The organism is Pelorhabdus sp. sgz311002, assembly GCF_056134285.1.
This window is the reverse complement of the sequence record NZ_JBWBCL010000011.1, coordinates 57,672-114,627: the sequence shown is the minus strand read 5'-3', so window position 1 is coordinate 114,627 and position 56,956 is coordinate 57,672. Positions and strand designations below refer to the sequence as shown.

General features: G+C 40.3%; 60 protein-coding genes and 2 tRNA genes (2 of these 62 only partly in view). 37 read left to right on the top strand and 25 right to left on the bottom strand.

All coding sequences use genetic code 11. The features are described from left to right. The 4 genes from hydF to AC0NJP_RS14915 form a co-directional block, all read right to left on the bottom strand. Nucleotides 1–253 carry the 5' portion of a [FeFe] hydrogenase H-cluster maturation GTPase HydF gene (gene hydF / locus AC0NJP_RS14930; RefSeq protein ID WP_474700333.1) on the bottom strand. It extends 977 nt beyond the left edge of the window, so only the first 253 of its 1,230 coding nucleotides appear in the window; it begins with the start codon at nt 251–253; its stop codon lies off the left edge, out of view. A 102-nt stretch (nt 254–355) separates the two neighbouring features. Beyond that, nucleotides 356–1,759, bottom strand: coding sequence for an aspartate ammonia-lyase (locus AC0NJP_RS14925; RefSeq protein WP_474700332.1), 1,404 nt, complete (start codon nt 1,757–1,759; stop codon nt 356–358). 56 nt (nt 1,760–1,815) lie between these two features. After that, a complete protein-coding gene (locus tag AC0NJP_RS14920; RefSeq protein ID WP_474041075.1) occupies nt 1,816–2,721 on the bottom strand; it encodes a ParB/RepB/Spo0J family partition protein in 906 nt (301 codons plus the stop codon). Further along, nucleotides 2,714–3,475 carry a ParA family protein gene (locus AC0NJP_RS14915; protein ID WP_474041076.1) on the bottom strand — a complete coding sequence of 254 codons (762 nt, stop codon included), beginning with the start codon at nt 3,473–3,475 and terminating at the stop codon, nt 2,714–2,716. Before AC0NJP_RS14915 ends, AC0NJP_RS14920 begins: the two co-directional genes overlap by 8 nt. A gap of 197 nt (nt 3,476–3,672) precedes the next feature. Here AC0NJP_RS14915 and AC0NJP_RS14910 point away from each other — a divergent pair, with 197 nt between their 5' ends. The 3 genes from AC0NJP_RS14910 (at nt 3,673) to AC0NJP_RS14900 (ending at nt 7,576) form a co-directional block, all read left to right on the top strand. Continuing rightward, entirely contained in the window at nt 3,673–4,362 is a 690-nt protein-coding gene (locus tag AC0NJP_RS14910) for a methionine synthase (RefSeq protein WP_474041077.1), read from the top strand. Further along, the gene (locus AC0NJP_RS14905; protein WP_474700331.1) at nt 4,363–6,729 is read left to right on the top strand and encodes a homocysteine S-methyltransferase family protein; all 2,367 of its coding nucleotides are present in this window, start codon (nt 4,363–4,365) and stop codon (nt 6,727–6,729) included. A 250-nt stretch (nt 6,730–6,979) separates the two neighbouring features. Next, nucleotides 6,980–7,576: a hypothetical protein gene (locus AC0NJP_RS14900; RefSeq protein WP_474700330.1), complete on the top strand. Its 597-nt coding sequence runs from the start codon at nt 6,980–6,982 to the stop codon at nt 7,574–7,576. A gap of 12 nt (nt 7,577–7,588) precedes the next feature. Here the strand turns inward: AC0NJP_RS14900 and AC0NJP_RS14895 are convergent, their stop codons facing one another. The 10 genes from AC0NJP_RS14895 to rpmH all read right to left on the bottom strand — a co-directional run bounded on the left by AC0NJP_RS14895 (nt 7,589) and on the right by rpmH (nt 15,864). After that, entirely contained in the window at nt 7,589–8,677 is a 1,089-nt protein-coding gene (locus tag AC0NJP_RS14895) for an MGDG synthase family glycosyltransferase (protein ID WP_474041080.1), read from the bottom strand. A 12-nt stretch (nt 8,678–8,689) separates the two neighbouring features. Next, nucleotides 8,690–9,601 carry a nucleoid occlusion protein gene (gene noc, locus AC0NJP_RS14890; protein ID WP_474041081.1) on the bottom strand — a complete coding sequence of 304 codons (912 nt, stop codon included), beginning with the start codon at nt 9,599–9,601 and terminating at the stop codon, nt 8,690–8,692. A gap of 112 nt (nt 9,602–9,713) precedes the next feature. After that, nucleotides 9,714–10,430, bottom strand: coding sequence for a 16S rRNA (guanine(527)-N(7))-methyltransferase RsmG (rsmG, locus tag AC0NJP_RS14885; protein ID WP_474700329.1), 717 nt, complete (start codon nt 10,428–10,430; stop codon nt 9,714–9,716). Beyond that, nucleotides 10,430–12,307 (bottom strand): tRNA uridine-5-carboxymethylaminomethyl(34) synthesis enzyme MnmG, encoded by a 1,878-nt coding sequence (gene mnmG / locus AC0NJP_RS14880; protein ID WP_474700328.1) that lies wholly within the window; start codon nt 12,305–12,307, stop codon nt 10,430–10,432. Before mnmG ends, rsmG begins: the two co-directional genes overlap by 1 nt. Nucleotides 12,308–12,319: 12 nt before the next feature. Continuing rightward, complete coding sequence (gene mnmE / locus AC0NJP_RS14875; RefSeq protein WP_474700327.1) at nt 12,320–13,696, bottom strand: tRNA uridine-5-carboxymethylaminomethyl(34) synthesis GTPase MnmE; 1,377 nt, start codon at nt 13,694–13,696, stop codon at nt 12,320–12,322. 81 nt (nt 13,697–13,777) lie between these two features. Then, nucleotides 13,778–14,398: an RNA-binding cell elongation regulator Jag/EloR gene (gene jag, locus AC0NJP_RS14870; RefSeq protein WP_474041085.1), complete on the bottom strand. Its 621-nt coding sequence runs from the start codon at nt 14,396–14,398 to the stop codon at nt 13,778–13,780. Nucleotides 14,399–14,416: 18 nt separating this feature from the next. Next, nucleotides 14,417–15,025, bottom strand: coding sequence for a YidC/Oxa1 family membrane protein insertase (locus AC0NJP_RS14865; RefSeq protein WP_474041111.1), 609 nt, complete (start codon nt 15,023–15,025; stop codon nt 14,417–14,419). 61 nt (nt 15,026–15,086) lie between these two features. Next, nucleotides 15,087–15,293 carry a membrane protein insertion efficiency factor YidD gene (yidD, locus tag AC0NJP_RS14860; RefSeq protein WP_474041086.1) on the bottom strand — a complete coding sequence of 69 codons (207 nt, stop codon included), beginning with the start codon at nt 15,291–15,293 and terminating at the stop codon, nt 15,087–15,089. Next, nucleotides 15,293–15,673, bottom strand: a complete 381-nt coding sequence (gene rnpA, locus AC0NJP_RS14855) for a ribonuclease P protein component (protein WP_474041087.1) — start codon at nt 15,671–15,673, stop codon at nt 15,293–15,295. The genes yidD and rnpA overlap by 1 nt, the downstream gene beginning before the upstream one ends. Nucleotides 15,674–15,729: 56 nt before the next feature. Further along, nucleotides 15,730–15,864, bottom strand: coding sequence for a 50S ribosomal protein L34 (gene rpmH / locus AC0NJP_RS14850; RefSeq protein ID WP_092074531.1), 135 nt, complete (start codon nt 15,862–15,864; stop codon nt 15,730–15,732). 583 nt (nt 15,865–16,447) lie between these two features. On the opposite strand from rpmH, the gene dnaA reads away from it, so the two are divergent. The 7 genes from dnaA (at nt 16,448) to gyrB (ending at nt 23,716) form a co-directional block, all read left to right on the top strand. After that, nucleotides 16,448–17,824 (top strand): chromosomal replication initiator protein DnaA, encoded by a 1,377-nt coding sequence (gene dnaA / locus AC0NJP_RS14845; protein ID WP_474700326.1) that lies wholly within the window; start codon nt 16,448–16,450, stop codon nt 17,822–17,824. A 361-nt stretch (nt 17,825–18,185) separates the two neighbouring features. Continuing rightward, nucleotides 18,186–19,295 carry a DNA polymerase III subunit beta gene (gene dnaN / locus AC0NJP_RS14840; protein ID WP_474041089.1) on the top strand — a complete coding sequence of 370 codons (1,110 nt, stop codon included), beginning with the start codon at nt 18,186–18,188 and terminating at the stop codon, nt 19,293–19,295. A gap of 34 nt (nt 19,296–19,329) precedes the next feature. Continuing rightward, nucleotides 19,330–19,545 (top strand): RNA-binding S4 domain-containing protein, encoded by a 216-nt coding sequence (locus AC0NJP_RS14835; RefSeq protein ID WP_474700325.1) that lies wholly within the window; start codon nt 19,330–19,332, stop codon nt 19,543–19,545. A 3-nt stretch (nt 19,546–19,548) separates the two neighbouring features. Further along, nucleotides 19,549–20,664, top strand: a complete 1,116-nt coding sequence (recF, locus tag AC0NJP_RS14830; RefSeq protein WP_474700324.1) for a DNA replication/repair protein RecF — start codon at nt 19,549–19,551, stop codon at nt 20,662–20,664. Continuing rightward, nucleotides 20,652–21,503, top strand: a complete 852-nt coding sequence (locus AC0NJP_RS14825) for a DciA family protein (RefSeq protein ID WP_474041092.1) — start codon at nt 20,652–20,654, stop codon at nt 21,501–21,503. Before recF ends, AC0NJP_RS14825 begins: the two co-directional genes overlap by 13 nt. After that, nucleotides 21,481–21,735 (top strand): extracellular matrix regulator RemB, encoded by a 255-nt coding sequence (gene remB / locus AC0NJP_RS14820; RefSeq protein WP_474041093.1) that lies wholly within the window; start codon nt 21,481–21,483, stop codon nt 21,733–21,735. The genes AC0NJP_RS14825 and remB overlap by 23 nt, the downstream gene beginning before the upstream one ends. 19 nt (nt 21,736–21,754) lie before the next feature. Continuing rightward, nucleotides 21,755–23,716, top strand: coding sequence for a DNA topoisomerase (ATP-hydrolyzing) subunit B (gene gyrB / locus AC0NJP_RS14815; protein WP_474041094.1), 1,962 nt, complete (start codon nt 21,755–21,757; stop codon nt 23,714–23,716). A gap of 45 nt (nt 23,717–23,761) precedes the next feature. On the opposite strand, the gene AC0NJP_RS14810 is transcribed toward gyrB, so the two are convergent. After that, nucleotides 23,762–24,013, bottom strand: a complete 252-nt coding sequence (locus tag AC0NJP_RS14810; protein ID WP_474700323.1) for a hypothetical protein — start codon at nt 24,011–24,013, stop codon at nt 23,762–23,764. Nucleotides 24,014–24,133: 120 nt separating this feature from the next. On the opposite strand from AC0NJP_RS14810, the gene AC0NJP_RS14805 reads away from it, so the two are divergent. The 3 genes from AC0NJP_RS14805 to AC0NJP_RS14795 all read left to right on the top strand — a co-directional run bounded on the left by AC0NJP_RS14805 (nt 24,134) and on the right by AC0NJP_RS14795 (nt 24,743). After that, entirely contained in the window at nt 24,134–24,400 is a 267-nt protein-coding gene (locus AC0NJP_RS14805) for an HPr family phosphocarrier protein (protein WP_474041096.1), read from the top strand. 189 nt (nt 24,401–24,589) lie between these two features. Next, a tRNA-Gln gene (locus AC0NJP_RS14800) sits at nt 24,590–24,663 on the top strand. Between the two features lie 4 nt (nt 24,664–24,667). After that, nucleotides 24,668–24,743: transfer RNA gene (locus AC0NJP_RS14795), tRNA-Lys, on the top strand. A gap of 266 nt (nt 24,744–25,009) precedes the next feature. Here the strand turns inward: AC0NJP_RS14795 and AC0NJP_RS14790 are convergent. Beyond that, nucleotides 25,010–25,984, bottom strand: a complete 975-nt coding sequence (locus AC0NJP_RS14790) for an Abi family protein (RefSeq protein WP_474700322.1) — start codon at nt 25,982–25,984, stop codon at nt 25,010–25,012. 244 nt (nt 25,985–26,228) lie between these two features. Here AC0NJP_RS14790 and AC0NJP_RS14785 point away from each other — a divergent pair, with 244 nt between their 5' ends. Further along, the gene (locus AC0NJP_RS14785) at nt 26,229–27,506 is read left to right on the top strand and encodes a hypothetical protein (protein ID WP_474700321.1); all 1,278 of its coding nucleotides are present in this window, start codon (nt 26,229–26,231) and stop codon (nt 27,504–27,506) included. Nucleotides 27,507–27,539: 33 nt separating this feature from the next. On the opposite strand, the gene AC0NJP_RS14780 is transcribed toward AC0NJP_RS14785, so the two are convergent. Together AC0NJP_RS14780 and AC0NJP_RS14775 are read right to left on the bottom strand one after the other, a co-directional pair. Next, nucleotides 27,540–28,829 (bottom strand): tyrosine-type recombinase/integrase, encoded by a 1,290-nt coding sequence (locus AC0NJP_RS14780; protein ID WP_474700320.1) that lies wholly within the window; start codon nt 28,827–28,829, stop codon nt 27,540–27,542. 1 nt (nt 28,830) lies between these two features. Beyond that, nucleotides 28,831–30,006, bottom strand: a complete 1,176-nt coding sequence (locus tag AC0NJP_RS14775; RefSeq protein ID WP_474700319.1) for a helix-turn-helix domain-containing protein — start codon at nt 30,004–30,006, stop codon at nt 28,831–28,833. Nucleotides 30,007–30,111: 105 nt separating this feature from the next. On the opposite strand from AC0NJP_RS14775, the gene AC0NJP_RS14770 reads away from it, so the two are divergent. From AC0NJP_RS14770 to AC0NJP_RS14740, 7 genes are all read left to right on the top strand, one after another. Further along, a complete protein-coding gene (locus AC0NJP_RS14770; RefSeq protein ID WP_474700318.1) occupies nt 30,112–30,339 on the top strand; it encodes a helix-turn-helix domain-containing protein in 228 nt (75 codons plus the stop codon). Between the two features lie 4 nt (nt 30,340–30,343). Then, nucleotides 30,344–31,063: a helix-turn-helix domain-containing protein gene (locus AC0NJP_RS14765; protein ID WP_474700317.1), complete on the top strand. Its 720-nt coding sequence runs from the start codon at nt 30,344–30,346 to the stop codon at nt 31,061–31,063. Nucleotides 31,064–31,553: 490 nt separating this feature from the next. Next, nucleotides 31,554–31,916 carry a hypothetical protein gene (locus tag AC0NJP_RS14760; protein ID WP_474700316.1) on the top strand — a complete coding sequence of 121 codons (363 nt, stop codon included), beginning with the start codon at nt 31,554–31,556 and terminating at the stop codon, nt 31,914–31,916. 112 nt (nt 31,917–32,028) lie between these two features. Next, entirely contained in the window at nt 32,029–32,439 is a 411-nt protein-coding gene (locus tag AC0NJP_RS14755; RefSeq protein ID WP_474700315.1) for a hypothetical protein, read from the top strand. 229 nt (nt 32,440–32,668) lie between these two features. Further along, entirely contained in the window at nt 32,669–33,139 is a 471-nt protein-coding gene (locus AC0NJP_RS14750; RefSeq protein WP_474700314.1) for a hypothetical protein, read from the top strand. Continuing rightward, complete coding sequence (locus tag AC0NJP_RS14745) at nt 33,132–33,488, top strand: hypothetical protein (protein WP_474700313.1); 357 nt, start codon at nt 33,132–33,134, stop codon at nt 33,486–33,488. The genes AC0NJP_RS14750 and AC0NJP_RS14745 overlap by 8 nt, the downstream gene beginning before the upstream one ends. A gap of 14 nt (nt 33,489–33,502) precedes the next feature. After that, nucleotides 33,503–37,537 carry a lytic transglycosylase domain-containing protein gene (locus AC0NJP_RS14740; protein ID WP_474700312.1) on the top strand — a complete coding sequence of 1,345 codons (4,035 nt, stop codon included), beginning with the start codon at nt 33,503–33,505 and terminating at the stop codon, nt 37,535–37,537. Nucleotides 37,538–37,779: 242 nt separating this feature from the next. On the opposite strand, the gene AC0NJP_RS14735 is transcribed toward AC0NJP_RS14740, so the two are convergent. Both AC0NJP_RS14735 and AC0NJP_RS14730 read right to left on the bottom strand, forming a co-directional pair. Next, nucleotides 37,780–38,550, bottom strand: a complete 771-nt coding sequence (locus AC0NJP_RS14735; RefSeq protein WP_474700311.1) for a hypothetical protein — start codon at nt 38,548–38,550, stop codon at nt 37,780–37,782. Nucleotides 38,551–38,583: 33 nt separating this feature from the next. After that, entirely contained in the window at nt 38,584–39,165 is a 582-nt protein-coding gene (locus AC0NJP_RS14730; RefSeq protein ID WP_474700310.1) for a hypothetical protein, read from the bottom strand. Between the two features lie 358 nt (nt 39,166–39,523). Between AC0NJP_RS14730 and AC0NJP_RS14725 the strand changes: the two genes are divergently transcribed. The 9 genes from AC0NJP_RS14725 to AC0NJP_RS14685 all read left to right on the top strand — a co-directional run bounded on the left by AC0NJP_RS14725 (nt 39,524) and on the right by AC0NJP_RS14685 (nt 46,630). Further along, nucleotides 39,524–39,892, top strand: a complete 369-nt coding sequence (locus AC0NJP_RS14725; protein WP_474700309.1) for a hypothetical protein — start codon at nt 39,524–39,526, stop codon at nt 39,890–39,892. 131 nt (nt 39,893–40,023) lie between these two features. Beyond that, on the top strand, nt 40,024–40,221 hold the full coding sequence (locus tag AC0NJP_RS14720) for a helix-turn-helix domain-containing protein (protein WP_474700308.1): 198 nt from the start codon (nt 40,024–40,026) through the stop codon (nt 40,219–40,221). A gap of 64 nt (nt 40,222–40,285) precedes the next feature. Beyond that, nucleotides 40,286–40,546: a helix-turn-helix domain-containing protein gene (locus AC0NJP_RS14715; RefSeq protein WP_474700307.1), complete on the top strand. Its 261-nt coding sequence runs from the start codon at nt 40,286–40,288 to the stop codon at nt 40,544–40,546. Further along, nucleotides 40,543–40,803, top strand: a complete 261-nt coding sequence (locus tag AC0NJP_RS14710) for a hypothetical protein (protein WP_474700306.1) — start codon at nt 40,543–40,545, stop codon at nt 40,801–40,803. Before AC0NJP_RS14715 ends, AC0NJP_RS14710 begins: the two co-directional genes overlap by 4 nt. A 71-nt stretch (nt 40,804–40,874) precedes the next feature. Next, a complete protein-coding gene (locus tag AC0NJP_RS14705) occupies nt 40,875–41,081 on the top strand; it encodes a hypothetical protein (protein ID WP_474700304.1) in 207 nt (68 codons plus the stop codon). A 595-nt stretch (nt 41,082–41,676) separates the two neighbouring features. Further along, nucleotides 41,677–43,071: a DUF6612 family protein gene (locus tag AC0NJP_RS14700; RefSeq protein WP_474700303.1), complete on the top strand. Its 1,395-nt coding sequence runs from the start codon at nt 41,677–41,679 to the stop codon at nt 43,069–43,071. Nucleotides 43,072–43,382: 311 nt separating this feature from the next. Next, nucleotides 43,383–43,700 (top strand): hypothetical protein, encoded by a 318-nt coding sequence (locus tag AC0NJP_RS14695; protein WP_474041099.1) that lies wholly within the window; start codon nt 43,383–43,385, stop codon nt 43,698–43,700. A 60-nt stretch (nt 43,701–43,760) separates the two neighbouring features. Then, entirely contained in the window at nt 43,761–45,458 is a 1,698-nt protein-coding gene (locus AC0NJP_RS14690; RefSeq protein WP_474041100.1) for a methyl-accepting chemotaxis protein, read from the top strand. Between the two features lie 173 nt (nt 45,459–45,631). Further along, nucleotides 45,632–46,630 carry an aldo/keto reductase gene (locus tag AC0NJP_RS14685; protein ID WP_474700302.1) on the top strand — a complete coding sequence of 333 codons (999 nt, stop codon included), beginning with the start codon at nt 45,632–45,634 and terminating at the stop codon, nt 46,628–46,630. A 17-nt stretch (nt 46,631–46,647) separates the two neighbouring features. On the opposite strand, the gene nudC is transcribed toward AC0NJP_RS14685, so the two are convergent. Continuing rightward, nucleotides 46,648–47,496 (bottom strand): NAD(+) diphosphatase, encoded by an 849-nt coding sequence (gene nudC / locus AC0NJP_RS14680; protein ID WP_474041102.1) that lies wholly within the window; start codon nt 47,494–47,496, stop codon nt 46,648–46,650. Between the two features lie 110 nt (nt 47,497–47,606). Between nudC and AC0NJP_RS14675 the strand changes: the two genes are divergently transcribed. Further along, nucleotides 47,607–48,119, top strand: a complete 513-nt coding sequence (locus tag AC0NJP_RS14675; RefSeq protein WP_474041103.1) for a GNAT family N-acetyltransferase — start codon at nt 47,607–47,609, stop codon at nt 48,117–48,119. 53 nt (nt 48,120–48,172) lie between these two features. Here the strand turns inward: AC0NJP_RS14675 and AC0NJP_RS14670 are convergent, their stop codons facing one another. The 4 genes from AC0NJP_RS14670 to AC0NJP_RS14655 are packed head-to-tail and all read right to left on the bottom strand — an operon-like array spanning nt 48,173 to nt 50,683. Continuing rightward, nucleotides 48,173–48,598, bottom strand: a complete 426-nt coding sequence (locus tag AC0NJP_RS14670; protein ID WP_474700301.1) for a hypothetical protein — start codon at nt 48,596–48,598, stop codon at nt 48,173–48,175. A 17-nt stretch (nt 48,599–48,615) separates the two neighbouring features. Further along, nucleotides 48,616–49,143, bottom strand: coding sequence for a cob(I)yrinic acid a,c-diamide adenosyltransferase (locus AC0NJP_RS14665; protein ID WP_474041105.1), 528 nt, complete (start codon nt 49,141–49,143; stop codon nt 48,616–48,618). A 33-nt stretch (nt 49,144–49,176) separates the two neighbouring features. Next, nucleotides 49,177–49,344 (bottom strand): hypothetical protein, encoded by a 168-nt coding sequence (locus AC0NJP_RS14660; protein WP_474041106.1) that lies wholly within the window; start codon nt 49,342–49,344, stop codon nt 49,177–49,179. A 52-nt stretch (nt 49,345–49,396) separates the two neighbouring features. Then, nucleotides 49,397–50,683: a methyl-accepting chemotaxis protein gene (locus tag AC0NJP_RS14655; protein ID WP_474041107.1), complete on the bottom strand. Its 1,287-nt coding sequence runs from the start codon at nt 50,681–50,683 to the stop codon at nt 49,397–49,399. A 616-nt stretch (nt 50,684–51,299) separates the two neighbouring features. On the opposite strand from AC0NJP_RS14655, the gene AC0NJP_RS14650 reads away from it, so the two are divergent. From AC0NJP_RS14650 to AC0NJP_RS14625, 6 genes are all read left to right on the top strand, one after another. Further along, nucleotides 51,300–52,703, top strand: coding sequence for an FAD-binding oxidoreductase (locus AC0NJP_RS14650; protein WP_474041108.1), 1,404 nt, complete (start codon nt 51,300–51,302; stop codon nt 52,701–52,703). A gap of 58 nt (nt 52,704–52,761) precedes the next feature. Continuing rightward, nucleotides 52,762–52,938 (top strand): 4Fe-4S binding protein, encoded by a 177-nt coding sequence (locus tag AC0NJP_RS14645; protein ID WP_474041112.1) that lies wholly within the window; start codon nt 52,762–52,764, stop codon nt 52,936–52,938. 14 nt (nt 52,939–52,952) lie between these two features. After that, complete coding sequence (locus tag AC0NJP_RS14640) at nt 52,953–54,095, top strand: 2-oxoacid:acceptor oxidoreductase subunit alpha (protein WP_474700300.1); 1,143 nt, start codon at nt 52,953–52,955, stop codon at nt 54,093–54,095. Nucleotides 54,096–54,106: 11 nt separating this feature from the next. Beyond that, nucleotides 54,107–54,925 carry a 2-oxoacid:ferredoxin oxidoreductase subunit beta gene (locus tag AC0NJP_RS14635; protein ID WP_474700336.1) on the top strand — a complete coding sequence of 273 codons (819 nt, stop codon included), beginning with the start codon at nt 54,107–54,109 and terminating at the stop codon, nt 54,923–54,925. A gap of 3 nt (nt 54,926–54,928) precedes the next feature. After that, on the top strand, nt 54,929–55,456 hold the full coding sequence (locus tag AC0NJP_RS14630) for a 2-oxoacid:acceptor oxidoreductase family protein (protein ID WP_474039727.1): 528 nt from the start codon (nt 54,929–54,931) through the stop codon (nt 55,454–55,456). Nucleotides 55,457–55,582: 126 nt separating this feature from the next. Continuing rightward, nucleotides 55,583–56,956: the 5' portion of a LytS/YhcK type 5TM receptor domain-containing protein gene (locus tag AC0NJP_RS14625; RefSeq protein WP_474700299.1), read on the top strand. 345 nt of this gene lie beyond the right edge of the window; the window shows 1,374 of its 1,719 coding nt (coding positions 1–1,374); the start codon lies at nt 55,583–55,585; its stop codon lies off the right edge, out of view.

Below are 56,956 nucleotides of genomic sequence, written 5' to 3'. Positions count from 1 at the left end.
CCTGCAGACTGCGCGCTACTCTTTTTTCTCCCAACTCACCTACATCATCAATTCCAGCAGTATCAATAATCATAACAGGACCAATCGGCAGAATTTCCATTGCCTTATAGACAGGATCTGTCGTTGTCCCTGGTACATCTGATACAAGCGCAATATCTTGATTTGTCAAAGCATTAATTAAGCTCGATTTGCCAGCATTACGACGACCAAATAGAGCTATATGGAGGCGCGATCCTTTTGGTGTTTCATTCATGGTATTCACCTTCTTGCTATAAAATTATCATTTTGCGAATAACTTTCCTGTAGTGACAATAAATCGGAGTGTTGCTTAGAAATATTTTTTTAGAAGTGTTTCTTAGGATCGTTTTGACGATTTTACTTGGAGCGGTCGTGTCATTCGTTCTGGTTTTAACATTTCATTCAGATCCGCTTCATTCACCAATAAACTGGCAGCGGCAACCTCACGAATTGACTTGTTTTCGGCTTTCGCCTGATGGGCAATTTTGCTTGCTGCATCATAGCCAATATGAGGTACAAGAGCCGTCGCCAGCGATAAACTTTCTTCCACCCATTGATGACAACGAGCTGCATCTGCTTCAATGTGCCGAATACATTTTTCGCCTAGCATTTTCACTGTATTCGTCAAGATCTGTCCATTACTAAGAAGATTCTGTGCTAATAGCGGTAGGAAAGCGTTTAATTCTAATTGACCACCTTGAGCTGCCAAAGTAACGGCCAGATCGCCAGCCATCACTTGATACGCCACTTGATTTACGGCTTCTGGAATAATTGGATTGACCTTGCCTGGCATAATGGAAGATCCGGCCTGAAGTTCTGGTAGACGAATTTCGGCAAAACCGCTGCGAGGTCCTGACGACAATAAACGAAGATCATTAGCGATCTTCGTTAGATTCACAGCAAGAGCTTTTAAAAGACCTGATACTTCAACGAAAATATCAGCATTTTGTGTAGCATCAATCATATCTTCCGCTCGCGATAAACCAAGTTTCGTACTATGCTGCAATTTTTCAATCACTAAATATATATATTTACGATTGGCATTTAAGCCTGTTCCAATCGCGGTTCCACCCAAATTTACTTGTCGTAAACGCTCTTCTACTTTATAAAGACGCCAACGGTCCCGCGCAATCGCCTGGGCAAAGGCGCCAAATTCTTGCCCCAACATCATCGGTACAGCATCTTGCATTTCCGTTCGTCCCACTTTTAATATCTGAGCAAATTCATTTTCCTTTTCCTGTAAAAAGGCTTGTAATTCAGCACAAGCCTCACTTAGATCTTTAATAAGCCAGATGACCGCTATTTTTAGTGCTGTTGGATAGACATCATTCGTAGATTGATGCAAATTCACATGATTAATCGGATGAATTTCCTGATAGTCGCCCTTAGCAAAGCCGAGTATTTCGAGAGCACGATTGGCTAAAACTTCGTTCATATTCATATTGGTCGAAGTCCCCGCACCGCCTTGGAGTGAATCAAGGGGAAACTGTTCGAGCCAACTTCCCTCTAAAATTTCTTGCGCAGCTTGAGCAATAGCTTTTGCCTTGTTAGTGTCTAGTAATCCAAGCTCACCATTTGCTTCAGCACAGCTTTTTTTCACTAATGCTAGCGCTTTTAATAGAATGGGTTCTGTTCTCTGAGTGGAAATTTGAAAGTTCTCTCTAGCTCTAGCAGTATGGATTCCATAATAACAATCGTCAGCAAGCATTTTTTCGCCAAGCAAGTCTACTTCGCACCGCATATTTCGTCACTCCCTTGCAATTGTTTCACGTGAAACACAGAAATATCCCTAATTTGTCAAACGACGAAAGGAGTTCCGTTTTTCTTTTCATTCGACTTAGGTCCTTGTTGAAACAATTCCAGGAGACGTTCTAAATCTTCATTTGAGTAATATTCAATTTCAATTTTGCTTTTCATTTTACCCGGCTTAATTCTAACCTGCGTACCTAAAAGCAATTTCAAGCGATCTTCCGTTTCCATTAAATAATATTCTTTTGTTTCAGCTTCACGTTGCTTTTGTTCTAGTTCTTCCGGTAAATTGTGATTTGCTGCTAATTTCTTGACAAGATCTTCTGCATCCCGCGCCGACAAATCATTTTCAATAATCAATTCTGCCCCTTTTATTTGTAGCTCCGTGTCCTCTAAAGCCAAAAGGGGTCGAACTTGCCCGATTGTTAATGTTTCACGTGAAACATAATCTTGCACGATTTCCGGTAAATTGAGTAAGCGAACCATATTCGCAATTAAAGAACGGCTACGACCAATTTTTTGTGAAACTTCCTCTTGAGTCAAACCGAATTCAGCCATCAATTTTTTATAAGCATAAGCTTCTTCAATAGGGTTTAAGTTTTCCCGCTGTAAATTTTCGATAAGTGCAATTTCGGTCATTTCACCATCGCTATAATCTTTGAGAATTCCGGGGATATCATTCAATCCAGCCAATTGAGCTGCTCGCCAGCGTCGTTCACCCGCAACAAGTTCATAGCCTTGCATCGTTTTTCGTACTACAATAGGCTGAAGTACGCCATATTGTTTAATGGACTGCGATAATTCAGCTAAAGCTTCTTCATCAAAAATCCGTCGAGGTTGAAAGGGATTTGGTTGAATTTCTTTGACGGAAATTTGTAATATTTCATGACTATGTTCCGTTTCTGATCCGGCAAACAAAGCATCAAGACCTCGTCCTAAACCACGTTTACTCATCACCAATCACCTCATTCGCTAAGTCACTATATACTTCGGCGCCTTTGGATTTTGGATCGTATAAAATAACAGGCTTACCATGGCTAGGCGCTTCACTAAGACGTACATTCCGCGGAATAATTGTTTGGTAAACTTTATGGCGAAAATGTTTTTTTACTTCCTCAACGACTTGAATCGATAAATTTGTCCGCCCATCAAACATAGTCAAGACAACACCCTCTAAGGTTAATGCCGGATTCAAATTCTTTTGGACAAGCGACACTGTATTCATAAGCTGCGTTAGACCTTCTAACGCATAAAACTCACATTGAATAGGAACTAATACAGAATTTGCTGCTGTCAAAGAATTAATCGTTAATAAACCTAATGATGGCGGGCAATCAATTAAAACAAAATCAAAATCATGCTTTACCTGATCAAGAATTCGCTTTAATTTTGTTTCCCGAGACATAACGGCAACAAGTTCAATTTCCGCCCCAGCTAATTGTATATTGGCTGGGATCAATTTTAAATTTTCCATCTCTGTCGCCACAATAATCTCTTCTGCTGGCATATCATTGACCAAAGCATCATAAACGGAACGAGTCATTGTCATTTTATTATGCCCTAAGCCACTTGTTGAATTTCCTTGCGGGTCCAAGTCAACAAGTAATACTTTCTTCCCTAGCATAGCGAGACAAGCGCTTAAATTTACTGATGTAGTCGTCTTACCAACGCCGCCCTTTTGATTGGCTATTGCAATTACTTTACCCACTATTTTCACCTCAACTTCACACAATAAGCTACAAATTCCACGAAAGAAGAGTCTTTTCCTGCTCTAAAAGGGCTGGCAGAAGCTTGCTTCTATAAATAAAAAAATAATCTCACCTTAATATAAGGCAAGTCAAGAAAAGCCAACTTGACATGATTACAATTCTATGATAGATTTTAGCAAAAACTGGTTGTGATATTATGCCTTTCTATCATGGGCAACTCTTATCCGTCTCTTTTGCTGAAACCAAACGTTATGCGGGATTACGTCAAAAAGAGTCCTTCCCTGATCATCTGATTGAAGAAGCTTGCATGGAAGCACAGATCTTATCAGTACCCAAAGGCATTTATGAAGTATTTGATTATGAGTCCCATTCAGACTACGGCCTTATTACGGCGCCAAGCCCACTATCCCTCACAGGGAAAAGCATCACGAATCATTTAGCGCAAAGTACGAAAGTAGCACTTCTTGCAGTAACCATTGGCGAAGCCATTGAAGAAGAAGTGCGCTCTCTCTTTGCTAAAGGCCGCTATACAGCCGGACTGCTCCTTGATGCCGCAGCAACAACAGCTGTTGAGAGTATTGCTGATCAAATTAATGAAGAAATAAAGCGCGTCGCTTCCCGTTCAGGGTTTCAGACAACCTGGCGATTCAGTCCTGGTTATGGCGATTGGCCTGTAACTATACAACAAAAACTCCTTGATACTCTAGATACAAAAAAAATTAATTTACAAGCAACAGAATCTTCCATGCTCATGCCTCGCAAGTCTGTTACAGCAGCAATCGGTTTTTTTCCCCATACAGATTGTTCTACTATTAAAGCTAAAACAGAACGAGGTTGCCCGCACTGTTCTAATACAAGTTGTATTGCTCGAAAGGAGACAAATTGAATGTTCTATATATTTGATGGTGCTATGGGCACTATGCTGCAAGAAAAAGGAATGCCTTCTGGCTATTGTCCCGAGGCCTATAACTTAGAAAATCCTGAAGCAATTCAATCGATTCATGAAATATATATTGCTTCAGGCGCACAAATTATTGAAAGTAATACCTTTGGCGCCAATCGAATTAAATTGTCCCATTATGGTCTTGCCGAAAAAGTAAGCGAAATTAATGCGGCTGCTGTAAAAATTGCAAGACAAGCCGCTGGAACAAAAGTCAAAGTAGCCGGCTCTGTGGGGCCAACAGGAAAATTAATTGCACCACTTGGTGATCTTGATTTTGAAACAGCTTATGAAGTCTTTGCTGAACAGATCAAAGCACTAGATCGTAGCGGTGTTGACCTTATCCTAATTGAAACAATTATTGATATTCAGGAAATGCGCGCTGCCCTGCTTGCAGCCAAAGCTGTATCGACGAAGCCTGTTATCTGTCAGCTCACCTTTGGTCCGGATGGACGTACCGTAACTGGAACGGACCCACAGTCTGCTGCAATTCTCCTAGAAGCTATGGGAGCTTCAGTTATTGGAGCTAATTGCTCCTTGGGACCACAGCAGCTTATCCCAATTATTCGTCAACTCAGTGAAGCAACAAGCCTCCCCATCAGTGCACAACCAAATGCTGGAATGCCGGAATTAAAAGACGGTCAAACCGTCTTCCCCCTCGATCCAGAAAGTATGGCCGCCTATATCCCTGAATTGATCGCTGCAGGCGCCACCTATATTGGCGGTTGCTGTGGTACAACACCGGAGCATATTCGCGCCATAAGTAAAGTAGTACAAAAATCGCTTCCGGCAACACGTAAAAAAATCGCGCCACAACTTCGCCTGACAAGTCGCAGCCAAACAGTTATTGCTGCCCACGGCCTAGCACCCATTCTGATTGGCGAACGAATTAATCCCACAGGCCGCAAACTTTTACAGCAAGACATTCGTGATGGCGCTTTTCTGCTGGTAAAAAAGGAAGCCCTGCTCCAGGTGAAAGCAGGCGCTCATGTACTTGATGTCAATATGGGCGTTCCCGGTATTGACCAGCCAGCGGCCATGAAAAAAGTCATTGAAATGCTGTCTCAACTCGTAGCAGTGCCACTGGCTATTGATACGACAGACCCTAAAGCACTGGAAGCAGGGCTTAGAATTTATCCTGGCCGCGCTCTAATCAACTCAGTTAGTGATGAGCCAGAAAGAATTGCCGAGTTTTTACCACTGGCAAAAAAATATGGAGCTGCTGTACTGTGTCTGCCCCTTTCCAACGAAGGCGTACCTGCTACAGCTAAGGAACGCCTCGCTGTAGTAGATCGTATTATCGCCGCAGCCAAAAAACATGGTCTAAAAGAAGAAGATCTATTACTTGACGCTTTAATTATGACTGCCGCAGCAGCCCCTACGGCCGGAGCTGAAGCTTTAAAAACAATTGAACTGTATCAACAAAACTACACCTCTTCCATTACAGGCGGACTAAGCAATATTTCATATGGGCTGCCTGAACGCGACGTAATTAACAGCACCTTCTGCGCTATGGCCTTTGCAAAAGGGCTGAATGCACCGATTATTAATCCCTACAATGAGCGTATGGCCGAAACGGCGGCAGCTGCTGCTGTCTTATTAGGACATGATGCCGGTGGCAGAGAGTTCAGTCGAAAGCATAGTAAACCGAAAGAAGAACAGGTAACTACCCCTACCGCTGAACAACCCATCTTGGAGCAAATTAAAGCCTCTGTAGTCAACGGCGAAACTGACAGTGTCATTCCCCTTGTTATAACAGCACTGAAAGCAGGACATACGCCACTTGAAATTACCGATTTCAGCTTAACTGCTGCAATGAATGATGTTGGCGAAGCCTTCGGCTCTGGCCGTGCTTTCCTGCCACAAGTTCTCTTGTCGGCTGAAACAATGCGTCATGCCTTTACAACGATTAAATCTGAGCTTCCTGCTTTAAGTCTATCCAGCCAAGGTAAAGTACTATTAGCAACAGTAAAAGGTGATATACATGATCTTGGAAAAAACATTGTTGCCGCCCTACTGGAAAATAATGGTTTTGAAGTAATTGATCTTGGTAAAGATGTTCCCCCAGAAGAAATTGTGGCAAAAGCACAACAAGAAGCGGTCGATATTGTCGGCTTGTGCGCCTTAATGACAACGACATTACCGCAAATCGATGTAACAATTGCTCAGCTAAAAGCAGCAGGAATGCCGTCAAAAGTCATTGTCGGCGGAGCTGTCCTGACAGCTGACTATGCAGCATCAGCAGGCTCCGATGCCTATGCAAAAGACGGTGTAGCAGCCGTAAATCAAGCTAAAGAATACTGTAAAAAATAAACAGAGCTCTCTGGCAGCCTTAACTAAATAAATGATTCCAAATTTAATAGACATAAAAATACCTTCAGTCGTGGATCTACCATTTACGACTGAAGGTATTTTATTATTAGGATTGGTTTCTAGTGATTAAGTTCACAAAGAGTACTGGAGATCTTATTATATAGATAAATATTTATTTGTCATATTTCTGTCACATTTGAAATTTATACTATAGGTGGATAATATTGAGCTAAAATAAGGGGGTGATTTAATGACAGTTACAAGTATTTCAACGCCATCATTAATTGCCGGTTTAATGAGTAGTTCATCTAGTTCTCCGACAAATTCTATTTCAAATCAACTAGGGAATGATATTACTGAACTTACTACAACATCTCCAGACTTTATGTTAATGCAAGACTTATATTCCCAACCAGATGATTCTTTCTTGTACAATTATACAAATAGTTTAAACTTTGTTAGTAGCCCTACATATCAAAGTTTGCTATCTGCAACCTTAACAACAGCCAGTTCAACACTAACTGATCAAGTATCACCAATCGACTTTAATCCTGTAGATCCTTTTGCTAATGATACGACAATCCCCTCAATTAACAACGCTGCATCACCTACTAGTACACCAGAGGCCACTGCTTCCTCTAAAGATAATAACGCTCCTAGCTCTTCAAATACTAATTCGGTCAATAATACTCAAGCGCCACTTGCTTATGACAATAATTTTGGTTATATGGACCCCAGCAAACTGATTGCGGCTTTAGGCGGAACACTAGCAACCTCTACATCTATGATAAGCAATACCTATAACACTACTCCTACAAATCTCGCTTCACTTGACATAAGAGTATAATAATAAAAGCCCTCATTCGAGGGCTTTTATTATTATATCCGCTGCATCACGAGCGGCATTTGGCTTAGCCAATACAGAGCACTGCCTTTTCATTACTGTCTGAAGGCTTGGCTGGGTCAAAATTAACTGGGCCAGTCTTGCTACATCAGGCATATCAATAGCGGTAAGCGCTACCCCAGATTCCTCAAGATAAGAGGCATTATCTTCTTCTTGGCCCCCCATGGCATCAACAAGTAACATGGGTATGCCAAGACACAAGGCTTCACAAGCGGTTAACGCGCCAGGCTTAGTAACAAGTAAAGCCGCCTTAGCCATAAGCTGATCTACATCAGGCGTAAAGCCGAGAACTGTGACAGGTTCCTTCGCGTAAGTCTTAGAAATCTCTTCTTTTAACTCTTGATTGTGACCGCACACGACAGTAATATGATCAATACTAGTAACCTTAGTAAGGGCTGATACAATATCACTGGTCGGGCCAAAACCTAGGCCGCCGCCCATTACTAACACCTCTCCCGCTAAAGGCTCAGCGGCACGTACAGCGAAACGCTCTTGTACGGGAATACCTGTTACATGAAATTTATCAGCAGAAAAACCTCTTGCCGCCATTTGCACAGCCAAAGGCACCGAAGCAACGCAATAATGATCAACTTCGTTATACTGCCATAAACGATGAACCGCAAAATCAGTTACAATCCCCACAATAGGCAGGGTCAGCTTCTGCAGACGCTTCAGTCCCGCTGCTGCTGCACAGGGAAAGGGATGGGTAAAAACGATCCCTTGCGGCTCAAACCGTTCAACTAAGTCAAGAATATGCTGCTCCATCGTATGGTAAAGCAGACTTTTGATCGGGATCGCCGCATAATGCGACACATCGGTATAGCGATAAAAATAATCATATACTTCTGGAAAAATTTGTATAGCTTTATAATAAGCTCCCTTAATGAGTTTCCCGAGATAAGGATTGCCTTCGCCTAAAAAATCCACAACAGTAACCTCGGCCTGATAGAGCGATTCTAATGATTGTTTTACAGCTGCTGCAGCCTGATTATGCCCATTTCCAACAGATGCTGATAGTATCAATATATTGGGCTGATTACTCATTCTTATCCTCCGCTAGGATTTTTTCTTAGTCCGGCTTGTCTTTTGCTGAATCCGCTTTGGAATTTTGAGTTCGATCGTAATATATTCGTCCGACTGCGCTTGGTTCATTTTTACTTTTAAACCGGTCTTTTTCATTTCACCGACTACTTTATTAATACTATTTAAAAAAATTCGTACGTCACGAATCACTTTTACAACATTTTGCCGCGGTTTTTCTGCGACTTCTATTTCCCGGGAAAAGTTTTCGATATAGTCTTCCGTTTCTCGCACATTCATTTTATGCTCAATAACTGCGGCAAGAACATTTTCCTGCTGCTCTGGTTCACTCACTTTTAATAAAGCCCGGGCGTGACGTTCAGTAAGATTTTCATCTTGTAGTTTTTTTCGTACAGGCTCGCTCAATTTGAGCAAACGAAGTTTATTGGCAATTGTTGATTGATTTTTGCCAACTCGCTGCGCCAAGTTTTCTTGAGTTAAGCCGAAATTTTGAATCAAGTGATAAAAGCCTTCCGCTTCTTCTAAAAAATGCAGGTCTTCGCGCTGTAAGTTTTCGATCATGGCGAGTTCTGCCATTTCTTTATCAGTGAGTTCCTTTACAATAACAGGAACAGTAGCTTGCTCTGCTAATTTAGAAGCTCTTAACCGCCGCTCGCCAGCAATCAATTCATAATGATCTGCTGTTTTGCGGACTAAGAGCGGTTGGATTACGCCAAACTCACGAATCGAAGCCGACAATTCCGCAAGCGCCTCATCGGAAAAAGTCTTGCGCGGTTGAAACGGATTAGGTACAATTTCGCTCACTGCTAAAAAGATAACTTCGGCAGCCGCTTTTTCCCGCGGCGCACTTTCTATTTCTGGTATTTCTGGTATTTCTGCCATAACGACAGGTTCAGCAGGAGCAGTTTTTTCAGTACTTAACCCCAAAAATTTTGCAAAACTTTTGATGGAAATCACATCCTTACAAATCAGAAAACAGCCGTTTTCTTAAAATAACTCCATGCTCACTATTCGGCAATTTGAAAGAAATTTCCTTTGTTTACAGGGGCTTTTTTTCAATGGAAACAGGACGGCGCGGATAGGCCTGCGGCGTTTTCACCGTTTTTTTCACAATGACCACAAAGCGTTCATCAGTAAGTTCCGGCAAAAAAACTTGCTTTACTGCTTCTATTTTTCCGCCCAAAAGAGTTAACGCACGTGACGCTTCTTTAGCTTCAGCCTTCGCATCACGCCCCTTAAGGGCCAGAAAAAAACCGCCTGGCGCTGCAAAAGGAAGACAATATTCCGTAAGAACATTTAAGCGAGCCACAGCGCGGGAAACAACAACGGCAAAACGATCACGCAACTTTTTATCACGGCCAGCATCTTCTGCTCGTCCATGAATAAATTCAATGGGACCAAGATCAAGCTCTGTTTGCAGCGTTTTTAAGAAGGTAAGCCGTTTGTTTAGTGAATCAAGTAAGGTTAACTGTAAATCGGGACGGTATATCTTTAAAACCATACCGGGAAATCCCGCTCCAGTACCAACATCAATCACCGAAGCGCCCTGAGGAAATAAAGCATCATCATAGCAAGACAAAGAATCGATCATATGTTTCACTGCCACTTCCTGCGGTTCCGTAATCGCAGTAAGATTCATCTTCTGATTCCATTCTACTAATAGTTCATAGTAGCGAACAAGCTGATTCAACTGTTTCTCAGAAAAGGAAAGACCTGCTTTCTCGCCTGCTTCAAGCAGAAAATCACGAAACTCCATTATATACCGTCCTTTCGGCGCTGCTGTTCTAAATAGATCAGCAAAATCGAAATATCAGCCGGAGAAACGCCAGAAATCCGCGAAGCTTGCCCCAGCGATACAGGCTGAATTTCTCCTAGTTTCTGCCTAGCTTCAAGCGACAAGCCTTGAATACTTTCATAGTCAATCCCACTCGGAAGTTTTTTAGCCTCCAGTTTAGCTGACCGCGCCACTTGTTCAAACTGTTTTTCAATATAACCTTCATATTTTGAAGCAATTTCGATTTGTTCGGCCACTTCCGCCGCCACTTCCGGCAGCGAAAAAGCTTGCTGTAACAAAGCAAAATTCATTTCTGAGCGTTTTAAAAGATCATAGAGCGAAATTGGATTCTTTAATTCAGTCGTACTGATCGAACGAATTTTTGTCTGATTTTCCGCTGTAGGCGTCAAAATCGTTTCTTTCATCGCTTCCGTCAATTGATCAATGCCTTGTTTTTTCGTTTGGAACATAGCATAACGTTCTGCTGATACAAGACCAATCGAACGTCCTTTTTCGGTAAGGCGCAGGTCCGCATTATCCTGGCGCAAGATTAGACGATATTCCGCCCGAGAGGTCATCATCCGATAAGGTTCTTGGGTTCCCTTCGTAACAAGATCATCAATTAAAACGCCAATATAGGCGTCAGAACGGCTCAAAACGAAGGGGTCCTTACCTTGCACCTTAAGCGCGGCATTAATCCCCGCAATGAGCCCCTGAGCGGCTGCTTCCTCATAGCCTGATGTACCATTAGCCTGACCAGCCGAGAACAAATTAGCGACTTTTTTCACTTCTAACGAAAAAGTTAATTGCGTCGGATTGAGACAGTCATATTCGATGGCATAGCCAGGACGCATAATTTCGGCCTTTTCTAACCCAGGAATGGTCCGCAAAAATTCGGTCTGTACATCAATAGGCAGACTTGTCGACATGCCCTGTACATACATTTCATTCGTATGTAGTCCTTCCGGTTCAACAAAGACTTGATGATTCTTCTTTTCGGCAAAACGTTCAATCTTTGTCTCAATGGACGGACAATAGCGCGGTCCAGTTCCTTCAATCAGCCCGGTATACATGGGGGCCCGATGGAGGTTAGATCGAATAATTTCATGGGTTTTTTCATTCGTATAAGTAAGCCAGCAAGCTTTTTGCTGTAGCTTGCTAGGCTGATTGTAAAAAGAAAAAGTATGGGACTCTTCGTCGCCCGGCTGAATCGCCATTTTCGTAAAATCAACAGTTCTGCGATCCACCCGCGCCGGCGTCCCTGTTTTAAAGCGCATCAATTCAATTCCCAAATCTTTAAGCGACTGGGAAAGATTTATTGCCGCTCTTTGGCCATTTGGACCGCCATCATAAACAAGCTCGCCTAAAATAATACGGCCTTGCAAATAAGTGCCTGTAGCCAAAACCACGGCCTTGGCCTCATAACGATCGCCATTTTCCGCAACGACTGCTGTAACCTTCCCGTCCTCAGTTTCAATGGACTCAATAAGCAATTGACTTACCGTAAGATTCAGCTCATTTTCCACTGTCTCAGCCATTAATAATTGATAAAGCTTTTTGTCGGCTTGCGCCCTGAGAGCATGAACAGCCGGGCCCTTACCGGTATTGAGCATACGCATCTGAATGGATGTTTTATCAGTATTAATGCCCATTTGGCCGCCTAATGCATCGATTTCCCGCACCAAATGACCTTTCGCCGGGCCACCCACAGCGGGATTACAAGGCATTAAGGCTATATTATCAAGATTGAGCGTAGCAAGCAGCGTTTTACAGCCTAATCGCGCACTGGCAAGAGCCGCTTCACAGCCGGCATGGCCCGCCCCAATTACAATTACATCATAGGAACCTGCCTGAAACAAACCAATCATCTCCTACTTTCCAATACAAAATTGACTAAAAATCTGGTCAAGTAAATCATCCTGAACCGTTTCACCAGTTACCTCACCGAGAAATTCCCAGGCAGAACGTAAATCAATTACGACACAATCAACGGGAAAAGATTGTTCTAAAGCGCCAAGAGCTGCTCTTAAATGACCCGCAGCCCGTTCTAAAGAATGTTGTTGCCGTAAATTTGCTACATAGACGCTTTCCGCCGTTACTTCGCCGGAATAGACAGTAGCTATAATTTGTTCTTCTAAAACATCAATGCCTTCGCCTGTCTCCACCGAAATAGGAATAAGCGGCCAATCAAGGAATTCTGCTACGTCCGCTTGCTCAATTAAAGGCTCTAAGTCGGTCTTATTCAAGAGAACAAAACCTTTTTGTCCTGATACAAGCGAAATAACTTTTCGATCTTCTTCGCTCAAAGCGCGGGAACGATCCAAAAGTAATAGTACTAAATCAGCACTTTCTAAAAGTTTATGCGCTTTTTCTACACCGATTTTTTCTACTAAATCATCGGTTTCATGAATTCCTGCTGTATCAATCAATCGCAGCGGCACGCCGCGGACGCTCACATATTCTTCGATACTGTCTCTAGTAGTGCCTGGTACACTTGTTACAATGGCCCGCTGCTCTTTTACTAAAGCATTTAACAAGCTCGATTTGCCTACGTTAGGCTTACCGATGATGACTGTTTTAATGCCATCTTTTATCATTCTACCACTTTCAGCCGAAACAAGTAAAATCTCTACTTTGTGGTGAATCTCCTGGGTCGTTTCAGCTACTTTTCCCAAGGTCATCTCTTCAATATCTTCGTCGGGAAAATCAATCATCGCTTCAAGTTGAGCAATCATTGCCAACAGATTATGACGCAGCTGCCCTACTTCCTTAGAAAGAGCTCCTTCTAAATGGCCAACAGCCTGCTTTAGCGAAGCATCCGTCTTAGCCCGGATTACATCCATAACCGCCTCGGCTTGTACCAAATCAAGGCGACCATTTAAAAAAGCCCGCTTCGTAAATTCACCAGGCTCCGCTAATCTAGCGCCATAAGTAAGTGTCAGAGAAAGAATTCGCCGCAATGCTGCCGAACCGCCATGACACTGAAACTCTACAACATCCTCAGTCGTATAAGAATGGGGCGCTTTCATGATAATAAGCAACGCTTCATCAACAATCTCGCCTGATTTTGGATCAATTACCCGGCCATAAACAGCCTCATGGGAGCGGAAGGAATCTATGTTACGACCAGAAGCGCTTTGAAATAAAGCACCAGCAATATAAACAGCCTTATCGCCGCTCACGCGGATAATACCGATCCCGCCTTCGCCCATTGCTGTAGCTACAGCACTAATTGTGTCATCTGTCATAACCTACTATTCACTCCTAAAAAATAAAATGATACTCAAAACCCAGTAATAGAGTCTATTACTGGGTTTTCATTCAAACAATTATTTTTTTAATGCGATAACTACTTTACGGTAGGGTTCGTTGCCTTCACTATAAGTAGCAATTTTGGGATCGCCCTGCAATGCCATATGTATGGTCCGTCGTTCTTGCGGACTCATTGGTTCAAGCGCAACTCGATCGCCGCGGCGTTTTACCTTATCAGCCAACCGATGCGCTAAGGCAATCAAAGTGTCTGATCGACGTTTACGATAATCTTCTACATCAAGTAAAATACGAACACGGTGCTCCGCATCGCGGTTCGCCGCTAAATTGACTAAATACTGTAACGCATCAAGAGTTTGACCATGTTTGCCGATTAAAGTACCTAGATCATTGCCACGGACTACAAATTGAATCGCATCTTCCGTTTCACTTTGTTCTAACGTAGCATCTAGATTCATTTGACCAAAGATCTCGTTTAAAAACTTTTGTGCTTCTTCGACAGGGTTAATCGGAATCACTGATACCTTTACCTTTGCCGGTTTGCTGCCGAAACCTAAAAACCCTTTGCTAGGCGCTTCAACAACTTCTACGGCAATTCGTTCACGCGGCACAGCTAGTTCAGTTAAAGCTAAATCCACTGCTTCTTCAACGGTTTTACCTGTTTTTTCAACACAGACCATGGTTCATTTGCCTCCTTATTAAACGGCAGGTTTCTCCCGGTACATCCACCATTGCTGTGCAATCTGAATAATATTGCCGAAGCTCCAATACAGTACCAGACCAGCCGGAAAAGTCAAACTAATGTAACCTACAAAGAGTGGCATAAAAATCATCATCATCTTATTTTGCTGTGTCGCTTCTGTCATTGTCTGATATTGTTGATAAAAAGTCGTGGCAGCTGATAACACAGGAAGAACATAAAGATGATCCGGTGATGCTAAATCGGCAATCCACAAAAAGCTGGCATTATCGCCAAAACTAAAATCGCGCAAAGCATAAAAAATTGCAATAAGGAATGGCATTTGAATCACTAAAGGCAAACAACCTGCCAAAGGATTCACGCCTGCCGAACGATAAAGTTCAGCCATTTCTTTATTGAGCTTTTCTTTGTCGCCTTTATATTTTTCCTGCAAGGCTTTCATTTTTGGCTGTAATTCCTGCATGGCTTTCATCGATTTGACTTGTTTTACCGTTAATGGATAAAGAGCCATTTTAATGACAAAGGTGAGTAATAAAATAGCTAAGCCATAATTTGCATAGCCGGTCATTGCAGTCAGTCCGTAAAAGAACACTAAAACTTCCTGCATAATCTGACTCAAAAAATCCAAAAAAATCCACTCCTCTAATCTCGATCGGAAACTTTATATACTAAACAGGATCATAACCGCCGGGATGAAAAGGATGACAACGTAAAATCCGCTTTAACGCCATCCAGCCGCCTTTAAAAATCCCGTATTTTTCAATAGCTAAGCGGGCGTATTCACTGCAAGTAGGAAAAAAACGGCAAGATGGTCCCTTTAGAGGAGAAATTCCGGTTTGGTAAAACCAAATTAACCAAAGTGCCAGTTTTTTCATCAGGACTGCCTTCTTTCTTCGTCCAGCAAAATTTTAGCCCTTTTACATAAATCTAAAAAAGCTTTCGTGACCGTCGCTTGACCTTGTCCGACAACAGGACCTCGTCCGATGACGATGAGGTCAAAACCATGTTTTAATTTTGACTGATTGAGCCGATAAGCTTCTTTAAAAAGCCGTTTGACACGATTGCGTACTACAGCGCCGCCCAAACGTTTTCCTGTTACAAAACCGGCGCGGCGGTCAACCGAAGAGTTTTTCATAACATAAAGCACAGCAAATCGATTTGCCACCGATTTGCCGCAGCGATAAACAAACTGAAATTCTTTATTTTTTCGCAGCAAGTGTGCTTTTTTCAAAAAGAAAGTTTTTTCTTTATCCAATCGCTAATCACACCTTAATCATAAGGAGAAAAAAAGGCCACTCATAGGCGGCCTTATTATGCGGACAGTTTTTTTCTGCCTCTGGCACGTCTTCTTTTTAATACAAGACGTCCGCCTTTTGTTTTCATGCGTTCACGAAAACCGTGAGTTCTTTTTTTCCAAAGCGTATTTGGTTGATATGTGCGTTTCATCTATTGACACCTCCCTCAAAAGAACGCGGATAATCCCATGTTAAAATTCATACATTTTAACTACTAAAGATTATAGACCAGCCTCCAGAGAGTGTCAAGGAAATTACCAAGAAAAATCGCCTATTATTCCAGGGTTTGTTTTCCTAACAACATATTTTATAAAGTTATCGACAAATTATGTGGATAAGTTGGTGATTATCCATAAATAAGTGTTGATAACCCCTAGCTATTTTGTTACTATTATCTTAATGAAATTTTAAATAGGATTTCTTTATTTATTATTATCCCACAAATAAAACGGAGTTATACACAAAATCGCCTCTTTATACACAGAATTATCCACATAAATTTATAAATCAATAATACCACTAAATACCTGAGCGCAAGATTGATCTTTCCTCGCTGATGTATTTTTTTTTCGCCTTTACTTCTGTTTTATAAAAAAACTTATGCACACCTGTTGATAAGCATGTGGATAACTTATGTTATCTTATCTATTTTATATGGAAACTGTGAAAGGATTGACATGACTTTGGATAATCACACAAGTATGGCCTCCGTTTGGGAGCAAGTTCTTCATATTATGGAAAAGGAAGTAATTAAGCCGCTGTTTGATACTTGGATCAAATCAAGCATTCCCATAAAAATGACAGATACTACTTTTCAGATCGGCACGCCCAAACAATTTATTAAAGAATGGCTAGAAAGTCGCTATAAGACAAAAATTGAACAAACCTTATTATTTATTACGGAGAAGCCTTACGAAGTCCAATTCATTAACCTTGATTTGGCCGATGAAGAAGAAAAAGAACCCATCGAGCCTGAGCAGCCAGCCATAGAAGCAATACCAACCACTACGAACGAGCTTTTTTCAGAAGAAAAACCAACGCGCTCGTCAGAAAAACCAGAAAAAATAGCAACTCCCGAAGACTTCCCCTCTACTTTAAATCCTAAGTATGTCTTTGAAACTTTTGTTATTGGTAATTCCAACCGCTTTGCCCACGCAGCTTCACTCGCTGTAGCCGAAGTACCTGCCAAAGTTTACAATCCCTTTTTTATTTATGGCGGCGTCGGTCTTGGCAAAACCCATCTGATGCACGCGATTGGCCACCGCATCTTGCAACATCATCCTGACAGCAAAGTCTTATATATTTCCAGTGAAAAATTCACCAATGAATTGATTAATTCGATCCGCGACGGCAATCCCGAAAGTTTTCGTAATAAATACCGGAATATTGACGTCTTATTAGTCGATGATATTCAATTTCTTTCGAAAAAAGAACATACTCAGGAAGAATTTTTCCACACTTTTAATACATTGCACGAAGCAAACAAGCAAATTATTATTTCCAGTGATCGACCGCCAAAAGAAATACCTACACTAGAAGATCGCTTACGGTCCCGATTTGAATGGGGTTTGATTACAGATATTCAGCCGCCTGATCTCGAGACACGTATCGCCATCCTAAGAAAAAAAGCACTTCTCGAAAACTTAAACGTGCCCAATGATGTAATGGTTTATATTGCTAGCCATATTGATAATAATATTAGAGAACTAGAAGGCGCTCTGATCCGAGTCATGGCCTTTGCTTCGCTAACTAATAAAGCAATCGATATTACTGTCTGTACGGAAGCTTTAAAAGATATTTTACCGAATAATCGTCCCAAACAAATTACACCTGATTTAATTCAAGAGGAAGTCGCTGCTTTCTTTAAAATTAAACTTGAAGATTTTTCGGCCAAAAAACGAACCCGTAATGTAACCTATCCGCGTCAAATCGCTATGTATCTTTGTCGCGAACTAACTGATATTTCGCTGCCTCGTATCGGCGAACTGTTTGGCGGCCGCGATCATACCACTGTAATTCACGCCCATGACAAAATTAGTCGTGAGCGCAGCGAAGATTCAAAACTTCATAATATTATCATTGAATTAATCAAACGGATCGAAAATAACTAACCCCCACTTTTTGTGTATAACCGTCTAATAAAACTGTAGATCAAATGTGTATATCTTTTTCCCCATTTTTTCTCTGGATTATGTGTAAAAGTTAGGCTACTTTATCAACACTCTATACACAGCTACTTTATTGAGTCTATATGAGCTTTATAGCCCTTTCCACAAATCCACAGGCCCTACTATGATTACGACTATCTTTTTTATTTATTTCTTCTTTAAAAATAATAATATAACTCACAAAATCTGTTCATAACTTACAAAACTTCGTGCTTAATTCCTACCAGACAAATTTCAAAAAGTAGGTTATACTATAAAAATTAACGACTCCTTTTATTTCGTACACAGTTTGGAGGAATAACACATGATAGTTACCTGTTCTCAGGATCGTCTTAATAAGGCAGTACAAACTGTCCAAAAGGCAATCGCATCAAAAACTCCTATGCCTATATTGACCGGTATTTATTTAGCCGCAAAAAATAATCGCCTTGAATTACAGGCGACTGATTATGAAATCGGTATTAGTTGTACCATTGACGCTGAAGTCGATGAAGAAGGCGTCACAGTATTATCGGGTCGTATGTTTCAAGATATGGTCAGACGTCTTCCCGGCGAGAAGATTCGCATTGAAACAGATCAACAAGATAAAACCATAAAAATTACAGCTGACACATCAACTTTTAATTTATTATGCCTACCGGCAGAAGAGTTCCCCGTACTAACCCCATTTGCTGATGACAATGTCTTATATATTAAAGATAATGTGCTAAGGGAAATGATCAAAAAGACCACCTTTGCTTGTGCCACCGAAGATTCACGCCCTATCTTTACGGGCGCTTTACTAGAAGCTTCCAATCAGAGTGTATGCATGGTTGCTACGAATACCCATCGCTTAGCACTGAAAAAAGATGCCATTGATAGTTTTGAAGGAATGCTCAAGATGATTATTCCCTCAAAGATTTTAAATGAAATTGCCCGTCTTTTGACTTCGGACATTCCTTTTGATGTAAAAATTTCCTGGCAGAAAAATCAAGTATCCTTCTTTTTTGATGATGTTTATATTGTGTCTAGACTCATTGAAGGAGCTTTTCCTGACTATAACAAAGTAATTCCTCAGGATTTTGCCACTATCGTTACTGTTAAGACGGATCTCTTTCTTGATGCCGTGGAACGTGTTTCCCTAATTGCCCGTGAAGGTGATTATAATATTATTAAATTCCATTTCAAAGACAATCAGATTGTAATTACTTCCGCTAATCCAGAGCTCGGCAAAGCTCAGGAAATTATTACTGCTGATATTAAGGGGAATGAACTGGATATTGCTTTTAATGCAAAATATGTCAGTGATATTTTAAAAAATAGCAATAGCGAACAGGTCATCTTTTCTTTAAATACACCGCTTAGTCCGGCTGCGATTCGACCGGAAGCAAATGATCAATATACTTATATTATTACGCCTGTAAGAGCAAACTAAGGACTAAAACGATAGAACGTAAGCAGGAGAAGTTATGGAATCTATTGAAATTAACACAGATACAATCCAACTTGATCAATTTTTAAAATGGGCAGGCATTGTGGAATCGGGCGGTCAAGTCAAGCATTTACTCGCAGATGAAATGATTTATTTGAATGACCAGCTTGTTACGGAAAAACGTAAAAAGTTAAAAGCTGGCGATATTATTACGATCGAGGGCGTCGGAACTTATCAAATCGTTACAGGGTGAGTTATGAGAATTGAACGCCTGATATTGACAGCCTACCGCAATTACAGTCATGTAGAGCTTATTTTTCCTGAAAACATCAATTTGTTGATCGGAAAAAACGCCCAGGGAAAAACAAATCTACTAGAATCGCTCTATTTAGCGATTTTGGGACGGTCCTATCGGACAGCCCATGATGAAGAATTGATCCAGTTTGATCAGTCGCAGAGCTTAGTGAAAATCATTTTTTCTACCGAACAAACCGATCACGAGGTTACTTTTCGGTACACCCGACACAAGAAAAAAGAGATTTTTCTCAACTTAACGCCGATTAAGCAAAATGAGCTAGTCGGTTTGTTTCATGCTGTGCTTTTTTCTCCAGATGACCTCTTGTTATTAAAAGGTTCACCGGCGCTTCGGCGTCGGTTTATTGACATTGAATTTTCTCAAACAAATTCCAGTTATTATAAACTGCTTATCAAATACAATCGCTTGCTGCAGCAACGGAATAACTTGTTAAAAGAAATTCGCGAACGAAAAGCGACGGAAAACCTTCTGCCGCCTTGGGACTTGCAGTTAGCGGAAGTTGGTTCTTATATCGTCAATCGACGGTTGAACTCTATGAAAAAGATTGCCATGCTGTCTCATTTAATGCATCGAAAACTAACGGGAAACCTGGAGAATCTTACGGTGAAATATATACTTCACGGTTTTGAGGGAAATGAGATTCCGGTAGAACGAGCAGAAATCAAAGATTGGCTTTCTTACTGCTTAGAGCAAAACCGTCAGAAAGATATTTGGCGCGGCAGTACTTCTGTGGGGCCCCATCGGGACGATCTTGATTTTTTTATTGATCAGATTGATGCGAAGACCTATGCTTCGCAGGGGCAGCAGCGTACAGCGATTCTTGCCTTAAAACTGGCGGAAATTGAATACATTAAGTCAGAAACAGGCGGCTATCCCCTGTTGCTCTTAGATGATGTCATGAGCGAACTGGACATGAGCCGCCGCGCTTATTTACTGGACTTTATAAAAGACCGGATTCAAACTTTTATTACAGCCACCGATGACAGGGATTTTCCTGAAAACTACGGCGGTAAAGTATATCGCGTCAATCAGGGGGCGATTGCATGGAAAGAGTAGCTGCTGTATTGCCGAAAACTTTTCAGAAACTAGGACTTACGAAAAAATTTCGCGCTGAAACAGTCATGTACCGTTGGGGTGAGATTGTTGGCAGTGATATTGCTCAACATACAAGGCCTGTTTCGCTTCAATTTGGGTTACTCTTTGTCGCCGTAAATAATCCTGTTTGGATGCACCATTTGTCCTTGATGAAGGAAAAGCTGATTCGTCAAATTAATCAATTTGCCCAATTGGAGCTCCTTAAAGATATTAAATTTCAGCCGGGCGCTGTGAAGATCATTGCTGGTGATACGAATGAACAGCCTGATTTATCGTTAAAGCGGAAGCTGAATCAAATTGTTTTATCAAAAGAGGATGTCACAGAAATTCGCGCATTAATTAGCGAGGTTCAGTCAGAGCCGCTGCAAAAACAGCTTTTTTCTTTGCTGGTAAAAGAAAAGAGGTTACAGCGCTATAAAGAACAGCAAGGATATCATCCTTGTCCTAATTGCGGGATTCTTTGTCCTAAAGAAGAAGCGACTTGCTTTATTTGTTCGCTTCAGTCTAAGCATGATAAAATTGAAGTGGTCTATAAATTTCTTTATGACGCTCCCTGGCTGGCTTATCGTGAGTTAAACAAATTTCTTTCAGCCAGTGAGTTTGAATATAACAAAGCCAAAGAGCGGCTTATCGAAAAGTTTTCGCAAAAGATTTTTGAAACCAATCCGCCGCCTCTGACAGAAGAAACACTAGTTATGCTGCTTACAGGAGCCAAACCAGATCAGTTGAATCAGGCTCTGATTGAAAGAACCTTACGCAAAGTCAGGAGGAAGAAATATGTTTTTACACCTCGGCAGTGATTACGTAGTTCCTCTGAAAAATGTTATTGCAATTACTGATATGAAAAATGTAAAATCAGGAATCAATCAAGAATTTATTAAGGCAAAACGCAGTCAAAAGGTTGTTATTGACATTTCTGAGGGAAATCCTAAAAGTTTTGTCATTACTGATAAAAAAATTTATTTATCAGCTATTTCGGCTTTAACTTTAAAAAAACGAGCTGATCATGTACCAGAGTCAGAAGAAGAGTAAGTAAAGGTTGGAGGTAATTATGAGCAACGATACGAATGAAAGACCGGAAACAGAGGGGCTTTTTGCAGAAGAAGAAATTACGACAACAGTCAATGGGGATTATGGCGCGCAGCAGATCCAGATTCTAGAAGGATTAGAGGCTGTTCGTAAGCGTCCTGGTATGTATATTGGCAGTACCTCGTCAAGAGGTCTCCATCACTTAGTATATGAAGTCGTTGACAATGCCATTGACGAAGCTCTAGCTGGCTACTGCGATACAGTCCATGTGTTGATTCATCCTGATAACAGTATTACTGTATCTGATAATGGCCGCGGCATCCCTGTTGATATGCATGAAGTCGGGAAACCTGCTGTGGAAGTTGTTATGACAGTTCTTCACGCCGGTGGTAAATTTGGCGGGGAAGGTTATAAAGTATCAGGCGGTCTTCATGGCGTCGGTGTCTCTGTTGTAAACGCTTTAAGCGAATGGCTGGAAGTTACGGTGAAGCGAGCCGGCTTTGAATATCAAATGCGCTTTGAACGGGGCGATACCGTAAAAACGTTGCAAAAAATTGGGCCGACTGAGGAAACGGGTACGAAAGTAACCTTTAAGCCTGATGCAGAAATTTTTGAAGATCTTGTTTATCATTTTGATACATTGCGTCAGCGTTTGAGAGAACTAGCATATCTCAATAAGGGACTTGCTATTGATTTGACTGACGAACGAACCGGCGTACAGCAAAAGTATCATTTTGAAGGTGGCATTATATCCTTCGTGGAGCAGCTAAATCACAATAAAGATGTGCTTCATACGAAGCCAATCTATCTTCATGGCAGTAAAGATACGACGATTGCGGAAATTGCCATTCAGTATAATGACAGCTATATTGAAAATATTTATTCCTTCGTTAATAATATTAATACGCATGAAGGCGGTACACATCTGAGCGGTTTTAAAATTGCTTTGACGCGAACCATTAATGATTTTGCCCGCAAGCTGAATCAATTAAAAGATAATGATGAAAACTTAAGTGGCGACGATATTCGTGAAGGTCTTACTGTGGTGTTGAGCGTTAAGCTGCAGGAGCCTCAGTTTGAAGGACAGACGAAAACGAAGCTTGGCAATAGCGAAGTGCGCGGAATTGTCGATAATATTGTGAGCGAAGGCCTGAATGAGTTTTTTGAAGAAAATCCTTCGGTCATTAAAAAGATTATTGAAAAGGCTGTTATGGCTTCAAGGGCCAGAGAAGCGGCTCGCAAAGCCAGAGAACTTACGAGACGAAAAAGTGCTCTGGAAATTAGTTCGCTGCCAGGCAAGCTAGCTGACTGTTCTATCAAAGATCCCATGCAGACAGAAATTTATCTCGTCGAAGGTGATTCGGCTGGCGGCAGCGCGAAACAAGGCCGTGACCGCCGCTTCCAGGCAATTCTGCCGTTGCGCGGAAAAATTCTCAATGTAGAAAAAGCTCGCCTTGATAAAATTTTAAATAACGAAGAAATTCGTTCTATGATTACTGCTTTTGGTAATGGGATTGGTGAAGAATTTAATCTGGAAAAAAGTCGCTATGGCAAAATTATTATTATGACAGATGCTGACGTAGACGGTGCTCATATTCGGACATTACTGTTAACCTTTTTCTATCGCTATATGAAACCTTTGATTGAAGCAGGCCGTATTTATATTGCGCAGCCGCCTTTATATCAGGTGAAAAAGGGGCGGGAAAGCTGGTATCTGTACAGCGATAAGGAAATGGACAATTTACTCAATCGAATCGGCCGCGACGGCATTAATGTACAACGCTACAAAGGTCTTGGCGAAATGAATCCAGAGCAGCTCTGGACGACAACTATGAATCCGGAAGTACGTACCATTTTACAGGTTAGTCTTGATGACGCCCTTAGCGCCGATGAAACTTTCTCAGTGCTCATGGGCGACAAGGTAGAGCCTCGCCGAAAATTTATTGAAGACTATGCCCATACGGTACGAAATCTCGATATATAATAAAAAAAGGCAGAGAAAAATTCTTTCTCTGTCTTTTCTTTGCTGTTAGTAACGAAATCTGCGGCGCATTCTGGGAAAGTAACGAGGAAAAGTGGGAATAGTACCGAGATTATTGGCAATGGCCACTGATAGAATATCACTATAATCTGATGGAAGATAGGAAACCTGGCCGTACATGGTCTGGGAAGGATAAGCTGTTCCAAGCGGCGCGATATACGTATAAGGAGCATAATAGTAATAGCCTGTAGACAGTACCGGCCAATGGGTAAAGTAAGGATTATAATAATGAATTCGCATTATAAAGCTCCTTTTTGGTTATTTTTATATAGTATGTTGTAAACTCGAGTACTGCTATATTTGGACTTGCCTAACGATTTATTCATTGCTAGAATGAAGAAAATGGGAGGAGGAATTATCATGAAAGAAGCAACAGTTACTTTGAAAAATCCTTCAGGGCTTCATGCTCGTCCGGCGGCGCAATTTACCCAAGCGGCAGCAAAATTTAAAACGACTACCATTAAGCTAAGCAAAGAAGATAAGGAAGTTGATGCGAAAAGTATCTTAGCATTGATGAGCTTTGGCGCTGCCTGTGGTTCGGTTTTGACGATTCGCGCTACTGGCGATGAAGAAGAAGCCGCTGTGAAAACTTTGGCCGAGCTTGTAGAAAGCGGCTTTGGCGAATAAAATAGAGAGAAACTGGCAGATCGGCATGGTCCAAGAGATCAGTTCGTTTCCTTGCCAGTTTTTTTTATTGGCGCCAAATTTCAGTCAAGTAGCTCATTTTCAAAGTAGCAATTTTCAAATTAGACTTGACATAAAAAAAATAAAGATCTATAATATTAAGGTGTCATGAAGATAGTTAAGTAAGTCTATTGGGGTATCGCCAAGCGGTAAGGCATCGGACTCTGACTCCGACATCCTAGGTTCGAATCCTAGTACCCCAGCCATTATGACTCACTAGCTCAATTGGCAGAGCAACTGACTCTTAATCAGTAGGTTCGGGGTTCGACTCCCCGGTGGGTCACCAAGAAAGAATGTAGGTATATCAAGGGCTGAACAGCTCTGTGGTATACCTTTTTTGTTTGTTATTATGTAGAGTGTGCCACTTATTTGCCACTTATTTTGAAAAATGAATAGAAAATATAAAAAAGCAGACCCCAATATTGGTCTGCTAATAAAATTAAAAAGAGAGACGGACGCATCCATCTCCCTTAGGTGTAGTCCGAAGACATTCACCGCTATTCGTTATCTATAGTATACCTTTAGTTATAAAATTATGCAATACAAAAAATGTCAAATAAATTTCTGTAATTTTTGTATTTTATTAGATGTATTGGTTGGGATAATTCTTGAATATATTCCTATATTAATTTTTTTTCTTAAGGCTTCAGTAATATTTTCAAATTGAGTAATTAATCGTTTTATTTCATTTTTAGGTACGGATAGTCTCTTTAATAAATAACAGATTAATATAAGATAATCAACTATTGACAAAAAATCTATATCGGAAATTTTTGTATCATTTTGTAAGCATTTTATAGTTTTAGAATTAATTTTTGAACTCTTAAATCTTGTATCAAAAATTATATCATTATGAGCAACTGAATTACGTAAATCTTTAATAATATAAATTATTGATTCTGTGAGAGTGCCGTCGGCATCGAATGCTTTATTTAGGCCTAGCGATCTAGAAATTTCATGTTGAGTTATAGTATTAAGGCAAGCTACAAAGTTGCCAAATTCCCCTAAACTAAGTACTTCAAATATTGCCCAAATAGGTACATTTCTATCTTTGTGATAAAAATGCTGTATTACTAATTTATTAGGATAACTTCTTGCTATTGCTTGGTAGATGTGATTTCTTAAATCTAGACGTCTTTTTAAACTTTTTCTATAAATTTCAGAATTAGGGAGTAAATCTTTATATTTTGTTAAAAGAACTGTAAAAATGTCATTAAAAGACTCTGTTCCACTTTTCTCTAATACAACTTCTAAAACATAGTTTTTTAGGGCGGTTTCAATAAACATAATTTTTGAATAAAATAAGCTTTTTAGTGCCATATCAAATTCATTCATTGCCAATATTTCTTCAAAGTCTGAATAGGCAATTCTATTTTTAGGGGTGTGATGATATCTATATCCTTTAAATCCATGATAATAACCTATGTTACGCAGTTTTCTTTTTTGGGCACTACCATCTATGGTAATTTTATGTGCAATTCTAAGATGCTTCATTAAAGCATTAATGCTTTTAACACTTTTACTCATAAGATCAATCCTATTAGTTATTATTTAATTAAGTATATCATGTACATTCTAAACTAGACAATCTTTTGATTTGTTATAATTTATCAAAAGTAGTAAATAAAGAGCATTTAATATTTATTTTAACGAAAATTATATTTTTTTGTAGAATTAAAAAATTCAATACTTTATAGTAAAAGGAGAGTATTGTTTTTATAGAGAAATATTGTAAATAAATGCAGAATGTGCTATTTAGGAGATGATCTAATTGGGGAACTATATAGAACAAATAACTAATCATCCTATACATAATACCATTAAAAAAGTAAAAGGTATTATAGAACTTATTGATCCAGAAGTAGATAATTATATTAATTCAAGTAATATCGATGATTATGAAAGAATAAAGCGGGTTTATAATTATCTTGAAAATAAACTAGAAAAAATTGATCCTTATTTGTTGGATGTTCTAACCTTGAGTAATTTAAATTCACATATGCAAAATATTTATGTTAATTTAAATAACTTTTATAGTTCAAAAAATATCTCTGAATTAGCACAAGCATGTGTCAACATAGATAATCTTCTACGAGAAATAACATTTATATTTATAAGAGACGACAGTGATGGTAATGGTCTTAGGGAGACAATATTATCATTAAATAGATCGGCAAAAAGAGTAATATCTTCTTTAGAAAAGAAAGTTGATGAGATAGAAAATAAATCGAATGCATTATCTTCAAAAACAGAACAAACTGAAATTATTATAGATAACCAAAAAACTAGATTAGATGCTTTTATCAATCAAGTACACGAACAATCTGTTACAGCAGAAAATAGAAGAAATGAACAAATTAATCAAGGAGAGATAAAAAGAAATGCAGATTTTACTAATATGATGGATGAAAAAAAACGTCAAATTGATAATGAATTTGATAAAATTCGAGGTGAAATTAAAGAATTAGCAAATTCATTTAAAAAAATAGAAGATCAATTTAGATCAGAATTAAAAAGTGAAATTAAAGATGATATTCATGAAATTGGGCAGTATAAAGAAAGGGCGGAAAATTTACTTAACGTTATTTCTAATACTGGTATGGTAGGTGGATATCAAGTATATGCTAATAAACAAGAAAAAACTTCTCAGAGGTGGCAATACATAACGATAACCTCTTTTTTTAGTTTAATCATTTTTTGTTTATATTTATTTCATACGATGGCTAATTCTGAAATTAGTGTTAATACGTTTATTTTAAGATTGTTAACAGTATCAACGTTTCTCATTCTTGGGACTTATTCTGCAAAACAAGCTAGTAAACATGAAAAGCTTGAACGAAAATATAGAAGAATGGAGCTAGAACTTGCGTCGATTTACCCATACATTTCTACTCTTCCAGAAGAAACTAAAAATCAGTTAGTAGAACAATTTGCTTTAAAATACTTTGGGAATATAGAGGAGGATGAAGTAGAAGATAATGTGTCAGTATTTAATCCAGCTGATTTACCACAAAAAATTATAGCCGCCACAAAGAAAAGTGGAGAATAATTAAAATAATAGATATTGAAAAAAGCAGACCATTTATTTGGCCTGCTTTTTTTGTTTGGCTTTTTCTTTTTCTGTAGCCTGCTTTATAAATTCTTCCATTTTGTCGGTAGTTTCTTTTTCGGCCGACTTTAGAAGGTGGCTATATACTACTGTTGTAGTCGTAGTATTAGCATGTCCTAGCTTGCCTGCTATGGTACGAATATCTGTTCCTGATGTGATTAGATATGTAGCCGCCATATGTCGGAAACTATGAGGGCTTATTTTGGGGAGATCGTTATTTTTAATAAATTTCTTTAACCATGTATTTACAGAATCGGGATGGGCTTTTTGACCGTCCCAAGTTGTGAAAACAAAGTCGTTCTCTGTATTCTCTGCACCTTGCCACTTGCCACCATTTTCCGGTAATCCACCTAATTTTAAGCGTTGCGTTAATTGATCGGATTTATGCACTTGTAATAGATTCATAATACTTTTGGAAGCAGTTATCAATCTTTTACTGGATTCATTTTTAGGGTCTTTAATAATAATGCCTTGTTTCGGTATGTATTGGCTGGATTGTTCTATGGTGAGAGTGTTTTTTTCAAAGTCTATATGTTTCCATTGCAGGCCGAACATTTCACCGCGTCTCATGCCTGTAGACAGAAGTAGCAAGGCCCAAAGTTTATGCTTAGTTTCTTCTTGCTCTAGAAGGTAAAGAAATCGGCCTATTGTTTCCTCATCATAAATTCTTTTGTTCGTTCTATGAGTTTTGGGTGGATCTGTATGCTGACAGGGATTGAAAGACGCCAGTCCCCATTTTATAGCACGATTGAAAAGCATATTTAGCATACGATGGTACTTGTTGATTGTATTCTCTGAAAGGTGTATTTGTTCTTTGCGACTCCCTTGGTAAATGCCATCTTCGCTAAGATTTTTCATAAAAGATCGGATATGATTTGCAGTTATATCGTCCAGTTTCTTATGACCTATGGCGGCTTCTACTCTAGTAAAAAGGTTGTCGTAATACTGAATGGTACGAGGGGCTAGTCTAGGAGAATGTTCTTTGAAGTATTTATAAAACTGTTTTAATGTCATGCGGTTATTAGTCAAAATAGCACCGCCTTTAACTTCAGTAATCCATTGGGCGCGCAGGTCGGATGCTTCTTTAGCAGATTTAGCGGTAACTGTTTTAAAAAATTGTTGTTGTACTTTTTTAGGCTTGCCGTTTTGGTCTAGGATTATATTCCCTGCTATGTCTATGGCGTCTTTATAACCGTCAGTTACCCGTAATTCAAAAGTATTTTCGCTACGTTGACGGACACCTGCATAGGATTTTGTAGCCATACTATTCACCGTCCTTTTTATCTTGAAAATCTATAATCCATCTCTCTATAGTTTGATGACGAGCAACTCCCAATAAACGAGCAATTTCCTCATTTGTTTTCCCTTCTCTTCTCAGAAATATGGCTTTTAAAACTCTCTCTTCGTGTCTTCTTTTTCTATGCTCTGTTACAAAATGACGATTGCCGCATTCAGCGTGATGCTTCCAACTTCCTTTTACAGATGTAACGTCAGACCATTGCAGACATATAGGGCATTGCTTAATGATGCGTTGGCCAGTTATGATTTGCTGAAATTGATACCACATAGCGCTCAATAGGGAGTCAGGTTCTAATCCTTGTTCATATTGATCTTTTCTATAATTAAAAAACATTTTTAATTTTACCGGGTACTTATTAAGGTGAAAAAATACGATGTGGTTTAATAAAAGCTTTGCTAATAATAGGTTGTCATCTTTGGTAACTATGATACGTGCCGGAATTCTTAGTTGTCCGGTTAAAACAAAGTTGTTTTGTAAGCTAGATTGATCTTTAGAAATAAAGCTCTCTAAGCGGCCTATAAGTAAATTATGACTCGAATGTAATTTATAATTATCAGGTGGGTGTCCTAATTTAAAGTTGAAAATATTTCTTTCTTGCCACTTAAATATATTCTGTAGGACAGTTATGTTTTTGTTATTTATTAAATTCCATAATTCATAGGCCGTATTAAGTGCCCATTTTTGACGATGCCAAAATAAAAGGCTTTCTCCTTTAAAAATAGCCTTGTAAGCAGGGGGAGTTTTAATTGATAATAACGCTGGACGGCATAGTAAACCGAATTTATTAGCGAAATCAATATAGCTTTGTTCTGTGTTAGGAAGGTCTATAAACGTTTGAAATAACACAGGTTGATTTTTTGAGGGAGTATCACCGATATACGTTAAATGCGTGTAATCGTGATACTTATTTTTTTTAACCTGTTCTATAAGTTCTTTTTCAGTCAAAGCAACATAGCCAGTATGACCACCATTAATAGATTCAACTATGAAATCGCTATCGTTATCTAAATTGGAAATTTCAGTGCCGTTAATCTCTATAATATTGGTTTTTCGTTCAATGTGATGCTGGTAACTATGCCACCATTGCCAAGTTGGATCTACTAACTCAATAGATGGGATAAAATCACCTTCATGGAACATAGGCTTCCTCCTAATATAAATGTAATAGGAATGTAAAGTTTTAATACTTACAATAAAATTGTACAATAAAAATGTAAAAAAAACAACACACAAGGAAGTGTTATTATGAACGAAAAAAACGACTTGTTAACCATCAGAGAAATTAATCAGCGTGCGCGCTTGATGGGCTTATCAAAAATTTTTACAAGTTATCAATCTTTGTATCGGATGATCCGGGAGGGCGGCGTTCCTGTAGTCAAGGCCGGTAACCGGTATCTATTACGGATTTGTGATGTTGAGTCTTACCTTAGAGGTCAAATGAAACCAGCTAGCGGCGTTCGAAGAATAGACTAGTAGTATGGATGTTCCATATTTTAAAGTTCCAAACTGCATATTTGATCTTATCCTAAGCCCTTATGAACTCGCTTGTCTTTTGTATTTGTTGCGGTGTTGTAATGGTGGGAAAGTGGGGTTCCCTAGTTATGAAACAATTGCTGTAAAGACTGGCATGAGCCGGAGAAAAGCCATTAAAGTAACAGAGATCTTGGTATCGAAAGGTTTGATTTGCAAGACGACCGCCAAGAACGTCAGAGGGCGACAAGCTGTAAATAGGTATACAATCGACTATTCGAGATTCGAGCCGTGTGAACAATATACGACCAGAAATTATTCACAGGATTCGTCTAGTTTGATTGAGTCTGCGAATGGGCCTGTTTTGCCGGAAATTCCTAGTTTCATAAATTTAAATGATAATGCCAAAATATTTTTTAATCATTTTGCCAAAAAGTATTATGAGAAAACCCAAAAAGCACACATGCCAATAACAAGCCAAAAGACGGCGAAAAAACTTAACGATTTCGTAAGCGGTCATTATTCCTTCGAGGAAGATGACTTAGGCAATGTCGGCGATTATGTAAATATCCTTGAATTTGATGAGAAAATGACCTTCATAGACAAGTACTTCTCGAAGAACTACAAAGCGGGCGACGGCCTTGCCGATCCACTCATCATGCATTTTCTCAGTTATGGAATTTGGAAAGTTTTTATGTTGCGTGATATGAGCGCGCAGGATGAGTGAAAAGTCAATGATACTGTTGCCGTAAAGTCAGTAAATACAAGGGTTAGTGGCAGGTATGGGGTTGATTACTGTGAATGGCGATAAAGTTTTATGGTGCACAGCATGCACTCAGAATAGTGAACAGCATGCACTTGGCCCGGGTGCACAGCATGCATGGAATAAAGAAATAGAGATCTTTTATAAATAAATAAAAAAATAAAAAGAACAAAGGGATAAAGATAATAGCCACTTTTTTTGTAAAAAAAGTGTTTCCCCCGCCTCTTTTTTTGAAATTGCAAATGCTAGGAGTGATATTTTAAGCGAAATTATAATCGGGCGTCCTCGAATGATTTTGGCCTTGACTGAAGAGGAAGTTTTAAAACTTTTAAAGCAAGATGCTGACCTATGGGCACAAGCCCTTAAGCGCGGCAAGGGTTTGAAGCGGTACGAAACAGCAATGTTGAGAAAAAATAAATTTTGTTTATAAAAACAACTTAAGGAGATGGTTAATATGAAAAATTTTGAAGAGGTCTTTAATCAACGATTACAAAGTTTATTTGCTAAATGCGACAGCAAGGGGAATTTGCCGCAAGAATATTATGGGGATCTTTTATTGTTTGCAAAAGACTTGTTTGAAAAAGTTAAGTTATTAGGTGCTGCTACGAACAAGATGCAAGCCGATATGAGCAAAATACAAGCCAAAACAGACGAAAACGATAAAAAAATAGAACAACTTTATGAAGATGAAATTTTGATTCATTTATTGGAATGCTTTTTGAAAAGTAAGGGGCTTACAGAAGAATTTACTGCCTATTTAAACAATCAGGCAGAGGGTGTGATGTTTGATTTGATAAAGAGTGATGTTTTACAGTAAAACACGGACAGAGAGAGCGGCAGGTGAGAAAATCCGCTTATTCGGACTAGTGAAGTACGATTTTTCTCCACTTGTGGGTGAAGAATAAACTAATTTTAGGGAGATGTTTTATATGAAAATTACATGCTTTCGCGATAATTGCAAACACAATCGGAGCTTTTCCTGTAAAAAAACCGACCACTTGACCATATCAGGCCCTAATGAAGGCTATACATGCCGTAACTTTGAAACTGGTCAATATGAGCCAACGGCAGAAGAAAAGGCGGCGGCTGACCTATTATTGTGCAAGCTGGCTGAAGTTTATAGAGAGAACACAGGCGATGAACCTGAAGACAAAACTAAATTCCCGCTGGATCAGTGCGAGTGGGGTTGTGAAGATGACAACAATACCTGCTATTTTATTGTTCCAGGTGGAAAGCACGTTAAAAAACTTATTGCTCTTGACGCGGTAAAATCTTTGATAGATTCGTACAATTTACTTATAAATAATAGAATAATCAGGATAGAAAAAGCACAAGTTTAGCTAAAGGCAAGAATCTTTACACCTAATAAACATAGACAGCGAAGGGGCGGCGTGTGAAAAGGGCCGCTTTATTGAAAAAGTAAGAATCCGTTCTAATATGAGCGGATTTTATTTTTTATAGGTGTCTTTATTTTTGCTTGAAATGCAAATAGTACCAATATACAACGTTTGTGTGATTGCTAAAGCAAAATAACGAACAATTACACAATATAAAAAGGAGGCGTGTTTATTGGCTAGGGCTAATAGCGGGCCAAAGGCATTAAAGATATCAAAGGACATTCAACGTAAAATTTGCCAAAAACTTGAGGTTGGCGCGGCGGTGGAAATGGCTTGTATGGCTTGTGGGATTAGCCGATCTACCTTCTACGCGTGGCTCAAGAAAGGAAGAGCTGGTAAGGAGCCGGAATTTGTTGAGTTTCTAATGGCAGTTGAGCATGCGAACGCCATGTTCGAGGTTTCAGCAGTCAAGCGAATCAACGAAGCGGGGGAAAAAGATTGGAAAGCTCTAGCGTGGTTGCTTGAGCGAAAGTTCCCATCAAGGTGGGGATTCGCTAGACGATATGACAGGGATTTCGCCTCAATCGAGCGCGAAAAACTAGAGATTCAGAAGATTCGCGGCGAGTTCAATAAGGATGATAATGCGCCAACAATCGTAAACAACGTGCCAATATCGGCAGAAGGAGAAAAAACACATGAGTGATAAAAAATTACAGGCGGAAATCGACAGATTGACAGCGGAAAATAAAAATTTGATTGGCACCGTTAAGCAAATGTCCCTATCTACGGCTTTAAAGCAAGCTGGGGCCGTAAAGCCTGATATGCTTGCAGAAGTTTTTTACGGGGATGTTCAGGTTTTAGATGGCAAGGAGGTTGTCTTTACTGACTCGTTTGGTAACTTAATAAGCGTTGAAGATGGTGTCAGTGGTTTCCTCAAACTGAATCCTGAATTGGTGGCAGGCCCAAAGAAGCCTACAAGGGGAAGCATCGACCCTGAAAAACTGTCTATGGACGACTATGTCAAGATGCGTTCTGATGGAAGAATTAAGTAAGCGGGTGAGTCAATATGGCCAATAACAATGAAATTGAAATTAAAATAACAGCCGATAACAAGGATGCAATTTTCGCCTTTCGTCAGTTGGTTGAAGCGGCACGCGCCGCGTCGGGGCAAACCAGTAGCGCGGGTGAAGGTGCAGGTCAAGGCTTTTCTGATTCTGCAAGAGAAATTCAGGGTGATGCTAATCGCGTTATTGGTGTTCTGAACAAGATAGCTAATACACTAGGCGCTCTTGCCCGTGCATTTGGTGTTGTAGGTGCAGAAAACGCGGCGGCTATGCAAGAGTCCTCGACGGCGGCTAACTCTTCGGCCAGTGCCACAGAAAAGGCTAATGAAAAGATCGTTAACAGCAACAAAAAAGCCACAGAAAGTAGAAAAAAACTTAATGAAGAATCCGGTAAGGGTTCGGGAGGTTCCGGTAAATCTGAGCCGGAAGTAGTTTCTTTTTCTAGTGCGATTTTGTCTGGTGAAGGTTTTCTAGGTACTCTTGGCAAAATTGGACTTGCCGCTCAGGGGTTGGGGGTTATCTTTGGGACACTGAAAAAGGCCATTGACTCTGCTTTCGGCCCAGGCATTGAATTAGAACGTACACTGGAAACCGCGAAGCTTGGCGTGGCTGGAATCATAATGTCGATGGAAACCAGCAATGGCGAAGATATTAAACTAAACGACGCTCTTGCCGTTTCAGGTAAAGCCATTGACGAACTGCAAGCTAATGCTGTTAAAATCGGCTTACCGATGAAGGATATGATTACCGCCTTTCAGACTATTGTTGGCCCTGCTTTAGAAGCAAAAATGTCTATGAAAGAAATGGTAGATTTTACAGCCATAGGCACTAAAGCGGTCAAAACCGTAATGGGACCGCAGGCCAATGAGATGCAAATTACCCAGGAACTTCGCTCTATGGTTAGCGGTAACATTGACCAAAACAGCCAGCTCGCTAAAGCTATGGGCATTACTAACGAAGGCGTAGAAGAAGCCAAGAAGACGGCAGGAGGGCTGTTTAAATATCTTGACGATCATTTAGCCGGATTCAAGGAAACAGCCGAAGTTTATCCTGAAACATTTAATGGTGTATTAGAGAAGTTTAAAAATAGTTTGGCGCAGGCGCAAGGTGGAGCGGTCAAGCCTTTTATGGACGAGTTCAAGCATGGTCTTACTGATGTTGGCGATTTGTTGTTTGATATTGATGAACGAACAGGTAAGATAGAGTTCAATCCTTTGCTTGTGTCTGTAGTTGATGATTTAAACAGTGGCCTCAAGGAGATGAAAAGATACTGTCAAGATGTTGGCGTGAGCTTGGAATGGACTAATACTACATTACCAGTACTACAGGATTTGTATTCAACAACCAAAAATCTAAGTGCCGCTTTCCTAGATCTTTTACGAGTCGGAAATGCCTCCTATTCGCTGTTTGACAAATATTTTGATCAAGCTGTTCGGGATCTAGCTCATGATATGAAAGAACTTTCTCTCGAAACGCGCGAGTTTTGGGATTGGCTGGCGCAGAAGGTAGGCGCTAAACAAAGTGCGGCAAGCCAAGGCGTAGCTGATTTTAAGCGAAGCGAAGACACAAATACACAGCCACCAATAGGGAACCCTAATATAAACATGACGCCAAAATTTCAGACGCAAGATAAAGATCATTTTGCTGAAGAAAAACGGACTATGCAAACTGCTTTTTCTAATATTGATACTGATTTACAGGGGAAACTTGCGGACCTTCAGGATAAACTTAACAATCTAAATGCGGGAAAAGAAAAATACAGCCTGCAAGACTTCGAACAGCAAAAACTTGCTTTAGAAGTTGCTATAAGACAAGCCCCTGTATTAGCTATTCAGCAAAAAATCGGTGTGGCAAATTCTACTGACTTTAAGCACGAATCCGAAAGAACGGAAGAAACTGCGAAACTTAACAACGAACTGGCTAAAGCCCAAAAGGCTCTCAGTTTATTTTCGACGCAAGTTGATGACGTTGCTAACCTGATTGACAAAACCGGGAACTTTAATAATAACGGCAATTATGCTGACAGGCAGATTTTCAATGAAGCTGGCCAATATAAGGAAATGCTCATTAAAGCCGCTTTGCAAGAAGGGGTAAACCCGCTATTGTTTGCCGCATTAACCAAAGCTGAAAGTAGCTTTAACCCTAAAGCGGAGTCTTCCGTGGGAGCAATGGGCATGACTCAGCTAATGCCTGATACAGCCGCCGGGTTAGGAGTAAATAATCCTTGGGACCCTTGGCAAAATCTAGTTGGCGGAGCTAAATACCTTCGCCAACAGCTTGAAATGTTCAATGGCGACGTAAATAAAGCCATTGCCGCATATAATGCCGGGCCGCAAGCTGTAAAAGATTATAACGGCATTCCTCCTTATAGGGAAACTCAGAATTATGTCGCTACAATTAAAGGATATATGAATTATGAAGACATAGGTAATGGCATGATACAAAAGGGTTCTGCCGGAGCGCCTACAAATGGTCTTGCCTATCGCGTAAAACAGCTTATGGGCGACTTTGGAAGCAAGGCAGGGAAAGAACTTCGCGACGAAATTGTTTCCTTATTCAAAGAACTTGACGCTGTTATAAAAGATGTTGCCGGGTTAAAAGGAAATGATTCCGAACAGCTAAAAGCGGACATTCGGGACAAATATGCTGAATTATTGGCTAATTTCTCTAAAACTTTCACCGGGCCGACTCTTGAAGAGGCGCAAAAGAGAATTCAGGAAGCTATTGTCATTCAGGAAAATAACGTCGATATTTCTCAAACTACAAAAGAAATCGAAAGAATTCTTACCAAAACTACTGAAGAAGAGAATAGATATCTACTTCTCATAAAACTTGGTCTCGAAGGTGTTGGGAGCGCATTTGATAAACAACACAAAGCCCTAAATGACGCTATCGCCCCTATGTTCGATAGACTTAACAAAGACATGGAAGAAGCGAAACGGACTGGCAATATTGACGGCCAAAATAAAATGAGGCAGCAGTTCAAAGCCCTCAACGATACTTTATTTTCGCAGGTACAGGATAGAATTGACGCGGTAAACACTTGGGCGCAAGATCGGACAAACTCTGTTAACTCTAAGTCATACTGGACTAGTGGCATGAAACAGGAACGAACAGAGGATATTGACAGGGTGAAAGCTTCTGACACAGCAAAAGCATATAAAGATTATGCAGATAAGTTAGCCATAAAAGGAAGCCTTGAATACCAACTAGCTGACCGTTCAGGGATCAAACCTGAAGTTTGGGAAAATATGCTTCGTGGCTTGCAAACCTATAATGAAGAGTTGGCAAAAACCCCTACACTATTAGAACGTGTAGAATACGCCGGACGGCAGGGCCTTGAAAACGGTCTAAACAACTTCTTTGAAACAGGCTGGCAGAAATGTCACAAGCTCATTGATGCTATTGAGGACTTAGCAATTTCCATTTTCACTGAAATGAATAAGGTTTTTTCTCAAGAATTAACGAGAAATATCATGAATAGCCTTTTTGGGCAATCATCTGATAACTCTATGTACACGTTTTCATATGCACCTTTAAAAGTTGGTGGAAAAAAAGACGGCGGAAGTTTACTAGAAGCCTTTGCTGACGGCGGGAAAATGAGCAATGGCCTCATGAAAGGGCCAGGTACATCTACAAGTGATAGCATTATGGCTTATATCGGAAATCTGAGGAAATTTGTTCGTCTTTCTGACGGCGAATATGTTATGAAAGGGGCCGCTGTTAAAAAATACGGAACTGACTTATTAGATCGTATTAATAATGGCTTAATTCCTCCGGGGTTTGCAGATATTAAAGAAAAATACGCAACAGGCGGAAGTCTTTCCGGCAGGCAAGTTGTTGGTGCGGATAGGGTTGCCAACTCACTTACTCTTAATCCGGCAATCCAAACTCAAACAAATCTTACCGTTGCTAACTTCGATGATCCTGATAAACTCAAACGCTTTATTGAGTCGAGAAAAGGCCATGAGGTCATTGTTAACGCAATTGATAAAAATGGCGTAGCGATTAATCGGTTGCTTACAAAAAAACATTAATAAAAGTAAGGAAGCCAAGAGACCTAGAAAGTCACTTGGCTTTTTCTTTTTGGTGTGTTTGATTTATTTAGCAGATGACTTTCTTGGGTTGTTCCATGAAAAACGGGATATGGGCTAATTATGGCGGTCTAAGAGCTATTGAAAACTAAAAGCCTAGTCACAAATCGGCTACACACTTTATAAGTGGTACCCCGAAGCAATTAGGCCACGAGAAATAGGCGCAATTGAAGCTAGGGTGTATTTTATATTTTCCATAAGCGAAGCCATAGTTTTAATTGAGTAAAGACAAAGTCCAAATACTTTTCATCTTTATGATTTATGTTATCTAGGCCTCTGACTATAACATAAATACTAGCCAATAAAGGTAAAAAATCATTAGTGGTAACTGCTTGTAAATTCAGTATAGATGAAAATGAACCAAAGCAGAGCGTAATTCCAAAAATAATCTCAAAGATACCATATTTCAACGGATGGTTCTTCTTTATGTAGAAAGCAAGTAGTCCGATTATAGCTATATCAATTGATGCAGTTATAATGCCAAATAAATTGGTAATATTTGATAACAATCCAAAAATATAATCAAAATACTTAAAGCCTAATCCTAAGATATAAATAAGGCAAAAGCTTACAGTTCCGCACAAAAAGATTAATATATTAATGGTTCGATCAAAAGTTTTTTGGTGGCTTAAAATTTTAGATAGTATGGATTGCGAAAGATTAATATGTTGATCATTTTGAGAAGCGTTGATAAGTAGAAAATAAATTTTTTCAACTATATATATTATATACAAAGACAATTTTAAAAGTATTTGTAGGAAAATAATTGTTAAATTAATAAAAATTATAAAAATGAATAAAAAAATTAAAGGAACACTTAATTGTTTAATAATATAGTTGCCCCCGTTTGGCGTGAAATCCAATATGATGTTATATAGTAAACCAAAGTGGGCACTAAAGAATATTGTAATATAAGTTTCTATTAGCTTTTTATCAGAACCTACTAGCTTTATCATAATCAAAACCTCTAATTTAGATTAAAATCGTTATTACTGACTTTCCTGCCAGCTCGTTACTATGCCGTTTTCAACATAAATGTAAGAGTCGCCATAAACTAACTGTTCATGAACAGTGTTCTGAGTTACGGTACGATTGACTCGTTCCGGCTTACCCAAGATCTTTAAGACTTTGTCTTTGGTGTCTCCAATGTAAATACTGCTATCGCGTTTCTTTTTCTGCTGATCTATGAGTTGTTGCTGTTGATCAGCGCGTCTTTTTTTATCTTCAGCTTCTTGTTTGGATTTAATGTCTCGTTCGCGCTGTTCGGCTTCTTCTTGTGGAATCAATGTATCAAAATTTGTAAATTCTAAGTTGGCTTTTTTGGTAAACCCACTGTTTGGGCTATTGGCATTTAATTCAGCCAAGGCGGCTTTTGCTTGCTTGTAACTGTGGTTTCTATAAAGAGCTTCTATTTGCTCATACTTTGCCTTTTCAGGAGATGTATCGATTTGGGGTTTTTGTTGATTAAGTAAGACTGCAATAAAAGTTCCGGTCATTATTGCAATAACTAAAAGTATGACTCCGATACCAATAAATACTTTGTTTTTATTTGCAGCAGATACTTTTGGCAATAATCTCACTCCTTGGGGCGATAAATGGCCTCGTTATTAGCATGTAAAATATAATCTTAATTTATTTTCTGTAAAACGACAAAATTTTCCTTCTAAAATACAATTGGTTTTATTGATGAAACCGGAACAGCGTAATTAAATTTAGAGGATTGTGCTATAGGGCTAGGTTTTACGCAAACACAAAGTAATGGGAATGACGCCATTGTGGCGGAGGTTTAAGAGCGATACCAATGATTTTTGGAATACTTTTCCCTGCTGGCGTAATAGCTGGCAGGGTTTGTTTTAATTATTGTAGTATTTAGCAATTGCTGGCTTTGATGACACTATTTTTAGGAAGAATATAATGGAGGTGCTTTTAATGAGAGATTACTTTGGAAAAAACGGATGCTATGAAATTGTAGAAAATGATGACAATCAAGATTTGTTAGAAATTTACTTAAATAGCCCGATTATTTACGAGGGTGATGACTTTAATCGGGCCACTGCTGAAAATCGTATAGAACCAGATGTAGAGTTCGTAATTATTAAAGAAAAAGAAGATGATGAAATTGAGGATTGGCCAGCGTCAATGGAAGTACTATCATTAGGCTTGCATGGGGTTAATGAATTTGTTTCTGCATTACTTGCTAGAAATATTGGAGATAAAGATGAGCTATTAGTAGCAGTTAAGGAATTGCTTGATCAAGAAGGGGCGGTATGGGGAGTTATTTCACCTGAAGAAGAGTAATTTAACTTCAGATAAATCACTAATAATTAGTCTGTTTGTGATTCTAGTTATTATTAGTTATTGATTGTTATCACAAAATATATTAAAATATAAAATGTAGAGGGGGTGGAAATATAGATAAAATATTTACGGTGAAGCAAACGGCTGAATACTTGCAACTTACCGAAAAAGCGGTTCGAGATTATATTGTTGAGGGTAAGCTTGAAGCGTCAAAGTTCGGTAGAGTATGGAGAATAACAGAAACTGACATAATTAAATTTGTGCAGAGTATGAAACCTCTGAAAGTTAAAGCCGATAAAGACTTTGCCGAGAGTACGGACGAAGAGTAAGTAAAAGGCCCGCCACTACTGCAAATAGTGGACAGGCCTGGCGACAATGGACTGAGAAGCCACCATGTCGCCTCTATTTTATCACAGCATAATCAAGAAAACCATGATAAAAAGAGGAGTGGGAAATTTGGAAAGAGAGAACTTTTACAATTGCGAAGATGTAGCTGAGATTTGCAATGTCAAGCCGTTTTATGTTTGGAAGTGGATACGCGAAAAACGGTTAAACGCTATTAAGTTTGGCAGAGCCTACAGGGTTAGAGAAAGCGATCTCAATGCTTTTATTAATTCCTGTATGACAATCCAAAACGGAGGCGAAAAAATATGACAAGACAAAGTTTGATCAACTACATCAAGAAACATACCCGATTTGGTGAACATATTAAATTCCACAACGAAAAAATAGCTGAACTCCGTAAACATATTGATCTTACGGCGATTCGCAATGAGGATCAGGCGAACATGTTGATTGACATTAACGCCGGGGTTGAGGCGGCGGTTAGTCGGTACTGTGTGTTTGAGGTAGAACCAAAGCGATATGATAATTTTCTTGCCATGCTGAAGCCTGTAAAAGCAGGTCACTAAAAGTGACTTACCTTTTGTTTCAGGCGGTACGGCAGAAACAGAATCCCTACACATGACATGGGGGCGATAGAATGACAGACTTTGACCAACAACGACTAGGCCGCTACATGGAAGATGCCGCGCAATGGCTGGTAAACATAGAGCAAATGTTTTTTAGTGCTGATACTCCCTCACAGGCGGCGGCAGGCGATTTTATAAGGATTGCTACTGAAGCCGTTAAAGGAGCCAAGAGACAACTTGTAATTGACGGTACGATAAAAAGTGGATCCGGCCTTTAAGGTCGGATTTTTCATTGTACAGGCTGATTATCTACAATATTAAGTATTACATAATGTAAATAATAAACTTATAGCTGTAAATTGCCACTTATCATAGTCTTTATTATTCTAAAAATGCGTGAAAGTAAAGAGTTTATTCCGGTTTTTTATTGCCACTTATTTGCCACTTACTTTGAAAAAAGTACTCAAAAATAAGCAAATGGATAAAAATAAAAAAGTTTATAAAGTCAATAAAATCAATGGTTTTACATCATAATGAAATGTAAACTAAAGGTATTTACCAGACTCTTAATCAGTAGGTTCGGGGTTCGACTCCCCGGTGGGTCACCAAGAAAGAATGTAGACGTATCAAAGGTTTAAAGCCTTTTGATATGTCTTTTTTGTTTGTCTTTATGTAGATTTTTTATTATAAAACTGTATTGAAGGAATATTATAAAAAATAGATAATGTAGTGAGTAGGGAATTTGTTTAAATGATGAGGGGGAATTCTTTTGAAAAGAGTTTTAATTGCTGTACTTATCATTGTTTTAAGCAGTATTTCAGCCATTTTTGCCAGTGAAGGACGATTGCGTGCTATAGATTGGGAGGGGAGTATATGCTAAAAATTCGTTTATCTATAGCAGTTGTGCTTTGCTTAATCGTTTCGTTGATTACTTCCATTGCTGCGGCAGAATCGCCAGATCGTGCTAAAGAAATGGTGGCCATGACTCAGCAAAAGATGGCACTCGCTAAGAATTACCATATGATTATGGCAATTGATATGGCTATGAATACGCAGGGAAAGAATATGAATAGCACAATAAACATTGATATGGATATTTTTAATAATCCATTATTAGCCAAAAATAAAACAGATATATTGTTTTCAGTCAGTGATAAGGAAAAGCTTATTCAAAGCTCCCAGACACATATGACATTGCTTCAATACATGGAGCAATCAGGCCCTAAAATACTGATATATACTTATACCGATGGCAAGTGGCATAAACAATCCTCATTAATTGGGTCAGTTACTCCCAATAAGGAGTATGAAAATTTTCTCAAGCAAGTAAAAAGTGCTAGGATAACAAGCGAAGACCAAGATACTATTGTGATACAAGCTGTTATGGATGGAAAATTTATTAAGGAGACATTACAAAACAACGCGAGTACTGTAGGTTTAGCTAAAATGAATTTAAAGGATGACTTTATAAGTTCCATTGGCGATGTAACTTATACGATTACCATAGATAAAAAATCGATGACTCTGTCCGGCGTGGATATGGATCTGTCTGATTTTATGCAAAGGTTTGGGGGTAAATTGGCCGAAGGCTCTATGATACCTACTGAAAAAAAGCAACAGTTAAAAGATCTGTTTAGCAATATGCAGATGCATATGACCATGACGATGAGTAAGTATGATGAAATTGAGTCGTTTACGATTCCTGACGAAGCAAAACTTGCAGTGGAAGATCAACAAGCTGTTAACCCTTATGATAAAGTAATTAATGATTTAACAAATATAATAAATCATAACCCTAATGACTTTGTTGCTTATGCCAAGCGCGGCGAAGCCTATTCGAATAAGAAAAATTTTGATTTAGCATTGAACGATTTTAATAAGGCAATAGAGCTAAATCCTAAGTATGCTTTTGCCTATGCTTGGCGCGGATATATTTTGGCGAAATTAAACAAGGGAGACTCAGCTATAGCCGATTATAGTAAAGCAATCGAAATCGATCCTGATTATGCTTATGCCTATCAAAATCGAGGACTAGAATACGCTAAAAAGAAACAGCTTGATTTAGCTATTACTGATTATAATAAGGCGATTGAACTAAATCCAAGATATAAACAGGCTTATTTTAACAGAGGGATTGCCTATGAACAAAAGCAGCTATATCAGGAGGCTATTGATAACTATCGTAGTCTTATTGTGAATATACCTGATGATAAAGCAGCTGTTGAGTTGGCTAAAACCCGTATTCGATCATTGGGAGGAACTATATAAAAGAATTGGCAGAATAAGAGTGAGCACCCTACTTTGGCCGCGAGGCTGAGGTGGGGCTTTTTTTATTTTTGCGGATCAATGGGGTGATTCATGACTAGAATTGTTTTCTATAACTTTTGGTATAGTTTTTTCATTGCTTTCAAAATGCTGTTAAACCTTTATGTTATCTGTATTTTTTATCAAATAATAATTATTACAAAATATATCTTTTGGTAGAAGTAACTTCAATTTAGTTCTATTACACTATACTCAAGAGGAAAAAGAAAACAACAACAACAAGAAAGACGAGCTACCGGAAAGGAGCTGATTTTATGAAAAAGAAAGAGCTGCTCATGTTTCGCTGGGGCGCTGCCGAATATGGAATTCCACTAGAAATCGTTACAGGTATGATTCATGAGAAGTGGTTAGAGGGATTGGCTGAAAGCGATTCCATTCCCGTCATTAGAGATACGAGGGAAGAAGTGTCAGATACGAAGCGGGTGATTTTAATCGAATCAAATGGTCTGTGTCTGGCTCTTGTCGTCGATGAAATTCTTCCCCATACGAAAACAGTTACTAATGACCAAATCAAAAATATGATCGAATCATCCTTTTCACTCTTTCAATTCAAACCAAGTATCTATAATTAATCGCTAGGTTATCAAAATAAGAATAAAAAATAATAAAAAACGATTGAGGAGGCGATCCCCATGACCATAAAAAAGAAACTTTCGTTAGGTTTTTCCTTAGTAATTCTAATCAGCATACTTTCTTCATCCTTCGTATTCTACCAGCTCAATAAAGCACAAAGTGAAGTCAATGAACTTGCTACAAATTGGGTTCCCAGCATTAAAGCAGTTGGCAAAATCAATGATAATTTCTTAAACTACATCCGATTCCTTTACGCTTTTGCTCTCGAATCAGATAGCGCAGCTATGGATCGTTTAGATCAACTGATTACGGACAGGCAGCAAAAAGTAGAGAAAGACCGAGTTGCTTACGAAGCCTTAATTAGCAGCCCGGAAGAAAGAAAAACTTACGAGCAATTTGTAGCCAGATGGCAAGAATATCAAGGTATTGCAGGAAAAATCAAAGAATATGCCCGCAAAAATGATTTTGCTGGAGCCAATCGTGAGTTTGTCAAAGGTCGTCCCCTCGTAAATGAAATGGATGAGCTGTTACAAAAACTCGTGAAAATTAACGAAACTGGTGCGGAAGAGTCAGCTGCTCTTAGCATCCAAGCCGCTTCCTATAGCAAAATCAGCTTACTTGCAGCATCGATCATCAGTGCCATCAGCGGTACGATTATCGCGGTAGCCATTGCTTTATCGGTGGTACGGCCTCTTAGAACTTTGGAAAAATCGCTAGGTGATCTTGTGGAAAAAGGCGGCGATTTAACCCAGGAAATCCCCATATACAGCAAAGATGAAGTCGGTGATTTAGCAAAAGTCGTCAACGCCTTTATCGCCAACCTCAGAACAATTATGGCCGAAGTCATTGATGATGCGCAGCAAGTTGCCGCCGCATCGGAAGAATTAACAGCCAATGCGGAACAGTCAGCTCAGGCATCAAATCAAGTAGCTGTATCGGTTATTGCCGTAGCCGATGGTGTGAATAAACAATCTTCGGCCGCAGCCGATACGCTCAATGTAGTAACGCAAATGTCCGGCGGCGTTCAACAAGCCGCAAGCAACGCCACAGCAGTTGCAGCAATTGCCGACAATACAGCTCGCTCAGCTCTCAAAGGCAGCGAAGCTGTGGGCAAAGTAGTGGATCAGATGAATGAAATTGAGAAAACATCGGTGAATGCGGCTCAGGCAGTAAATAAGCTTAGCCTTCGCTCTCAAGAGATTGGTCAGATTGTGGAAGACATTACCGCGATTGCCGGACAAACAAACCTGTTAGCTCTTAACGCAGCAATTGAAGCGGCTAGAGCAGGCGAACAAGGCAGAGGCTTCGCAGTAGTGGCCGAGGAAGTTCGTAAGCTTGCGGAGCAATCGAAAGAAGCAGCAAAACGAATTTCCGGGTTGATCACGGAAATTAAGAAAGATACAGAAGAAGCCGTAGGCGCTATGAATAAAGGCTCTGATGAAGTAAAAACTGGCGCTCAGGTTGTCCAGACAGCTGGAAAGTCCTTTGATGAGATTCGCGGTTTGATTGACAATGTATCAAGTCAAGTAACCGATATTTCCGCAGTGGTACAGCAATTAGCGAGCAGCAGCGAAAATATCGTAGATGCAGTGCAAAGCATCACCGGAGTGAGCAAGGCAACAGCTACGGAAGCGGAATCCATCTCGGCAGCTACGGAAGAGCAGTCAGCCTCAGTGGAAGAAATTGCTTCGGCCAGCATGAATCTTGCTAAGCTTGCCCAAAATCTACAAAATGCTGTTAGCAAATTTAAAGTCTAAAAATAAAAAGGGCCGTTAAGGCCCTTTTTATTTTTTGGATTATGCATATGAAAGTGTCGGTAGTAGCGTGTTTTTAGAAGGTTTCAGAAGGATCATTTTCTATAGGCAGGAATTAAAAGGAAATAAGGCGAAAATAGCAACGTTTTTTATTATAACAATCGGAGGGGAAAGAGATGGAATATAAGTTATTAGGCAGAACTGGCGTGCTCGTATCGGAATTATGTTTTGGCACAATGACTTTTGGTTCGGAAGCCGATGAAACAGAGTCAAAGCAGCTATTTTATCGTTGTCGCGAGGCGGGAATTAATTTTTTTGACTGCTCTAATAACTATGGCGGCGGCAGAACTGAGACTATTTTAGGGAATCTGATTAGAGAGTGCCGTAATGATATTGTTTTAACAACAAAAGTTTCGCAGCGGATTCATCAGGATGTGAACGGACTGGGATCATCGCGCCGACATATCATGACAGCAGTGGAAGAAAGCCTGCGCCGTCTGCAAACCGATCGGATTGATTTGTATTTCATTCACCACTTTGATCCCTGTGTTGCTATGGAAGAAACGCTCCGCGCCCTTGATGATCTGGTGAGACAAGGTAAGGTGCTGTATCTTGGCGTAAGTAATTGGGCTGCCTGGCAAATTGCCAAAGCGCTTGGCATAGCGGAATTAAGAAATTTAGCGCGCTTTGAATGTATTGAACCGATGTATAATCTCGTGAAACGTCAGGCGGAAGTGGAGATTTTGCCGCTTGCCTTGTCGGAAAATTTATCAGTAATTCCTTATAGTCCGTTAGGCGCGGGATTGTTAGCGGGAAAATATACGAAGCAAGCAGCTGGAGCTACAGGGCGAATTACTGAGAAAGAACAGTATGCTAAACGTTATGGCAATCCTGCTTACTATCAGATTGCGGCAGAGTTTGCCGCCTATGCCGAAAAGCTTGGCGTTCATCCGGCTACGCTCGCAATTCGTTGGGTTCAGTCTCATCCGGCGATTACAGCGCCCATTGTCGGGGCAAGAAATCTAGCGCAGCTTGAACCATCGCTTGCAGCTGTTGACTTTACTTTAACGCCGGAAATGCTTGCTCATATTGCTAAGATTTCGATGGATCCTGGCAATGCTACAGATCGCTTAGAAGAAACAATGGATGATAAATTTAAACTTCGTAATAGATAAAATAAACTTTGCTGAAGTTAGCGGCTCTGATTGATTTTTCCGTTCTGTTCGGCTACAAAGGAATCAATCAGCTGCCTAGCAATGCTGCCAGGTGTTGGAATTAAGGGAAGGTGATCTGCGTCAAACCAATTGGCAGAGAGGATTTCCTCATTGTCGATTTGAATTTCGCCGCTGGCCCATTCAGCTGTAAAGCCTAGCATCAGTGAATCAGGAAATGGCCAGGGTTGACTACTTACATAGCGAATATTTTTTACTTCAATGCCCACTTCTTCGCGGATTTCTCGGCGTACGCAGTCTTCGATGGTTTCACCTGCTTCGACAAAGCCAGCTAACGTACTGAACATGGGGGTTTTAAAACGGCTTCCCTGAGCGAGCAGAATTTTATTATCTTTTTTTACAGCTACAATAATTGCTGGTGAAATACGAGGATATACTATGTTTTTGCAGGCTGGGCAGACTAGAGCGAGTTCGGTTGGCGAAGAGGTAAGCGGTGCAGCGCAGCAACTGCAAAATTTATTTTTTTTAAGCCAATGCGTAATGTGATAGATATGATAAGCTGCTTGGGTAATGGGATGAGCCGGATTCACCGCTAGCTGGCGCAAGGTTTTCCAATGAAAATTTTCTGGCAAGACTTGGGGATTAGCCGAAGCCGTATAATAGGTCTGTCCGTCTAAGGCTGTAAGTGACTGCGGTGTATCAAAACCGGTCAGTCCAATAAGATCTTTGGTTTGGGGTAGTGTAAAATTTCCATCGCTCCCTTTGACGATCAATTGTTCGTCATGAAATAAGAGCCAAGATTGTTCTGGTTTATAAGCAGAAACAGCGGCACAAGCCGTTGCCTTCGATGTGTTTTTTAGCGAAGTCACTCGTTTCCCTCCTAATAGCGATACAGTATTTTTGTTTATTGTACAATGGTATGATTCGTTCGTCTATGTTTCGAGAATAAATAAAGCTTATAAGAAAAGAAGGGATAGGAATGATTCGCAGCGCCTGTGAGGCTGATTTGGTGAAAATTTCTCAGATTTATAATCATGCAATTCTTTATACGACTGCTGTTTATGATGAACAAGAACATTCTTTAGCAGAGCGAAAATTCTGGTTTGATAAGAAGTGTCAGAAGGGCTTTCCTGTGTTAGTTTTTGAGCAAGACGGCGAGGTCGCTGGATTTGCTAGTTATGGACCCTTTCGTGACTGGCCTGGTTATCGCTATACCATAGAGCATTCTGTCTATGTCGATGAGCAGTATCGTAAAAGTGGTGTAGGAACGAAGTTGTTACAAGAGCTAATCCGCCTTGCCGCAGAACAAGGCTATAAGACGCTTGTAGCTGGGATTGATGCGGCGAATGACGCCAGTATTGCTATGCATGAAAAACTGGGTTTTACTTTTAGCGGTACCGTAAAACAGGCTGGTTATAAATTTGATCGTTGGCTTGATTTAAGCTTTTATCAATATGAATTACCAGGACCTCAGCCGGAAAAAGATAAATAAAAGAACGCCCTTGCTTCGAATGCGTAGAAGCAAGGGCGTTTTAGTTCGTTCTGTTATTTTTTTTGCATAAGATTTAATGCGCCATTTTGGCCATAAGTGAGGATTTGGTACAAGGACGAACTGCTGTCTTTACTATCTTGGAACATATAATCCGCCAAGGTTTGATTGGTATTGGTATCGGAGTCGGTAGTGTTTTTGGTAAGTTTACCGCTCGCTTTCATTTCTTTGGTCAGTTGACTGGATGCTTTTGTTTGATTTTCTGTTAGCATGTCAGCTAAGGTTGTACTGTCATCCTCTTTGTCATCTGATAAATAATTGGCGAGTGACAAAGCTTCCTGTGAAAAAGAATAGGAATCAAGGCTGGTGGCTGTCTTCGATGAGGAAGTCCCAGTCTTAGTTGAATCAGTACTAGCATCTTCGCTAGTAGTTTTTAGGGTATATTTCCCTGTGTTTGGTGTGAGACCTGTAACAATTGGCATAATGGGCACCGCCTAATTTATTTTTTGAACTCGACGAGTTCTTGGGTATCTTCAAGATAACGAGCGAAAATATAGATCAGATCAGAAAGTCGATTTACATATTTAATCAGATAAGGATTGATTGGCTCTAATTCATCGAGCGATAACATGATTCGTTCAGCGCGGCGGCAGACGGTGCGGCATACGTGCAGACTTCCTGAGGCCTGGCTGCTGCCGGGAACAATGAAACGCGGTTCTGGTTTGATTTTTTCTACATATTCGTCAATCCAGCCTTCAAATCGTTTAATTTCTTCGTCACCAAGATGGGATGGATAGTTTTTCCCTTCTGGATCAGCCAATTCTGCCGCTACAGAGAAGAGTTCTTTCTGGACAGTGTGAATTCTTTCCACAATTAATTTATCAGGGATAAAATGCTTGGAAAAGCCCAGCAACGAATTTAATTCATCAATGGTGCCATAGCTATCAACGCGAATACTGTTTTTACGGATACGAGTTCCGTCAAGTAAGCTAGTTGTTCCTTTATCACCAGTACGAGTATAAATCATAGTAAATCCCTCCTTTAGAATCATTGCTTATGCTTAATGTTCCGATATGCGGATACATTCTTTTAAGTAATAAATCAGCGCTTTTCCTTCTTCGGTTAAAATCGTTCCCGAACCTTTGCAGTGTGGACATTCCTGACCGTTTTGCCAGCCTGTACCATCACAAGAAAGACATTTTGTTTCGATTGCTAGTTCTTCGGCCATAAAATTCCTCCTACTAAAAGTATCGTAAAAAACGGGAGAAATCATTACTGTTTTAATAATTAGATTGTTCGACTAAGCGAGACAGGCCCGAAGCCGAGGTGGCCACTTCACTAGCTGCTCGTTCAATTTCCTGGGAATTTCGTGATAAATCATTTACGGAGTTATTTATCGTTTCCAATTGATTGTAATTATTCGAAATGGAACTAGCAATGAGCGTCATACGCTCAGAGCTTTCCGTTACAGCCTGCCCTACTTTTTCCATTGTTGTGGCTTGATCGGCCATACTTGTGACAACTTCTACGGTTGACTCGCTGTTTTGGCGAATTAAATGGGCAATTTCATCAGCGGCTGAGCGGCTTTGTTCGGCAAGCTTACGAACTTCATCGGCTACAACGGCGAAACCGCGACCTGACTCGCCAGCTCTCGCCGCTTCAATGGCGGCATTAAGGGCCAGCAGATTCGTTTGTGAGGCAATGGAGGTGATTGTTTCGATAATATTGCTAACCGATTTTGATGTAGCATCAAGCTGGCTGACCTTTTTCTGGGCATCCATATTTAAATCAATCATTGCAGAAAGCTGTGACAGAGTCGACTTAATGACTTTATCGCCTTCCAGTGCGGTTAGGCGGGTTTGATTGGATTCTTCTTTTGCTTGATGACAGGAATCTTTAATATTCTGGACTGATACAGCCATATGGGAGGCTGAGGCCGTTGTTTGCTCCGCTGCTGACGCTAGGACATGGGAAGAATCTTTCACATGTAATAAGAGTTTATTTTGCTTTTCTAACATGGCTTCTTCCGCTTTAATTTTTTCCTCGAGCTCTAAGGTATGACACTCCGTAAAGGATTTTACCGTTTCTGACTGAATCAGTTGGAGCTGTTGGTCGAAGGCTATCAGGATTTTTTCTAATTCTTTCGGGCTTGATCCATAGGTAGTTAGAATCATAGGGATCAAGATTCGCTTTAAGTTGGATAAGGCTAAAATAAACCACGACACTGGCAATCTAATATCATTATGCTTATTGCCAATTAATCGCATTCTAGCAATATATTCTTCGGTAATATTGCTTTCATAAAGGAGCGGGAGAAACTGATGAAAGGTTTTTTTCAGCCTTTCTACAGTAGAATGATTTTGGATAAATTCTCGGATTGAGGGAACTTCTAAAATCCGCTGGTAAAAACGGTCAGTAATGTCGTTGTGGTGTTGTTCGATAATTGGCTTTAGCGCTGTTAGATAACCTAATAAGTCTTGGTTTGTATCTAAAAAGGCTTTGGTAATGGGATCTTTGCCAGAATAAGATCCTGGCGTGATCGATACGCTTTTTTTCTTTTCAAACATAATCATACCTCCTGATTTCAAAATAATTCGAGGGACCGATTAGTTACGAAAAAAGGAATAAAATATAATTCATAATTATTTTCTTTTATTTTTATTTCTATAAGATAACAGTATTTCCTTGTTTTATATCGATGATTATGGAGAATTTTGTCGGTTCAGAAAAATAAAAAAAGTACTTGTCCTGATAAAAAAGATATGGTAGAATGAACTCGCTAATCAAATAAAAAGGCATAAAGCAGACGGCTTACGATAAAGTTAGTCACACTCCTTTATCAGCAGCCGAATCGTAAGATGCTTTTCTTACTTGTACGAGTTGCATAAAAACAAGTTCATATTTCTTGATTGATAAAAAACTTCCAGCTAAATGCTGGAAGTTTTGGTTTTTAAAGCAAGAAGTATGCATGGGCGAAAAAAAATTGGTATTTATGTATCCATAATAAAACGAATTTTTTTACTGTTTGCAGAACTTGGCTCAGTTGGGCGCCGATTTTTAACAACTGGTCTATTTTTGCGGCAGATTCGTCCCATTTTCAATTACAAAATCTCTGTAACACTTTATAATAGACATAGACACAAAATTGCGTCATGTGTATATGAAGATGAGGAGAGATGGAACATGCAAAAGTACAATAAAGTAACTCCTGAGGTCATTGCGGAACTGAAATCGATTTTGGGTGACAAAAAAGTAATTACTGATCCTGATATCATGGAACCTTATAGCCATGACGAGGTTCCTGACAGTCAATATGCTCATATGCCTGATGTAGTTGTATTGCCAGAAACAACAGAAGAGGTTTCCGCTGTTGTGAAACTGGCTAATAAGTATCTGATTCCTTTAGTACCTCGCGCAGCCGGTACTGGTCTAGCTTGCGGCGTTGTACCGCAACTGGGCGGAATTGTGCTTAGCATTGAAAAAATGAACCGTATTTTAGAAATTAATGAAGACAGCTTGTATGCAGTGATTGAACCAGGTGTTAGAACGGAAGAATTCCAGAAAGAAGTAAAAGGAAAGAATCTTTTCTACGCTGGAGATCCTTGCAGCGGTGATAGTTGCTTTATCGGCGGTAATGTAGCAACAAATGCCGGTGGCAACAAAGCCGTAAAATACGGTACGACAAGACATCAAGTCTATGCCTTGGAAGTCGTTATGCCAAATGGCGAAATTACCACTTTAGGCGGTCGTCTGGAAAAAAACACTACAGGCTACAATTTAGAGCAGCTCATTATTGGTTCAGAAGGTACCTTGGGAATTATTACAAAAATTACTCTTAAATTAAAACCTCTACCGGCGAATATTATCGATCTTTTAGCGATTTTCCCTGACGTAGAATCGGCTATTAATATTGTCGGCAAGATTATCAAAGCTGGCATTACGCCGACTTGCGTGGAGTTTATGGATACGATTACGATTCAAAGCGTAGAGAAATTTTTGAATGAAAAACTGCCGCACAGCGATAATGGCAATTATGTCATTATTCAAGTAGAAGCAGATACAGAAGATCAGCTTGATGAAAAGAGTGTGACCCTCGACGAACTGTGCACCGACAATGGCGCATTGAGCGTTTTGGTAGCTGATCCACAAAAAATCTGGCGGGCCCGCAAGTCCTTTGCGGAAGCGGTACGCCACGAAAGCTTGACAGCAGCAAAAGAAGATATTGTTGTACCGGTAGATCAAATTGCTCCCATGATGCATGAAATCGCTATCTTGCGTGAAAAGTATGGTCTTGTGACTCGTACAGCTAGTCATGCTGGCGATGGCAATATTCACTTGAATATTTTGAAGGGCGATGTGCCTGATGCACAGTGGACGAAGAAAATTGCCGATTTCCAAAATGATCTATATACCGTAGTTTATCGCCTTGGTGGAAAACTCTCTGGTGAACATGGTATTGGTTATAAACGGAAAGGGCTCATGGAACAATTTACGGACCCTGTAGAACTTGCTGCGATGAAAGCAATTAAAAAGGCATTAGATCCTAACTTGATTTTAAATCCCGGTAAAATTTTTGATGTAGAATAAGGGCTTGGCGGCTAAGCCGCCGCCCCCACTTTCTTGGTTGGAGGTGAACAGATTGAAACTGAAGCAAATCATCAACCGTTGTAAAGGCTGTGGGATCTGTGTGGCGTTCTGCCCGAAACAGGTTCTTAAAGTCAATGAAGTAGAAAAAGTGGAAATTGTCGATGAAGCAAGCTGTATCGGCTGCAAACAGTGTGAACTGCGCTGCCCGGATTACGCTATTTTCGTTGAAAAATAAAGGAGTGACTCTCTATGGCAACTGTCCTGATGCAGGGCAACCAAGCTTGCGCAGAAGGCGCTATCGCTGCTGGCGCTCGTTTTTTTGGCGGCTACCCTATCACGCCGTCCACTGAAATTGCCGAATTAATGGCAAAACGCCTCCCTCAGGTAGGCGGCAAGTTTATCCAAATGGAAGATGAAATTTCCGGGATTGGCGTTATTATCGGCGCTTCTTTAGCTGGTAAAAAAGTTCTTACCGCTACTAGCGGCCCTGGTTTTTCTTTAAAACAAGAACTCTTAGGCTATGCAGCAATTGCTGAAGTACCCATCGTGATTGCCAACGTACAGCGGGTAGGTCCTTCGACTGGCCAGCCGACATCTCCGTCACAAGGCGATGTAATGCAAGCTCGCTGGGGAACCCATGGCGATCATCCGATCATTGCGTTAACACCGGCCAGTGTACCAGAATGTTTCAGCCTGACCATTCGTGCTTATGAATTGTCGGAAAAATACCGCGTTCCAGTGATCATGTTAATGGACGAAATAATCGGACATATGCGTGAGCGCATTGATCTTCCGGAAAATTATGACGATATTAAACAGCCGCAGCGCAAACAGCCGACGGAAAAACCGTCGAAAGACTATAAAGCTTATGCAGCCGGCACGAACGATGTTCCGCCGATGCCTGCTTTTGGCGAAGGCTATCGCTTCCATGTAACAGGCCTCATTCATGATGACAGCGGCTTCCCGAACGGTTCTCCAGCGGCTACGGTAGCGCAGATGGATCGCTTGAATAAGAAACTGAGCGATCACTTAGACGATATTGTGACTTACGAAGAATATTGCATGGAAGACGCCGAATATGCCGTAGTGGCTTATGGCGGTACAGCTCGTACAGCTTATGCAGCGATTGACGAAGCTAGAGCCAAAGGCATCAAAGTGGGTCTGTTCCGTCCGATTACAATCTGGCCGTTTGCCCAGAAACAAGTAGAAGAATTAGCGACAAAAGTCAAAGCGATTATTGTCCCTGAATTAAACTGCGGTCAATATGTAGGAGAAGTACAAAAAGCGGTAAATGGCAAAGTGCCAGTGATCTCCTATGCAAAATACAACAACGAAGCGATTACTCCGGCTGAGTTATACGAAGCTCTGGAAAAGCTCGCCAAGGAGGCGTAAGTATGAAAAGCATGGAACAACTTATTGATCAGTATTATCGCCCTCGTCTGCCCCATATTTGGTGCCCTGGCTGCGGTAACGGCGTAGTAACAAGCGCGACCGTAAAAGCAATTGATAAACTGGGCTTAGACCAGGATAAAACAACGATCGTATCAGGGATCGGCTGTTCTTCCCGTGCGTCAGGCTATCTAGATTTTGATACGGTACACAGTGCCCATGGTCGGGCCATTCCTTTTGCAACGGGTGTGAAACTGGCCAATCCGGAACTGAATGTCATCGTTATGACTGGTGACGGCGATGCTACGGCCATCGGCGGCAATCACTTCATTCATGCGGCACGCCGCAACATTAACTTGACAGTCGTTCTGTTCAACAACAACATCTATGGCATGACAGGCGGTCAGTATTCCCCGTTGACGCCAACCCATAGTAAAGCCACTACTGCGCCTTATGGCACGATTGAACGGAGCTTTAATGTAGTAGAATTAGCGAAAGCCGCTGGCGCTACCTTCGTTGGTCGCGGTACGACTTTCCATGCGCAGCAGCTTTCGGATCTCATTGCCGAAGCCATTGCCCATGACGGTTTCTCCTTAGTAGAAGCGGTAACGGCTTGCCCAATTGGCTTTGGTCGTCAGAACAAACGCGGCGACGGCGCTGCGATGATGAAATGGCAGAGAGACCATGCCGTAACAGCGGGTCAGGCTGCTAAGATGACGGAAGAACAGCTTGCCGACAAGTTTATTATCGGTGTACTTCATAAAGCGGAAGCGCCGGAATATACGAAACAATATGACCTGATCATTGACCAGGCCCAGAAAGGGGCGAAATAAGAGATGCAGCAGCTACGATTATCAGGAACAGGCGGACAAGGTCTGATCCTAGGCGGAATTATATTAGCAGAAGCAGCCCTTCGCGATGGGAAACTGGCAGTACAATCCCAGTCCTATGGACCGGAAGCGCGCGGCGGTTCGAGTAAATCGGAAGTATTGATTTCGGAAAAACCGATTCACTTCCCGAAAATTACCGTGCCCAATCTGGTACTCGCTATGAGCCAGGAAGCTTGTAAGAAATATACAGGCGATTTAACGGAAGAAGGCATTTTGATTACAGACAGCCTGTTTGTAACGGAATTGCCGCAGAAACAGTATAAAAAAGTCTATGAACTGCCGATCACCCATACAGCCCAGGAAGGTTTAGGCAAAGTATTGTTTGCTAATATCGTTGCACTTGGCGCTATGACGGCGATTACGAATGTCGTAACGAAAGAATCCTTAGTGAAAGCGGTTCTATCGCGTGTACCAAAAGGAACGGAAGCGCTGAATGAAAAAGCCATTGAACTTGGCTTTGCTTTGATTAAATAAAATTGCAGATAAATGTTTATTTCCCCAAAAGCAGGAGAGTCTGAAGGATTCTCCTGCTTTTTTACAGAAAAAAGTATTTTGATTATTCTTACTCATCATGATATGCCGCAATAAAGAGGTGTAGGCGTGTTTTTTTATCCAGATTTAGTTTTGAATATTTTATATCATACGTCGCTGATCGGTATAGTTGGCTACCTTCTCACGCGGTTTCCCTTAATTCGCCGCACTGTGACGCGCTCTGAATATCGTCTGCAAGATAAGGTGATGCTAGGCTTTATTTTTGGCGGTATTTCTATTCTTGGTACGTGGATGGGGATTCCTGTTCTCGGTTCAAGCGCCAACCAGCGTATTGTGGGACCGATTGCCGGCGGGCTTTTGGGCGGACCGCTTGTCGGATTTATTGCTGGGGCCCTTGGCGCTTTTGTGCGGTATTTTATTGGCGGTTTTACCATGTGGCCGGCTGTCTGGTCGAATATTTTGGCCGGACTAATTAGTGGCTTCGTTTATATTATCTATAAACAGGAGCGCATGACAGTTAAAACGGTTTTAGCTACGGCGCTTATCTGCGAACTTTTGCTAAAATTTATGATCATTACCTTATCAGAATCCTTTGAGGCGGCTGTGGCCTTGGAACAAGCGATTGCTCTGCCGACAATTCTTGCCAATTGCTCTGCTGTTGTATTTTTTTGCTATATTGTGGGCGATGTGTTTCGCGAACAAGATAAGGCTCAGGCTTTATCGGTACAAAAATCACTGCGAATGATTCGGCAAACCACTAGCTTTTTGCAAAAAGGTTTAAACGAGCATACAGCGGCGGAAATTGCCCAGATTATTTATCATGAAACCCAGGCAGCGGCCATCAGTATTACTGACGATAAGAAAGTCCTCGCTTTTATTGGCGAAGGGGCTGATCATCATGCTGTAGGAACTCCGATTATTACGGCAGCGACGAAGCGGGCCATTGAGAGGCGGCAGACGGTAATCACTAGCGGCCGTCAAGAGATCGGCTGTCCCCATCAAGGTTGCATGCTTACTGCGGTCATTGATGCACCGCTTTTAGTGGGAGAGCAGCTTCTTGGCACAATTAAGCTCTATAAAATCAATTATGAGACGATTTCTTATTTTGAACGAGAAGTCATTCAGGGAATTGCTGATTTTCTCGGCCCATTATTGGCTCAGCAGAAGCTCGCGGAAAAACAGCAATTGTTACTGCAGACCGAGTATAATATGCTTAAGGCTCAGATTAATCCCCATTTCTTCTTTAATACTTTGGGAACAGTACAAGCGCTGGTTTTGGCTGATCCCAAGACAGCCAGTGCTTTGATTAAAGACTTAGCTCAATTGCTGCGTCGCATGCTAAAACGCGGCCAGGAAATTGTTACTTTAGGCGAGGAATTAGAAACTGTTTCGCATTATAGCCGCATTGAGAAGGTTCGTTTTGGCTCTAGACTGGAGATTGTCATCAGTATATCAGAAGAGTTACTGAGTCATCCTGTGCCC

What these genes read in the sequence shown, in the direction of transcription:
- AC0NJP_RS14925 (WP_474700332.1), bottom strand. Translation starts at nt 1,759, where the DNA reads ATGCGGTGCGAAGTAGACTTGCTTGGCGAAAAAATGCTTGCTGACGAT.
- AC0NJP_RS14920 (WP_474041075.1), bottom strand. Translation starts at nt 2,721, where the DNA reads ATGAGTAAACGTGGTTTAGGACGAGGTCTTGATGCTTTGTTTGCCGGA.
- AC0NJP_RS14910 (WP_474041077.1), top strand. Translation starts at nt 3,673, where the DNA reads ATGCCTTTCTATCATGGGCAACTCTTATCCGTCTCTTTTGCTGAAACC.
- AC0NJP_RS14905 (WP_474700331.1), top strand. Translation starts at nt 4,363, where the DNA reads ATGTTCTATATATTTGATGGTGCTATGGGCACTATGCTGCAAGAAAAA.
- AC0NJP_RS14900 (WP_474700330.1), top strand. Translation starts at nt 6,980, where the DNA reads ATGACAGTTACAAGTATTTCAACGCCATCATTAATTGCCGGTTTAATG.
- AC0NJP_RS14895 (WP_474041080.1), bottom strand. Translation starts at nt 8,677, where the DNA reads ATGAGTAATCAGCCCAATATATTGATACTATCAGCATCTGTTGGAAAT.
- rsmG (WP_474700329.1), bottom strand. Translation starts at nt 10,430, where the DNA reads ATGGAGTTTCGTGATTTTCTGCTTGAAGCAGGCGAGAAAGCAGGTCTT.
- mnmE (WP_474700327.1), bottom strand. Translation starts at nt 13,696, where the DNA reads ATGACAGATGACACAATTAGTGCTGTAGCTACAGCAATGGGCGAAGGC.
- jag (WP_474041085.1), bottom strand. Translation starts at nt 14,398, where the DNA reads ATGGTCTGTGTTGAAAAAACAGGTAAAACCGTTGAAGAAGCAGTGGAT.
- AC0NJP_RS14865 (WP_474041111.1), bottom strand. Translation starts at nt 15,025, where the DNA reads ATGCAGGAAGTTTTAGTGTTCTTTTACGGACTGACTGCAATGACCGGC.
- yidD (WP_474041086.1), bottom strand. Translation starts at nt 15,293, where the DNA reads ATGAAAAAACTGGCACTTTGGTTAATTTGGTTTTACCAAACCGGAATT.
- rpmH (WP_092074531.1), bottom strand. Translation starts at nt 15,864, where the DNA reads ATGAAACGCACATATCAACCAAATACGCTTTGGAAAAAAAGAACTCAC.
- dnaA (WP_474700326.1), top strand. Translation starts at nt 16,448, where the DNA reads ATGGAAAAGGAAGTAATTAAGCCGCTGTTTGATACTTGGATCAAATCA.
- dnaN (WP_474041089.1), top strand. Translation starts at nt 18,186, where the DNA reads ATGATAGTTACCTGTTCTCAGGATCGTCTTAATAAGGCAGTACAAACT.
- AC0NJP_RS14835 (WP_474700325.1), top strand. Translation starts at nt 19,330, where the DNA reads ATGGAATCTATTGAAATTAACACAGATACAATCCAACTTGATCAATTT.
- recF (WP_474700324.1), top strand. Translation starts at nt 19,549, where the DNA reads ATGAGAATTGAACGCCTGATATTGACAGCCTACCGCAATTACAGTCAT.
- AC0NJP_RS14825 (WP_474041092.1), top strand. Translation starts at nt 20,652, where the DNA reads ATGGAAAGAGTAGCTGCTGTATTGCCGAAAACTTTTCAGAAACTAGGA.
- remB (WP_474041093.1), top strand. Translation starts at nt 21,481, where the DNA reads ATGTTTTTACACCTCGGCAGTGATTACGTAGTTCCTCTGAAAAATGTT.
- gyrB (WP_474041094.1), top strand. Translation starts at nt 21,755, where the DNA reads ATGAGCAACGATACGAATGAAAGACCGGAAACAGAGGGGCTTTTTGCA.
- AC0NJP_RS14810 (WP_474700323.1), bottom strand. Translation starts at nt 24,013, where the DNA reads ATGCGAATTCATTATTATAATCCTTACTTTACCCATTGGCCGGTACTG.
- AC0NJP_RS14805 (WP_474041096.1), top strand. Translation starts at nt 24,134, where the DNA reads ATGAAAGAAGCAACAGTTACTTTGAAAAATCCTTCAGGGCTTCATGCT.
- AC0NJP_RS14790 (WP_474700322.1), bottom strand. Translation starts at nt 25,984, where the DNA reads ATGAGTAAAAGTGTTAAAAGCATTAATGCTTTAATGAAGCATCTTAGA.
- AC0NJP_RS14780 (WP_474700320.1), bottom strand. Translation starts at nt 28,829, where the DNA reads ATGGCTACAAAATCCTATGCAGGTGTCCGTCAACGTAGCGAAAATACT.
- AC0NJP_RS14775 (WP_474700319.1), bottom strand. Translation starts at nt 30,006, where the DNA reads ATGTTCCATGAAGGTGATTTTATCCCATCTATTGAGTTAGTAGATCCA.
- AC0NJP_RS14770 (WP_474700318.1), top strand. Translation starts at nt 30,112, where the DNA reads ATGAACGAAAAAAACGACTTGTTAACCATCAGAGAAATTAATCAGCGT.
- AC0NJP_RS14765 (WP_474700317.1), top strand. Translation starts at nt 30,344, where the DNA reads ATGGATGTTCCATATTTTAAAGTTCCAAACTGCATATTTGATCTTATC.
- AC0NJP_RS14760 (WP_474700316.1), top strand. Translation starts at nt 31,554, where the DNA reads ATGAAAAATTTTGAAGAGGTCTTTAATCAACGATTACAAAGTTTATTT.
- AC0NJP_RS14755 (WP_474700315.1), top strand. Translation starts at nt 32,029, where the DNA reads ATGAAAATTACATGCTTTCGCGATAATTGCAAACACAATCGGAGCTTT.
- AC0NJP_RS14745 (WP_474700313.1), top strand. Translation starts at nt 33,132, where the DNA reads ATGAGTGATAAAAAATTACAGGCGGAAATCGACAGATTGACAGCGGAA.
- AC0NJP_RS14740 (WP_474700312.1), top strand. Translation starts at nt 33,503, where the DNA reads ATGGCCAATAACAATGAAATTGAAATTAAAATAACAGCCGATAACAAG.
- AC0NJP_RS14735 (WP_474700311.1), bottom strand. Translation starts at nt 38,550, where the DNA reads ATGATAAAGCTAGTAGGTTCTGATAAAAAGCTAATAGAAACTTATATT.
- AC0NJP_RS14725 (WP_474700309.1), top strand. Translation starts at nt 39,524, where the DNA reads ATGAGAGATTACTTTGGAAAAAACGGATGCTATGAAATTGTAGAAAAT.
- AC0NJP_RS14715 (WP_474700307.1), top strand. Translation starts at nt 40,286, where the DNA reads ATGTCGCCTCTATTTTATCACAGCATAATCAAGAAAACCATGATAAAA.
- AC0NJP_RS14710 (WP_474700306.1), top strand. Translation starts at nt 40,543, where the DNA reads ATGACAAGACAAAGTTTGATCAACTACATCAAGAAACATACCCGATTT.
- AC0NJP_RS14705 (WP_474700304.1), top strand. Translation starts at nt 40,875, where the DNA reads ATGACAGACTTTGACCAACAACGACTAGGCCGCTACATGGAAGATGCC.
- AC0NJP_RS14700 (WP_474700303.1), top strand. Translation starts at nt 41,677, where the DNA reads ATGCTAAAAATTCGTTTATCTATAGCAGTTGTGCTTTGCTTAATCGTT.
- AC0NJP_RS14695 (WP_474041099.1), top strand. Translation starts at nt 43,383, where the DNA reads ATGAAAAAGAAAGAGCTGCTCATGTTTCGCTGGGGCGCTGCCGAATAT.
- AC0NJP_RS14690 (WP_474041100.1), top strand. Translation starts at nt 43,761, where the DNA reads ATGACCATAAAAAAGAAACTTTCGTTAGGTTTTTCCTTAGTAATTCTA.
- AC0NJP_RS14685 (WP_474700302.1), top strand. Translation starts at nt 45,632, where the DNA reads ATGGAATATAAGTTATTAGGCAGAACTGGCGTGCTCGTATCGGAATTA.
- AC0NJP_RS14675 (WP_474041103.1), top strand. Translation starts at nt 47,607, where the DNA reads ATGATTCGCAGCGCCTGTGAGGCTGATTTGGTGAAAATTTCTCAGATT.
- AC0NJP_RS14670 (WP_474700301.1), bottom strand. Translation starts at nt 48,598, where the DNA reads ATGCCAATTGTTACAGGTCTCACACCAAACACAGGGAAATATACCCTA.
- AC0NJP_RS14665 (WP_474041105.1), bottom strand. Translation starts at nt 49,143, where the DNA reads ATGATTTATACTCGTACTGGTGATAAAGGAACAACTAGCTTACTTGAC.
- AC0NJP_RS14660 (WP_474041106.1), bottom strand. Translation starts at nt 49,344, where the DNA reads ATGGCCGAAGAACTAGCAATCGAAACAAAATGTCTTTCTTGTGATGGT.
- AC0NJP_RS14655 (WP_474041107.1), bottom strand. Translation starts at nt 50,683, where the DNA reads ATGTTTGAAAAGAAAAAAAGCGTATCGATCACGCCAGGATCTTATTCT.
- AC0NJP_RS14650 (WP_474041108.1), top strand. Translation starts at nt 51,300, where the DNA reads ATGCAAAAGTACAATAAAGTAACTCCTGAGGTCATTGCGGAACTGAAA.
- AC0NJP_RS14640 (WP_474700300.1), top strand. Translation starts at nt 52,953, where the DNA reads ATGGCAACTGTCCTGATGCAGGGCAACCAAGCTTGCGCAGAAGGCGCT.
- AC0NJP_RS14635 (WP_474700336.1), top strand. Translation starts at nt 54,107, where the DNA reads ATGGAACAACTTATTGATCAGTATTATCGCCCTCGTCTGCCCCATATT.
- AC0NJP_RS14630 (WP_474039727.1), top strand. Translation starts at nt 54,929, where the DNA reads ATGCAGCAGCTACGATTATCAGGAACAGGCGGACAAGGTCTGATCCTA.